This is a genomic window from Pseudomonas sp. S4_EA_1b, from assembly GCF_016307435.1.
GTDB classification, from domain to species: domain Bacteria; phylum Pseudomonadota; class Gammaproteobacteria; order Pseudomonadales; family Pseudomonadaceae; genus Aquipseudomonas; species Aquipseudomonas rhodesiae.
The window spans coordinates 1-56175 of record NZ_JAEILC010000086.1 but is presented as its reverse complement, the minus strand read 5'-3'; the positions used below and the strand labels follow the sequence as shown (position 1 = coordinate 56175).

The following is a 56175-nucleotide window of genomic DNA, read 5'->3' as shown; positions in this document are numbered from 1 at the left end:
AGTCTGGTTAAGCGCTTGGGGGTGAAGGTACCGCCCGCACCCATCATACCGCTGCCGTTGGCTAGCAGCACCGTGGTACCCACTGTGAGCTATGAGGCGTTCCAGGCCTACATGAGCTGTCCCCTCCAGTACCACTATCGCTATGAGCTAGCGCTCACTGCCGAGCAGGAAATCGACGTCTCGATCCGTGCTCGCTGGGCGATTATGGACATGCTGTTGGCCGTGGCGAGGGACGGCACTGACCCCAACACGGCATTCCAAGCTGCATGGGCGTTACGCGGACTTCCAGATAGGGCAGAAGACCCTGGCTTGATGGATGATGCGATTGCCGCCGCCAAGCGTGGGCTGGTGGTGGTTAACAGCGTCGGCGGTGCCGTCGAAGAAGGGATGGTTTCTGAAGTCAACGGTGTGCGCATTGAGCTCCCTTGGATGCTCGTCGATAAAGGGCAGCTGCACTGGATTCGAGCTCAGACGGGGATCCCATACACCCTGAGTCACCTACGGCCCATGATGCTCGATATCAATGGCTCTCGAAGGCCGAGTGCGAAGATCTACTCCATTATCACTGACCAGTACGTGATGGATGGCCCTTCCAAGCAGGCCGCGAGCACGTCCGTATACAAGATGGCTCAACGTTTTGCCGCAGGTGATCGATCCGCCTCCAGAGGTCGGCATTGTGGGCGCTGCGCCTATCTGAGCATCTGTGCCAGTATCCCCTGATCAACCTCAAGGGCTTCTGTGTTTCATCGCCATGGGGCTATCTCTCAGAGACGCGGAAAGCTGTGCGCTGAGATGAGACGGTAGCTTGGCCACCATTACACAAGGATAGTTTTGGGTATGACCTACATTAACTTGCCGAGTAATCAGCAAGCTGCAATCAGCGACGTAGACGAGACAGCGCTTCGGACAGCTGTGCGCAAGTGCCTGGATGAAGAGCGTATGGGGCCGATTCATGGCCTTGGGCTCAGTGACTGTGGCCCTTACGTGGGTACCAAGCTTCACGCATTCCAACAAGCGATCGCTGAGTACGGCAAGGCCAAGGCCCATGCCAAGCGCGAACGCACTCGACAGGATGCGCTGCATGCCGGCAATGACCTCATTCACGCTGTGCAGCAGATGAAGGGTCGGCTTGAAACTGAGCACAAAGAGGGGGAGCTGTTTTTCATTGATGATCAGATCAGGCCGCCTTTCCATCTCAGCAAGCGACTGTCAGTGCAAGTGTCATTCCGCTGGCGAGCGTCACCGTCTTCGGACTGGAAGCACGGGCACCTGACGTTCGTCTACGAATTCTCCCCTCAGCCCAGCTATACCTTGCCGATGCCCAAGCGCAAGCCCAGCGCGGCGGAGGCAGCCAGGGATCTAGAAGACAGTCTTAACCGAGAATGGGAGCGTTTGAAGGCTCAGGCGCTTTTCTCTATGAGAGAGTTCTTCCGCGATGGCGGCGATGGGGATGCGGTGCCAGAGGTGTTCGCGGTGAGGCCTAGTGCCTACGGCGGGGGCCTGAATAACTTCAGCTGTAATTTTTGGCAGCCCGAGAGGCCGGTACCCTGAATTCGAGCAAGCATCAGCCTAGGTTGCTATGGCTGATGTGAGCAATCGCTCGCGTACCAAGTCTGCGTGGGCCGGGGAGCATTAGGAGATTCAAGCCTCAACTGAAGTGGTTTTGCCCCTATTTTGTTGGCATCCGCTTCATCTGAAATAGCCAGCCCTCACTTCCCATCATGGGATTTCACCTTGTATAACGCAGGTCGTGACGCTATAGTGGGTGTGCGGGAAATAAGAGCAGGGCTCCGAGATCATCAGGCGAAATTGGATCTGGAGTGTGGATTGCACGGAGACGCCATCCGTGTGGTAGCGGCATCAGACTTCGGTCTGTTGGCATGTGACCCAACCCCTAGGGGTTAGCTAAGCAAGCGCTGCGACTACCATCCCGCATATCTTCTTCAGTCAAGGGCGCCAAATCTGGCGCCTTTGGCGTTTCTGGGATTTGAAAACCCTCAATCATCCCGACAGCTTTCCCGTTCGGCGTACGGTTGCGATAAGCCGTCACCACGCTGTAATAGAGCTGGTCATCGCCGATAGGCCAAGCTGCTAATACTGCACACCCTTTGCGACCCCGGAGCACGATCAGTCGCTCGTTCCCCTTCATCGAGTCAAACTCACAAACGATGTTTGAGCCATGCACGATGATGTCGGACACAAAACGCGGTACGTCATAGACCGTTGGGTAGCCCCACTTTACTAGGTCATGGCCACGCTCTTGCCAGATGTGGCGTACACCGAAGCCTTTGTGGGGCCCGATGTGCTTGCCCGCCCTGAGGTAGATATCCCCGCCAGGCTGTTGCAATAACTGGCTGGTGACCTTCACCAATCCCCAGGATTCCAGGCCTGTGGAGGGGTGAGCAATATTGAAATCTTCGTGATGGTCGAACTCGACCGGTATCGCCTGAGGCGGCGGCGCCTTGAAACGTGACATGCCAGCAATCCTTAACTACTTGATGGCTCCATTCTCACGTCACGACTGGCCGTGTCAGAACCGCACTTTCCCATTTTACAGAATTTAGTGATGCCGATGGTCATTGGGTTTCTGCGGCGAGTACTCTGGATGGAGAAGCTGAGTCGGGGTGATCCCTAGAATCGTGCAGGTGGCTCGATGACTCAAGGTGTGGGATACCTCAGAGGCCGCCGAGCACTGCTAACACGATAGCCATTAAGGCTTAGGTACTTTGCCGGCTGATTCGCAGGCCTCCATCGTCGAGTCGAGTATGAATTGGCGTGGAGACTTGTTCAGCATGTTGGCCGCTTTGTTGACTTTGTCGGTCTGGTTGACCCCAAAGGTAACCAAAATGGGTTTGCCAGCGATGGCGGGTGGAGCGGATTTGCGGCTCATTTATTTTTCCCCTGTTCCAAAACCTGTTCCGCTTTCTGCAAAGTCGCCTGCTTAATGAGCTTGTTCACGGAAATACGTTTGCCGGTGCATCGCTCCATCAAATCAAGTTGGCGGTTTACCGAATCGGCTTCCTCCTGGGTGAGTGACAGGCGTTGCTGGCGCTTCATCGTGTATTGCTCTGAGTATTCACCGGCAGCGGGGGTAGGCGCTGCTGCCTGTTGTGCTGCAGGATCTGCAGCGATGTGGGGGTTGAATGTCGTCATTCGTGAAGTCCTGTATGTGGGCTTGGCCCAGTTTTTTGCTGAATGGGTGAGCCAGTCCATGGGAGCCTGGCTCATTTGCCCTGCCAGTGCTGCGACACGTTTGCGGCGTAGGCTCGACATCGGCGGGTGAAGCAACCATAATCGTTGCTCATGGGTTTGTCACCTGTTTTGAAAAGTAAACGTTACGAGGCGTGTAAACGTGTCTGAGAGCAAAGTCAAAAAGGCAATCAGCGTCCGATTCGATCCAGTGGAGTACGCGAATTACTCGGCTATGGTCGAAAATGCGGGGGTAGCCGTGAGCGACGGCCTTCGCTACCTGGTGACGGAAAAGCTGCAGCAAGCGGAAGAGGCCGACATGAAGAAATTTCATATCAGCTTCGATTTTCGATGGAAGGAGCGTGACGTTGCTTTTCCTGAGCACGTCGGGAATATGCTGGTGACGGTAACCCCTCCCCGCGAGCTATCGGACGATTTCTTGCAGCGGCTCATTTTTGTCATCCCAGAGTTTTGGGATGACTCAGGGTCGGGATTGAAGGAGATGTTCCGTATCGACTCAGCCTATTTCCACAGAGTCACGGCAGAGCCCCACCATAGAACGAGTGCCAAGGCCTCAAGAAATGTCCTGAGCTTCCATCTCCTCAAAAGCCGATGGAGATCTGCCATATTCGACTATGGCAGCGGGTACAAAGCAGAGGAGCTAGAAGATCGAATTCGCTCAGCGGTTACGTCTCACTTTACCCAGACTATCCGGCTTTACCTTATCGATCATCTTCCAGCGTCTCGGGTACTGCCAGAGGAGCTGTTCAACGAGATGATGAGTTTTCGCGACGAAAACACTCTCGATCAGATGATGGCTTTAGGGTAGATGTCGCTTGGTGTCGCGAGAAGACGTCCCTGGCCAGCTGTGGGTGTGTACCCGTGCCAAGGATGCATCAAGTCTCTCTGGTGTATTGAGCGCCCCTGCAGGAGGCTGCGTGTGGCCGCCACTGATCATAGGACGCCGGCTCCAGCTAATTTCAGCTGTTACGCAGCCAGGTATCAATCTTGTGGTGTAGCGACTGGAGAATTGCATTCCACTTGGCCGCCCGTTTGCAAGAGACTTGACCGGCGAACTGCATGCCCTCGACCGGCTGGAGTCGACCAATAGCTGCCCTCGGCTGGGGGCAGCTAACGGCCGATTCTGTTGAAAAAGTCGGTCTGCCCAAACTGCCTGATCATTGACTGGTGAGAACGCCTTTTTTGCACGCAGCTACGTGAAATCCGAGTCCGGAAGCCCCTGCCAAAAGTAAAGATTTCAATCTCGGACGCGTACTTTTCTGATGCGCAAACCATGGCCGACTTTTTCAACAGAATCGGCCAAAAGCGGCCCTCCAGCTTTAGAAATCTAAAGCGCATGAAAGAAGCATTTCTGTCGCTGACAACATTGTGCAGCTCCTAAAGCCCTTATTTGCGCACGACCACTCCTCCTACAGTCGGACTCACCAATATCCGTGTTTCGATGCGCGGCTTCCCAAGCGCCAAGATCTTGATTAATGTAATCGTCATTACAAACTATATAGCTAACTCTACATGAATAATTGGCTGGCTCTGATTCTTGGCTTACCCACTGCCAATGCCACCGAACGCATGCGCGCCTGGCGTGCATTGAAAGCTTCTGGTGCTGCGGTTCTGCGCGATGGCGCGTATCTGCTGCCAGACACTGGCGTCTGCCGTGAAGCACTGACGTCTGTCGAGCGCGATATCCTCGCCATCAATGGCACGGCCTACGTTCTGCCGATCGTCGACCCTAGAGGTGAGCGCTTCGTCGAGTTGTTCGACCGTAGCGATGACTACGGTAGGCTTGGTGCGGAGATAGAAGAGTGCCGTGGACAGCTGAATTCTGAAAATGCCCTGGCGACGACCAAACAAATTCGTAAGCTGCGCAAAGCCCACGATCAACTGGTCAGCATCGATTACTTTCCAGGCAAGCCCAAGCAGCAAGTTGATTCGGCGTTGCAGGAGCTAGAGACGGCGGTCAGTAGAGCCCTGTCGCCGGATGAGCCACACAGCAGCAACCAACCAATAACGGCACTCAATCTCAGCGATTATCAGGGCCGTATCTGGGCGACCCGTAACCGTCCCTGGGTCGACCGGCTCGCCTGTGCCTGGTTAATCCGCCGCTTCATCGACCCGCAAGCTCAGATCGTCTGGCTGAAGACTCCACAGGACTGCCCAGTCGACGCCTTAGGGTTTGATTTTGATGATGCAACCTTCAGCCATGTTGGTAACCGCGTCACCTTTGAAACCCTACAGGCCAGTTTTCAAATCCAGATACAAGGTCTAGGTCGCATTGCTGCACTTGTGCATTACCTCGATATCGGGGGCATTCAACCCGTGGAGGCTGCCGGCATCGAACGTGTACTGGCAGGGCTGCGAGAAACCATTACCGACGACGACCAACTGCTGGCTGCCGCGTGTGCCATTTTCGACGGTCTGCTCGCCGGTTTTGTGAAAGAGGAGCAGCCCAATGAGTAAAGTTATTGCACCAGAGATTGAAGCGGATCCGTCGAGGCCTGAAGAAATTAGTCTGCGTGAGGCGTTCTGGTTCTGGTTGAAGCTCGGTTTCATTAGCTTCGGCGGGCCTGCGGGCCAGATCTCGATCATGCATCAGGAGTTGGTGGAGCGGCGACGCTGGATTTCAGAACGCAGATTTCTGCATGCCCTCAATTACTGCATGTTGTTGCCAGGGCCCGAGGCTCAGCAACTGGCGACTTACATTGGTTGGCTGATGCATCGAACGTGGGGAGGCGTGATCGCCGGCACGCTGTTTGTGCTGCCCTCACTATTCATCCTGATCGCGCTGTCGTGGATGTACATCGCGTTCGGCGAAGTACCCGTGGTAGCCGGACTCTTCTACGGCATCAAGCCCGCCGTGACGGCCATCGTGGTGCAGGCGGCACATAGGATCGGCTCTCGGGCATTGAAGAATAATTGGCTGTGGGCGATAGCGGCGGCTTCATTTACTGCGATCTTTGCATTCAATGTTCCGTTCCCGCTGATCGTCTTAGGGGCAGCATTGATTGGCTATTTCGGCGGGCGACTGGCACCTGAGAAGTTCAGAGCCGGTGGCCATAGCGCCGCCAAAAAATCCTTCGGCCCGGCCTTAATCGATGACGACACGCCGTCCCCGGAACATGCCCGCTTCAGCTGGTTGAAATTGGCCTCACTCGCACTGATTGGTGCCGTGCTATGGGCTTTGCCGATGGGTGTTTTGACCGCGCTCTTTGGGTGGGAAGGAACCCTGACCCAGATGAGCTGGTTCTTTACCAAAGCTGCATTGCTGACCTTTGGCGGTGCTTATGCCGTACTGCCGTATGTCTATCAAGGCGCAGTCGGTCACTATGGCTGGTTAACCCCGACACAGATGATCGACGGCCTTGCGCTGGGGGAAACCACGCCTGGGCCGCTGATCATGGTGGTGGCTTTCGTCGGCTTCGTCGGGGCCTATGTCTCGCAAGTGTTCGGGGCTGATCAGCTGTTTCTGGCCGGAGCTGTCGCAGCTGCCCTGGTGACCTGGTTCACCTTTTTGCCCTCGTTCCTGTTCATCCTTGCGGGTGGCCCTCTGGTTGAGTCGACCCACAACGAACTCAAGTTCACTGCACCGCTTACCGCCATCACCGCCGCCGTAGTTGGGGTGATCCTCAATCTGGCGTGCTTCTTCGGGTATCACGTGCTTTGGCCGAAAGGCTTCAGCGGCAACCTCGACTGGCCCTCTGCAGTAATCGCCATCGCAGCGGCAATAGCATTGTTCCGCTTCAAGCGCGGCGTCATTCAGGTACTGATGGCCTGTGCGCTCGCTGGTCTGGCAGTACATCTGCTGCGCTAGCTATCACGAGCGGATTAAACAGCGTCCGTCAGACACCCAGGCCCCTTCAGATCTGAAGTGACCAGCTCACACCAATGCCCAGCCTGACGCTGGGCTTTTGCCATTTAATGGCAGTGGTAGTCGTTGGTTTTATGGTTGCGATGGCAACCTTTTGAATCAGTACCGCCGCTGTGCGCGAAGGCAGCAACGGACGTAATCGAAAGTAAAGCGGCGATCAAAATGGCGGACAGTTTCATCAGGGCTTGCTCCTTGCTCATATTTTATATCCGTGAGAGGTCTCACGCCCGGCAGCGTATGGCTAAGTGCCTTCACTGAGCAAGCTACTTCTCCGGGGACTCGATCAAAGGTCGAATGCTTATTTCTTGAGCTACTTCTGGCTCTGGTTTAGGATGAATTCATATCCCCCTAGGGGGGATACAAAATCATCTGAAAACGAGAACTCGTAGTTCTTCTATCTTCGGGAAATCTCAGTGACTAGATAGGCGCACGCGTTTCCTTTTGAGATTTCTCATGCTGAAAATCCTAGCCAACCGAACCTATCGCCATCTTTTCCTGGCTCAAGTGATTGCACTCGTAGGGACTGGCCTTGCCACCGTCGCGCTCGGTTTACTGGCGTTCGATCTAGCAGGCGCCCAAGCAGGTGCCGTTCTCGGCACGGCGTTGGCGATCAAAATGACCGCCTACATTGGCGTTGCGCTCATTGCAGCGGCTTTTGCAGAGCGCCTGCCTCGCCGAGCCATGCTGGTCTCTCTGGATCTGGTGCGGGCCGTGGTCGCGCTGGCTCTCCCGTTTGTGACTGAGGTTTGGCAAATCTACGTACTGATTTTCGTCCTTCAGTCCGCATCGGCAGCGTTCACTCCAACGTTCCAAGCGACCATTCCAGACATCCTGCCGGATGAAGACGACTACACGCGTGCGCTGTCGTTATCGCGCCTGGCCTACGATCTCGAAAGCGTCGCGAGCCCGATGCTCGCTGCCGCGCTCCTGACGGTGATCAGCTTCCACAACCTTTTCGCCGGCACGGTCATCGGCTTCCTCGCTTCTGCCGCCCTAGTCGCCACGGTGTTGTTGCCAAAGGCGAAGCAAGTACCACGACGCAGCATCTATGAACGAACCACCCGTGGCATGCGCATATTCCTAGCGACGCCCCGCCTGCGAGGGCTGCTGGCTCTCAACCTGACGGTAGCGGCTGCCAGTGCAATGGTCATCGTCAACACCGTGGTTCTGGTTCAGTCGCGCTTCGCTCTGCCCCAAAGCTCAACGGCATTGGCGCTGGCTGCGTTTGGTGGTGGTTCCATGATCTCGGCCCTGGTCTTGCCTCGCCTGCTGAAAAACATCAAAGACCGAACGGCCATGTTGTTTGGCGGAGGAATACTGGTCGTAGGCTTGGCCGTCGGCATCAACCTGACCACCTACAACTTCCTGCTGCCGTTGTGGATGGTGCTCGGGGTGGGCTATTCGCTGGCCCAGACTCCGAGCGGTCGCCTGTTGCGTCGCTCGGCACATGCCGAAGATCGCCCGGCGTTGTTTGCCGCCCAATTTGCGCTGTCCCATGCTTGCTGGTTGATTACTTATCCACTGGCGGGATGGCTGGGAGCCAACATCAGCCTCACGGCGTCGTTTGTTGGCCTCGCCGTGGTGGCAGGCAGTGCACTACTGGTCAGCATCGTGATCTGGCGCCCAGCTCATGATCAGGAGTCGATCAAACACACCCATGAGAATCTGCCGGGCGATCACGCGCACATCGACGGCCAGGACGGTGTGGATCACGAACACCCATACGTGATCGATGATCAGCATCGCCGATGGCCCAATAGGTGATCGCGAATTCCTAAGATTTGCTAAAGCTGGTGACCGGTATTCAGCCAAGCAACCGTAGCGCTTGCAAAGCGGCAAGGTGGCCCGGATAGAACCAATATCCCCATTGCCGCACCGGCCAGACCTTGAAGGTGAAGGTCTGACGCAGTAGCCAGAGTCCGATCAGCGGCGCCGCGAACGCGGTGCTCAAAGCCACCAATGAATAGACCTCCAAGTCCAGCGCCTTGGTTACGATGCTACTTCGCGTATTGCTCATCAAGCATAGAGCCGCAGGCAGCAGCCAAAGAACACCAGGGCCTTTGATTGCTATTAAGACAGCCGCTGGAACAAGCGCACCGTAGAAGCCGTACATCAGTGGATCATCCAGCACGTAGGCAATCGCGGCGGCCAATAACGCCATAGCACTGCTCAACAGGGTGCGATGCTGCCATCCCCAGGCAATCACCAGTCCCAATGCCAGCGTCACCAACACGTTGAATGACCCCGAAGAACTGATGTAGCGATACGGCACTTCTGAAATGGCGGCGAACACCAGCATCAAGGCAAGGTATCGACCATTCGCCGCCGTCAACAACTCGCCCCGTTTGGAGCGCGCCACGTTGGCCGCAATGGCGACACAGAACAACGGAAAGGAAAGTCTCCCCGGAATGAACAGGTTGCTCAACTCCGGCCACACCAACCGCAAGTGATCGATAACCATGGTCAACATCGCTAGCCACTTGATCAGATCCAGGCTATTGCTTCGGCTCTTGAGTGGGGAAAGCGGGACAGTAGGCATCGTCATGCCCACCCCAGCGTGACGGCGGTCAGCACGAGATAACGCAGGCCCTTGGCCAGGGTGACAATCAGCAGGAAACTCCAGAGTGGCTCGCGCATGACTCCGGCGACGACTGTCAGCGGGTCGCCAATGATGGGCACCCAGCTCAACAACAGTGACCAGCGCCCGTAGCGCAGATACGACTGCTGGGCCTTTTCTAACTTGCTCTCGCTCACGGGGAACCAGCGCTTGTGGCGGAATCGCTCAACGGAACGGCCCAGAAGCCAGTTCAGAGCGGAGCCAAGCACGTTGCCAACAGTGGCGACTGCCAATAGCGAAGAAACAACGTACCGGTCGGAGAGCAACATCCCGACCAGCACGGCTTCAGACTGCATCGGCAATAACGTCGCGGCACCGAATGCCGCCACGAACAGACCAATGTAGCTCGTGAGTTCAAACACGAAAGACTTGCCTCAAGCGTTCAGGCCGATCCAGCCATGGAAGCCCACGTACAGACCAACACCAATGATCAGCACGCTGGACAGGTACGGAGCACGACGAGCCACGGTGCCCAGCCAAGGCCAACGGTTGGAGGCCTGCTTAGCACCAATTGCCGCAGCAGCACCGACAGTGACCAAGGTGAGCGCCAATCCTATGCTGAAACACAGGACAAGCATGCCTCCCAGCGCGACTTCTTTAACCTGAAGACATAGCAACAGAACGGTAATGGCTGCCGGACAAGGAATCAGACCCCCAGTCAGGCCGAACATAACGATCTGGCCCGTGGTGACCTCGCGATTGGTGAAGCGCTTGCGGATATCGTTGGCATGCGCACGTTCATGCGCATCCTGGTAGCCATCAATCGACAACTCTAAGCCTTCCAATTCGGAATGAGCATGCCCGTGATCGTGTTCCTGATACTGGAGATCGTAATCATGGGAGTGACCTGCATGCCCAAGACTCAAGCGAGCACTGAACTCATGTGGTTCCGGAATATCGACCTTCGACTCCAGGAAGCCGTCGCGCTCAACGAAAGAGAACGATTGGCTGCTACCGTCCGGACGAGTAGTCATCAGGCGAACATCTGAGGCAGCCCAAGCGTGCCCGGTCAGTGTCTTCAGGCGCCAGTGCGGTGGCATGCCTTCCTCGAAGATCGACAGCTCAATGCGGCCATGGCCGGTATCGATTCGATGGGTCTCATCATGATGACCATGGTCGTGCTCGCCGTGGTGATGATCATCACCTTGCTCGAACTTGAACATCTGCTCGCCGCGCCAAGTACGCCAGAGCATCCATAGCGCAATCACGATAATCAGTGCAGAAGAGGCAAGCTGGAAGTACGGCTCAGTGGTTTGCGCATCCAGGCCTTTGCCCAGGTACATGCCGCCGATGGCGACCAACCACACCACTGCGGTATGCGACAACGTCGCGGCCAAACCTAACAAAACAGCCTGTTTGACCGAGCCTCGGATGGCCACGATGAAGGCCGCCATCATGGTTTTGGAATGTCCCGGCTCCAGGCCATGCAAGGCGCCGAGCAGGATCGCGCTCGGGAAATACAGCCAGGCGTGAGCCCCGCCTTGTTGCAGCAGTTCAGCAAAATTGGGCATGACAGACCTAGAGGTACTTGGTGATTTGCTTGAAAGCTTCCAGTGGTGCGCGTTCGCCATTGCCTAGCGCCGAAACGGTGTCCTCCAGGCAGTGATCAATGTGATCCTGGATGAGCGTACGTTTGGCCTGGCACACTGCTTTTTCAACCGCATGCAGCTGCTGGGCGATGTCCACGCACTCACGACCCTCTTCGATCATGGTGATGATGCCGCGTAAATGCCCATCCGCCCGTTTGAGACGTTTGATGATCGCCTCATGACTTTGGTGGGTGTGGGGATGGCTGTGTTCGTGTTCGTGCTCACTCATGACTTGAGCCTCAGGCCTCAATGAATTACGCTGGCATCCTATCCCCCCTAGGGGGATATGGTCAAACGCGTAAAAGCCCTATAAACCGAGTTGAAACCCTAACGCCATGTTCAGCAGAACACTGACAACTACGGTGGTAATCGCGCTGGCTCTCGCCATGTTAGTGGCTTGGGCCGGGCATACCTATTCGTTATCAGTGGCGTCGAAACAGCCAGCCTGGGAGATCACGCAAGACGCCCATCACTCCCACGGCGAAGAGGCTTCATCCAGCTATTCGAGTCTTTCAGATCACTACCATTCGCCATTGACCCCTGATCACCAGCACGAAACACCGCAACTCACAGCGGCGTTGATGCTGGCGACATCCCCAATGCTATCCATCCGGGTCGATGCGCTTCGACACTCTGTTCCCCTGCCGCCGATATTCTTGATCGAGCGTCCACCCCGTCCTTCGTTCGCATCTTGACCTTGGCCGCACTGCGGCCTTCGATCTCTGCAACGTAGGATTGATCTATGCATCCGTACTCGATGAGCGGCGCCGGCGCGTTTACTACGCCTTTGCACCGCCCCGTATTGCTGTTGTTTTTACTTGTCGCTGCACTTTTCCTGGGAATGCCCGAGGCGATGGCTCACGCCGTAGCGGAAGGTGACAAAGGCTTCATCCAGGAAAGCTCCGGCGTCATGTTGCTGCCCTTCATCTACATGGGCGCCAAGCACATGATGACCGGATACGACCACCTGCTGTTTTTGTTCGGGGTGATCTTCTTCCTCTATCGCCTGAAAGACGTGGGGCTGTATGTCACGCTGTTCGCTGTAGGCCATTCGGTCACGCTGCTGCTTGGCGTACTTACAGAGGTCAGCATCAGCTCGTACATCATCGACGCCATCATCGGCTTCTCGGTGGTGTACAAGGCGCTCGACAACTTGGGCGCATTCCAGCGCTGGCTCGGTTTCCAACCCAACACCAAGGTGGCCACGCTGATCTTCGGCTTGCTCCACGGTTTTGGTCTGGCGACGAAGATCCAGGAGTACGAGATCTCGCCTGATGGCCTGATTCCGAACCTCATCGCCTTCAACGTCGGTGTTGAGATTGGCCAGTTGCTGGCCCTCAGCGCGATTCTCATTTTGATGGGTTATTGGCGGCGCACCGGCAGTTTCTGGCGCCACGCCTATACCGCCAACGTCGCCATGATGAGTGCCGGTTTCCTGCTGATGGGTTACCAGATCACCGGCCTGTTTGTCTCCGTGTAAGGAATTCTGACCATGTTTAATACTCCGCTTCCGACTGTTAATGAATTGCCAAGCACTCGCAAACTGGTGCGCTCCACTGTTATTGCCCTGCTGACTGCGGTCGGCCTGCTGGTGACAGTGGTTATGCCTTCGGAATATGCCGTCGATCCAACGGGTGTGGGCCGAGCACTGGGACTGACCCAAATGGGCGAATTGAAGATCATCCTTGCTCAGGAAGCTTTGGCGGATGCCGCGCCACCGCAAGCTGCTACTCCAGCTCCAGCTCCAGCTCCAGCTCCAGCTCCGCAGGTTGCGCAAGTCCAGCCTATTGCGAAACCTGTTACTCAGCCGGCGCCCACACCCACTTCAGCTTTGAAGACTAATCAAATGAGCGTCACGCTCAAGCCAGGTGAAGGGACGGAAATAAAGCTCGAAGTCTTGAATGGCAAGTCTGTTAGCTACGAATGGACTGCGGTTGGCGGGCCTGTGAACTTCGATACCCATGGCGAACCTTACAACGGTGAGAAGGGTTACTTCCACAGCTACAGCAAGGGCAAGCAGGTCAAAAGTGACAAGGGTGAATTTACCGCCATTTTTGACGGCACCCATGGTTGGTTTTGGCGTAATCGCAGCAACAGCGACGTGACCATCGCACTGAAAACAACCGGCGATTACTTGAGCGTCAAACAGTAATTCGAAACAGCGATGGCTGTCCTACTGCCGAAAATTCACCGTTCAGCCTGCCCCCAGACCATTTATCAACTTTTGAAGAGTCCTTCCATGAAAACCCCAACCACTCTGGTTCGTTCTATGCTCCTGATCTGCTTCTTCGGCCTGATGACGGCATGCGGTGGTGGTGAGAAAGTAGAAACCTCCGACAAAGCTGAGCACGGACATTCCCACGAATAACCCCATAAAAACAAGGCCGCAAATGCGGCCTTGTTTTTTCTGCGTGACGAAAAATTTTTGCCTGACATCCTGCAAAAAAATGACTGTTTTGGGTCGATTGCTGGTAGTCACGTATGGCAGCTAATGGCCGATCAGGGTCGGCCAGCGGGCTGGTCAAATCCGACGCAAGCGACTGGTCAAGTCGAATGCAAATGGGTGGTCAAGTCCATGCAATTACTCAGCGGCGACAGTTGGATGCCAATAGGGGATCTGTGAGGCCCCTGGCTTATCCAAGACAATCGCCACGCTTTGCTCGGCCCGTGTGACCGCCACATAGAAATCGGCTGCGGAGAGGGGCAGGAGATACTCCCCTTTGCTGATGAACTTGCCGATAGGTTCGGTTGGATAAATCAGCACGCGGTTGAAGGTCTGCCCTTTGGATACCCCAAAGTTCATGTAGTTGAGGTCGAACTCCGTCCCCGAGCGAATGCTGTTGCGCAGGCACTGGGGTTGGAATGTCTCAACGTACTGACGGACGTGAGTCTTTCTCACGAGGAAAACGCCGTCGTGGGGTGTGATCGCGTGATTCTGTGAGGTCGTTTCCGGAAACTCCCAGATTGCCTCGAAGATGGTGTCGGAAAAGGTAGCTATTGTCTGGCAGCACCTCCATGTGACAGAGCTGTAGTTGATTTCCAGGCGGCCTGCTTTCTGCTGTTTTTTGAACCATGCAATGGATTTCGAGTAGGCAAAGGCCTTCTTCATTTGACCACGAGGATTGGTGGACAAGACTGCCTGCCGGACGTCCCCGACGAGCCGTATCTCAATGCGTGTGCCGAACAGCGCCTCCAGGATGTCCCAGTCGTAACCTGAAAGATCCTGAACCTCGTCGATGAGTATTTCGTCGTAAAGGCATTCGAGGCGTTGAATCAAGGCCCCGCCGCTTTGGCCAATCAGTTGGTGGGCCAAGCGTGCTAATTCCTTCGCATACACACTGTCCGACGAATCGAAAAATCGATTCTCACCGCTGGCATATCGTCCTGGATCACCTTCGAAATTGAAGCCCCTGCAGCGCTTGCCGGGGAAGGCGAATGGGACGAAGGGTTTGACGAAATGACGCAGCAAAAAGCTGAACCAGCCAGAGACTTCCAAGCCGGGTCGGTCTCCGGCATACCGCCTTACGCGCTCGCGCAACTCGATCTGATTGGCCTGGGCGAAGGTGATGAGCAGAACTTTGCGATCGGCTGCTAATGCTTTGCAATGCTCCACCAGGCCTTGAGTCTTGCGAGCACCCGCAACTGCCAGGGTCAGGTAGTTTTTAGCCATGAATGAACGCCGCAGCCGCAGCCATATATGGTGGCGGTGTGACCGTCTCCTTGGATTTGGCGATGAGAAGTGCTGCTTCCGTTTTTTCTCTCGACATCCATTTCTCAAGGCTGGCCCTATCAGTGGCCCCAAGAATATTGCGCAGAGACTCTTCGCTGTTGCACGCCCTCAATTGTGGTTCCAATGTCCTGCCCGCTTCCTTTGCACCAATAAAGAGTTCGCGCTTTCCTGTTTCGAGCAGTTCGCTGACAGTTTCCTTAAGGGTTTCTGGGTCTTCCCCGTCGTTGTCTCGAAGCACTGCAACTGGGCGATCGATGGCAGTACACAGTTCCAGGCAGCGCTTCAATGTCAGTCCGTGCATGCTCATCACATCAATCCCCAGCTCCATCGGGTGCTTACCGTAGAGGTCTTTGAAGAAGCGCTCAAACAAGATCTCGTCCGAGGGGCCTTCCACCAGGACGAGCTTGTGAGCCAGTACCATACGCAACGTGTCGAAGCCTGGCAGCTTTTGGAAATAGCCGACGGTGTCCGGATCAAGCGTCTCGATGTGAGATGCCTTGCCGCGATGCAGGAGGAGCAAGGAGCTCAGGCCGAGCCGATTTAGCACATAGGCACTGTGAGTCGAGATGAACAGCTGACGCTCGCCTGCAGCTTCCTCGATGCGCGACAGCAGCGTGGTCAAACTCGTATGCGACAGATGGTTTTCTGGCTCTTCGATCATCACGATGCTGGTGTGCTCGGACAGGCGCTGCATGGCCAGCGAAATCTTGATTGAGGCTTGCTGCCCTTGGCCTGCCAGCGCGAAAGGCACATGATCCACATGTGGTGTGACCGACCCCTCCCAGGAGGATTGAGCGCTTTGATCCATGGCCAGGGCCATCACCTGGTTATCCAGTGGCGCTCGAATATCCTTGAGGCGATCATTCACGCCACCCAGGGAGTTAGAGGTCATGGACTCTTTGATCTCGCGGTAATGCTGGGATATCTTGGCTTTCTCGCCCGGCTCCAAGTGGTCACTTAGGATTTGGCGCAGGTGGTAGTCGACGCCCGAGGTCGAGCGGACGGTACGGGAATCGATAGTCGCTACGGCTAGCTGCCGGGGGCGCCTAGTCAGTACTTCATCCCCAAAGGTACGCCATTCAATCTTGTAGTACTCGACGGGGATCAGCGCGCTGGGGTTGATACGCCACTGGGTAAGTTCCTCGTCATATTCAGGGTTGGGAATGACCTTGAATGAGATGCCAGGGCAGGCATTTGTCTTCCTGTCGCTATTGATCGCGCCACAGAGGAATTGCAGCTCTGGCCGATTTTCGAGGAAAAGCTCAATCAGAATTTCTGGTAGAGCTGGGTTTTCATCCCAATCGCAATTATCTAGAAATTGATTAACCAGCTCTTTGTTGAACCAATAGGGGTTCAACTCCTCCTGAGCGGAGCGACCACCGATACGCCCGTTGAGCGCGAGACCAATTGCCTCCATCAGGGTCGACTTCCCCGCGTCATTACCGCCCACAAGGATGTTGAGATCCCTGTTGGGCAGCAGCGTGAAGTCGCCGTAGATCCGATAGCCCTGGATTTTGATCTTCGTGATCATCTGCTGTCCTTACATGGAAGGGATGTCCGATTAGTCGGTGCATTACTCATAGTGGAGCTCACCAAATAGTCCGATCATGAGGTCGCCGTCCAGGATCTCAAAAGGTAGGGTGACGTACTGATCTCGATGGCGAGGTAGCGCCTTTCCATCGTGCGGTGCGTTCTTCGTGTGCCCTTGAACCTTTTCCCCGTTCTCCTTGATATAGGGAAGCACGACGATCCGGCCATGGTTCTTGGATAAGATCGTTCCCTCGTACCACAAGGTGTTTCCTTCATCGCTGCTGGACTCGCCACCCGTGTTTTTCAGCACCCACCGTGGCACCCCGTCGTCCTCATACCAGAACACGAAGCCACCGCAGACCACTACTCTCTGGCCGCGCATCCTCGCCTCGGCAAGCATTTGCTTGACGCTCGCTAACTGCAGCAGCTGATTGGCCCTGGGAAGAAGCAGTGCCCGAATCTGTGCTTTCGTTCTCCCCCAGTGATCTGCTCCCGAAAGACCGAATCCTTTGGCTGTCACCTCTCGCAGGCAAATCTGCGAGCGTTTGGGAGACAAGGCTCCGATCTGTTCCCACGTCTGGTCTTCGGTACGACGAAGGCACATGTTGAATCTCGGGATGGCAACTATCTCCAGGTAAGGAGCGCGCTCAAGCTCCTGGTAGAGGGGTTGTCGCAAGCTTTCCATCGTATTGTGCAGTTCCAGCTCCTGCATGTTGGGACGGGGCAAATGGGCGTTTCGCTTGATTGCTTCGCGCTCCATGAGCTCTTCTTCTGCGTGGATGCGACGCGCTGCTGTCAGGGCCTTCTCGACTTTTAGGGCGGTCGAGCTCTGAAGCACAGGATCCGGTACCGCCTGAGCTACCAGTTCACTGGTTCGGCTGTTGAATTCGTCCGCAGCTTCTATGGCCTCCTCGTAGGAGGTGAAAACAGCCGCCCTCGCATGGCCACTGCCGTTATCGTAGGAGTAGCGCTTCCAGGACAGCTGAGACTCGGGGAAGAGCTTGAGTGCCCGCAACTGCCATGTCCATCCGATGCTGAATTGCCGGAACGGAAGGACGGCCAGGGTGGGCATTGAGTGGTATGGCATCTGATCTAGGCGCATCGACTCTCCCTGCTTTATTGCGCCTTAGCGTCTGCGGAAGCGCTGGAGCTTAGTCTGGGGAGATAGATTCCCCCGACATTATGGATAGCACATTGCCAGGGTGAGTCAACTTCTTGGCTGCAGGCCCCGTATTTCGGGGGCTTCAGGAGAAAGGGAACTGCGGGCGGGACTTAAAAAAACTGGTGGTTTATCCAGCATTAGGGGTTGCGCAGGTAATGTGCAAAAGCTATAATGCACATATACCAAGTTGCTTGGAAGGCATTACAAGTCAGCGTAATGTGCAGTAAAGGTGGGGGGTGAAAATGCTCGGCCTGCCATACAACACCGCCGCCCTGGCGTTGCTGACCCATATGCTGGCTCAACAGTGCGACCTGATCCCCCACGAGATCATCGTCACCACCGGCGACACCCACGCTTACAGCAACCATATGGAACAGATCCAGACCCAGCTGGCGCGCACGCCTAAGAAGCTGCCGGAATTGGTGATCAAGCGTAAACCTGCGTCGATCTACGACTACAAGTTCGAAGACTTCGAGATCGTGGGTTACGACGCCGATCCGAGCATCAAGGCCGATGTCGCTATCTAGAGCCTGACGCTGTCCAATATGGGAGGGGGCTAGAGCCTGACGCTGTCCGAAGTGGGAGAGGGTTAGAGCCTCACGCTGTCAAATGTGGGAGGGGGCTTGCCCCCGATTGCGGTAGGTCAGCTGAAATTCCGCATCCAGGGCAAGCCCCCATCCACATTTGAACAGTGTTCGCATGAGTCAATGCCCGTGGCTCCTGCCTACGTGTGAGGGCTCGGCCTCGCTCGCCAGCACTCCGCCGTTGACCTCCAACCGCTGCAAAATCCCGCAGTGATCCCCGCCCCCACAGCGTTGGCGCAGGTCCAGCAATTGTTCCTGCAAGGCCAGCAGCCCGTCGATGCGCGTCTTTACATGCTGGATATGCTCGTCGATCAACGCATTGACGCTTTCGCACTGGTCCTGAGGGCTGTCGCGCAGGCTGAGCAGGCTGCGGATTTCCTCAAGGGTCATGTCCAGGCTGCGGCAGTTGCGGATAAACACCAGCCGTTCGCTGTGCGCCTGGGTGTACACGCGGTAGTTGGCATCGGTGCGCGCCGGGGGCGGCAGCAGGCCTTCCTTCTCGTAGTAACGGATGGTCTCCACCGGGCATTCGGTGAGTTTGGCCAGTTCGCCGATCTTCATCGCAGCAATCTCCAAATGGGTGCTTGACCCTATAGTGGCTACAGGGTCTTTACTTGGCAACAAGCACTCTTACGGACGCCACAGCATGAGCGATTCCCACCACACCCCGCATAAACATGATCACACCCACGATCATGGCACTGAAAAACTCACGCCCGTACACAATCACGGCCACGGCGGCTCCTGCTGTTCCGGTGGCCCCGCGCCTGCGGTGGTGACACTGAGCGAAGCACCCACCGCCGGTTCGCGGCTGAGCACCTTCCGTATCGAAGCCATGGACTGCCCCACCGAGCAGACGCTGATCCAGAACAAGCTGGGCAAGCTCGCTGGCGTGCAGCAGCTGGAATTCAACCTGATCAATCGCATTCTCGGCGTCACCCATGACCTGCCGAGTACTGCGCCGATTATCGATGCGATCAAATCCATCGGCATGCAAGCCGACCCCATCGAAGAGGGCGCGCCCGCCGCTACTCCCCCGGCCAAGAAACATTGGTGGCCGCTGGCCGTGTCGGGTCTTGGGGCGTTAGGCGCCGAAGTCCTGCACTTCACCAATGCCGCGCCGACCTGGGTGATTGCCTTGGTGGCGCTGGTGTCGATCCTCAGCGGCGGCCTTGGCACCTATAAAAAGGGCTGGATCGCCCTGAAAAACCTCAATCTGAACATCAACGCCCTGATGAGTATCGCGGTCACCGGCGCGATTCTTATCGGCCAGTGGCCGGAAGCGGCGATGGTGATGTTCCTGTTTACCGTGGCCGAGCTGATCGAAGCCAAGTCCCTGGACCGCGCGCGCAATGCCATCAGCGGTTTGATGCAGATGACCCCGGAACAGGCCACCGTGCGGCAGCCTGACGGCAGTTGGGTTGAACAAGAGGTTAAAAGCATCGAACTGGGCGCTGTGGTGCGGGTAAAGCCCGGTGAGCGCATCGGCCTGGACGGTGAGGTGACCGCGGGTCAATCCACTGTCGATCAGGCGCCGATTACCGGTGAAAGCCTGCCGATTGAGAAGACGGTGGGCGATAAAGTCTTCGCCGGCACCATCAACCAGGCCGGTTCCCTGGAATACAGCGTGACGGCGGCGGCCAACAACTCCACCCTGGCGCGGATCATCCACGCGGTGGAACAAGCCCAGGGCGCGCGGGCTCCGACCCAGCGCTTTGTGGACAGTTTTTCCAAGATCTACACCCCGGCTGTGTTCCTGTTCGCACTCGGCGTGGCAGTGATTCCACCGCTGTTCATGGCCGGCGCCTGGTTCGACTGGATCTACCGCGCGCTGGTGCTGTTGGTGGTCGCGTGCCCCTGTGCGCTGGTGATTTCCACGCCGGTGACCATTGTCAGCGGCCTGGCCGCTGCGGCGCGCAAAGGCATCCTGATCAAGGGTGGCGTGTACCTGGAGGGCGGTTACAAGCTCGATTACCTGGCCCTCGACAAGACCGGCACAATCACCCACGGCAAACCCGTGCAAACCGACTACCTGGCGCTGTTCCCCACTGTCGAAGACAGCGCGCCGGCCCTCGCCGCCAGCCTGGCGGGGCGTTCCGACCACCCCGTGTCCCTGGCAATCGCCAACGCAGCTGTGGATAAAAACCTGCCGACCCATACTGTGGATAACTTCGAGGCTCTGGCCGGGCGCGGCGTGCGAGGCGATATCAACGGCGAAACCTATCACCTGGGCAATCACCGCCTGGTGGAGGACCTGGGCCTGTGCTCGCCAGCGCTGGAAGAGAAACTCTTCGCCCTGGAGAAACAAGGCAAGTCGGTCGTGCTCCTACTGGACAAATCCGGCCCGCTGGCGCTGTTCGCCGTGGCCGACACCGTCAAGGACAGCAGCCGAGAAGCCATCCAGCAGTTGCATGAATTGGGCATCAAGACCCTGATGCTCACCGGCGACAACACCCACACCGCCCAGGCGATTGCGGCGCAGGTAGGTATCGATCAAGCCCAGGGCGATTTGCTGCCCACCGACAAACTCCACGCCATCGAAACCCTCTACACCCAAGGCCGTCGGGTGGGCATGGTCGGCGACGGCATCAACGACGCTCCGGCCCTGGCCCGCGCCGAAATCGGTTTTGCCATGGCCGCCGCCGGCACCGACACCGCCATCGAGACCGCCGACGTGGCGTTGATGGACGATGATCTGCGCAAGATTCCGGCATTCATTCGGTTGTCGCGGCAAACGTCGAGTATCCTCAAGCAGAACATCGCCCTGGCGTTGGTGATCAAGGCGATCTTCCTCGCGGTGACGTTCATGGGCATGGCCACCATGTGGATGGCGGTGTTTGCCGACATGGGCGTGAGCCTGCTGGTGGTGTTCAATGGCCTGCGCCTGTTGCGCAAATAGACAAGAGAGGGTGGTGTGCTGAGTGCCGAGCTGAAGGCGTTTTTTATGGTCGCCCGCCTGGGCAGCATTACCCAGGCGGCGAAAAAGCTCGGCCTGAGCCAGCCCACGGTCACCACCCAGATCCGCAACCTGGAAAGCCAATACGGCGTCGAGCTGTTCTATCGCGGCGGGCGCCGCCTCACCGTCAGCGACGAAGGCGCGCGGCTGTTGCCGATGGTCAAGACGCTGTTGCAGCAGGAAGCCGATATCGAGTTTTTCCTGCGCAACAACGGTCAGGTCCAGGGCGCACTCAGGATTGCCGCAACGGCGCCGTACTACATCCTGGATCTGGTCAAAGCCTTTCGCGAGCGCCTACCCCAAGTGGAGGTGTCGGTGGAAATCGGCAACTCCCAGCAGGTGCTCGAAGCGCTGGATGACTACCGCGTCGATGTGGCGGCGTCCTCACAGCTGCTCGACGACCCACGGCTGATACGTCGCGTCCTCGGCACCGACCCGCTGGTGCTGGCGGTGCATCGCAACCATCCCCTGGCCAAACTCGATCATGTGCCGTTGAGCGCGCTCGCCGGACACACCCTGTTGATGCGCGAGGTCGGCTCCACCACACGCCGCCTGACCGAAGACATGCTGCGCGGCGCTGGCGTGAACTACGGGCCGCTGCTGGAAATCGGCAGCCGTGAATCGATCCGCGAGGCGGTGTTGCGCAATATCGGCATCAGCATCATCGCCCGCCAGGAAGTGCCCCATGACCCGCAGCTCAAGGTGCTGACCCTTGAGCATGCGCCGCAGATTCCGGAGTATCTGTACTGCCTCAAGGAAAGAAAGGCTGCGCGTCTGCCAGCGGCGTTTTTGGGGTTGGCCCAGGAAATGTCGCCAATCTAAAGCCTTGTAGTGGCTTTGGGGACCAATCGGGGGCAAGCCCCCTCCCACATGTTGAATTGTGAATGCCTTTAAGTGTGGGAGGGGGCTTGCCCCCGATTGGCGATACCCCAGCAACTCAGTTCGAAGAGTCCTACACAAATCTGCGAATACCACTATCGCCGCGTTTTGCCTTCCTGCCACAAGAGCGACGCATTGCCTGCCTAGCATGGCCTTCATCAGTTTGATGAGGTGCCACCATGAACACAGCCCTGACCCAACCCGGCGCGCCTATGAAAGTGCGCGGTATCCAGAAGCGCTTCGGTGCGTTCACCGCGCTGGACAACGTCTCCCTGGACGTCGCCGCCGGCGAACTGGTGTGCCTGCTGGGCCCGTCCGGCTGCGGCAAGACCACCTTGTTGCGCTGCATTGCCGGCTTGGAGCGCCAGGACAATGGCGAACTTTACCTGGGCGGCCGTGACGTTTCCCTGCTGCCGCCGCAGGCGCGGGACTACGGCATTCTGTTTCAGTCCTACGCGCTGTTTCCGAACCTGACCGTCGAAGCGAATATCGGCTATGGCCTAACCGGCAGCGGCCGCGACGAAGTGCGCCAGCGTGTCGGCCAGATGCTGGAGCTGGTGGGCCTGGTGGGCAGCGAAAAGAAGTACCCCGGTCAACTCTCCGGCGGCCAGCAGCAACGGGTCGCCCTGGCCCGCGCGCTCGCGCCGGCGCCGTCGTTGCTGCTGCTGGATGAGCCGATGTCGGCCCTCGATGCCCGGGTGCGCGAGCATTTGTGCACCGAACTGCGTCAGCTGCAACGGCGCCTGGGCATCACCACCTTGATGGTGACCCATAACCAGGACGAAGCCATGTTGATGGCAGACCGCATTGCCGTGATGAACAACGGTAAGGTCGAGCAATACGCTACGCCGCAGGAAATCTACGACCGCCCGGCCACGCCGTTCGTGGCGGAGTTTGTCGGCCAGGGCAACTGGTTGCCGTTCAGCCGCAACAGCATCAGCCATGCCCAGGTCGGCGGGATGACGATGCGCCTGGCCGATGACGCCGGTAGAGCCGAGTCCGGTCGGCTGTTCTGCCGCCCGGAAGCGATCAGCGTCAACCCTCCCGTGCACGAAGAGAACCTCTTCCCGGCCAAGGTCCGTGAGATCACCTTTCTCGGCAACCGCTGCCGCATGAGTTTTGAGCTGGAGCACCTGCCCGGTCATCCGCTGCTGGCCGAACTCGCCCCCGAAGCCATGCCGCGCCTGGGCGCCCAGGACATCTGGGTGGCTTTGCCGCCGCGCAGCCTACAGGTGTTTGCCTGAGATGGCCGCAGTGATGAGCTTGCCTGCGACGCGTCAGGTGTCCCGTGCCGAGTGGGGCGACCGCATTTTTGTGGTCGGCGGCAAATGGCTCTGGCTGAGCTTGCTGAGTGTCGCGGTGTTGCTGCCGTTGCTGGCGATTTTCTGGCGTGGTTTCAGCAACGAGGCCGGGCAGGGTGGCGGCCTGGTCGCGGCGCGGGAACTGCTCACCAGCGCCAACTTCCACTGGTTGCTGGGCAATAGCCTGAAAGTCTCTCTCAGCGTGGCGGCCATCGTCGTACCGCTGGCCTACCTGTTTGCCTACGCGCTGCAACGCACGCTGATCCCCGGCAAAGCGATCTGGCGCGGTCTGTCGCTGTTGCCGCTGATGGCGCCGTCGATGTTGCCGGGCATTGCGCTGGTGTACCTGTTCGGCAACCAAGGCCTGTTGCGCGGGTTGATCGCGGAAAATATCTACGGCTTCTGGGGCATCGTGCTCGGTGAAGTGATCTACACCTTCCCACACGCCCTGATGATTTTGCTGTCGGCGCTCTCGCTGGCCGATGCGCGCCTGTTCGATGCCGCCTCAAGTATGGGGGCCAGCCCGGCGCGGGCGTTTCGCAGCATCACCTGGCCGGCCACGCGCCAGGCGGTGTTTGCCGCGTTCTGCCTGGTGTTCACGCTGACCATCACCGATTTCGGCGTGCCTGTGGTGGTCGGCGGCGATTATCAGGTGCTGGCGCTGGAAGCCTACAAGGCGGTGGTCGGTCAGCAGCAGTTCGGTCGCGGTGCGTTGATCGGCATGGTGTTGCTGTTGCCGGCGCTGTTCAGCTTCGCTGTGGACGCATGGTTGCGCCGTCGCCACGGCGATGCCATGAGCGGCCGCGCCCAAGTCTTCCGCCCGGCGCCGTCGCGCTTGAGGGACGGTTGCTACCTGGCCATCGTTCTATTGATCTGCGCGGTGCTGCTGCTGGTATTCGGCATGGCGGTGTATTCCTCCCTGGTGAAGTTCTGGCCGTACAACCTGTCGCTGTCCCTCGCTCATTACCAGTTCGAGGACACAGCCGGCGGTGGTTGGCTGGCCTACCGCAACAGCCTGACCATGGCGCTGTGTACGGCCGTGATCGGCAGCGTCCTGATCTTCAGCGGCGCCTATCTGATGGAAAAGACCAAGGGCCAGAAGCACCTCAATCTGGCGCTGCGCATGCTCAGCTTCGTACCGATGGCGGTGCCGGGGTTGGTGCTGGGCCTGGGCTACGTGTTCTTTTTCAACCTCAACGGCAACCCGCTACATGTGTTCTACGGGACCATGACCCTGCTGGTGGTGTGCACCATTGCTCACTATTTGACCACCGCGCAGATGACCGCCACCACCGCGCTGCGTCAGCTCGATGCCGAATTCGAAGCCGCCGCGCTGTCCCTCAAGGCGCCGCTGTACCGCCATTACCTGAAAGTCACGGTGCCGATCTGCCTGCCGGCCTTGCTGGATATCGTGCGCTACCTGTTCGTGTCGGCGATGACTACCGTGTCCGCCGCGATTTTCCTCTACAGCCCCGACACCATCCTTGCCGCCGTCGCCGTGTTGAACATGGACGACGCCGGGAACGTGGGCGGTGCGGCGGCCATGTCCACCCTGATCCTGTTCACCTCGGCCAGCGTTTCGTTGCTGCTGGCGTGGGCATCGCGCGGCGCGCTGCGTCGCTCCCAAGCCTGGCGCCAGAGCGCGCCCGGCCAATAAACAACCCTGAAGGAGGTTCCTCATGTTCAAGCCCCTGGCGCTGGTCGCTGCCGTACTCACCGCATTCAGCCTGAATGCCTTCGCCAAAACTGATCTCACCGTGTATACGGCCCTCGAAGCCGAGCAGTTGAAGACCTATAAAAAGGCCTTCGAACAGGCGAACCCCGATATCGAAATCAAATGGGTGCGCGACTCCACCGGGATCATCACCGCCAAGCTGCTGGCCGAAAAAGACCGCCCCCAAGCCGATGCCGTGTGGGGCCTGGCTGCATCGAGCCTGGCGATCCTCGACCAGCAAGGCATGCTGGACAACTACGCGCCGAAGGACCTGGACAAGATCGGCAAGAATTACCGCGACCCTGCCAACCCGCCCGCGTGGGTCGGCATGGACGTGTGGGCCGCGACAATCTGCTTCAACACCGTCGAAGCCGACAAGCAGGGCCTGACCAAGCCGGTGAGCTGGCAAGACCTGACCAAGCCTGAGTACAAAGGCAAGATCGTGATGCCCAACCCGGCCTCATCCGGCGCCGGTTTTCTGGACGTGAGCGCCTGGTTGCAGACCTATGGCGAGATGCAAGGCTGGCAGTACATGGATGACCTGCACCAGAACATCGGCCAGTACGTTCATTCCGGTTCCAAGCCGTGCAAGTTGGCGGCTTCCGGTGAGTTTCCGATCGGGATTTCCTTCGAATACCCAGCCGTGCAGTTGAAACGCCAGGGCGCGCCACTGGACATCATCCTGCCCAAGGAAGGCCTGGGCTGGGACATCGAAGCCACCGCCGTGATGAAAGGCACCGCCCACGCCGATGCGGCGAAAAAGCTCGCCGACTTCTCCGCCAGCCCCGCAGCCATGGAGCTGTACAAGGACAACTTCGCAGTCCTCGCCCAGCCGGGCATTGCCAAGCCGCAAACCGAATTGCCGGCCGACTACGAACAACGCCTGATCAAGAATGACTTTACCTGGGCTTCGAAAAACCGCGACAGCATCCTGGCCGAATGGCGCAAGCGCTATGACGGTAAGTCGGAGAAGGTCGCGGGCCAGTAATTACTCGGTTTTGGCTGAAGGTCCTAGCGGGGGCGAGCCACCTCCCACATTGAAAGGCATTCAAAAGGTGGGAGGGGGCTTGCCCCCGATAGCGGTCTTGAAAACAGGACATCACTACATGACACAGCACAGCGACCTACTGATTGTCGGCGCCGGCGTCCTCGGCCTGTCCCACGCCTACGCCGCGGCTCGACGCGGCCTCAAGGTCAAGGTGTTCGAACGCAGCGCCACGCCCTTGGGCGCCTCGGTACGCAACTTCGGCCAGGCTTTGGTCACTGGCCAGCCACCGGGAGCGATGCTCGATCTGGCGCGGCAAAGCCGTGCTATCTGGGGGCATTGGGCTCAGGTGGCGGGTCTGCAACTCAAGCGCAACGGCGCCTACCTGTTCGCCCGCACCGAAGCGGAAGAACACCTGCTGGAAGCCTTCTGCGCCGGGCGCGCGCAGGAACACGGGTACAACGTGGAGTTGCTGCAAGGTGCGGCGATGCGCGATTTGTACGGCGGCCAGTTCCGCCATCACCGGGCCGCTTTGCATGGCCGCGACGATCAGCAACTGTATTCACGCGAGGCGCTCCCGGCGCTGATCCGCTACCTGAGGCAGCACCTGAACGTGGAATTTCACTTTTCCACCCTGGTGCGCGATGTCGAGCCGGGCCTGTTGCACAGCACCGCCGGCAGCTTTCGCGGCGAACAGATCATCGTTTGCTCCGGCCATGACTACCAAACCTTATTGGCCGAAGCGTTGGCCGAACTGCATCCGAGTATCTGCCGCTTGCAAATGCTGCGGGCGCGACCGGCGCTGAATCTGAACCTGCAGCATGCCTTGCTTACGGGGCTCAGTTGCGTGCATTACGGCGCATTTGCCGACTTACCGGAAGCGGTGGCGGTTCAGGCGCGAATCCTGCGCGAAGCGCCGCACCTGCACGAGCACGGAATTCATCTGTTGATCAGTCCTACGCCCTATGGCGAGCTGATCATCGGCGATTCCCATGATTACGGCCTGGATGCGTCGCCCTTCAACGGCGAACAGGTGGACAACTGGATGCTCGAACTGGCCGAGCAGACCCTGGGCTGTGGGATCCAGGTGGTCGAGCGCTGGCAGGGGGTCTATGGCGCGCGCGGGCCGGGACCGTTTTCTTTCGTACGGGCGGCGCCGGGGGTCAGTGCCGCGTTGATGCATACCGGCGTGGGCATGAGCGTGGGGCCGGCGCTGGGCGAGCGCAACGTCGCGGCACTGTGGGGTGAGGCGTGATGCATCCTGAACAGGTGATTGCCGAGGTGTTCGGTCTGTACGAACAGCACGGCACGGCGGACTACATCGGCGAAGCGGTGTCGCAGATCGAACATATGTCCCAGGCCGCGCAACAGGCCGTGGCCGAAGGCTTCGATGACGAAGTGGTATTGGCGGCGTTTTTTCACGATATCGGCCATCTCTGCGACCAACGTGCCGAGAGCATGGGCGGTTACGGCGTGGTCAGTCATGAGCGGCTGGGGGCGGATTACCTGCGCCGGGCCGGTTTCAGCGAACGCTTGGCCAGGCTTGTGGAATATCACGTCCAGGCCAAGCGTTACCTGACCTTCAGCCAGCCCGACTACTACGCACAACTGAGCGAGGCCAGCCGCCGCACCCTGGCGTATCAAGGCGGCGTGATGAGTGCCGTCGAGGCCCGGGCCTTCGAACAGGACCCGCTCTGCGCGGTGAGTGTGCGTCTGCGGTATTGGGATGAGCAGGCCAAGCAGGCCAACGTGCCGCTGCTCGACCTTGCATGGCTCAAAGCCAAGGCTCGGCGGTTGCTGACGGCTCAGTCCTGATCGAGGCGCTCGGCGAGGGCGTCGATCTGTTCCTGGCGCTCGGCCTGGCTCAGTTTGGCGTGAGGGTTGAGGGACGACCATTGCGGGTGGGCGCGGGCCTTATGCAGGGCGTCGGGTAATTTGCCTTCGCGCCAGGTTTTGTCCTGGGGTGTGTCGACTTTGATGCTGTGCATCGCCGCATGGCCGCGCAGGTTGAGGGCTTTGAGCAACTGGCGTTGGCGCAGGGCGAGCAGGCGCAGCACGCTGTCGTCCACGGTCAACTCGCGGTGGCCCTTGAGCTTGCCCATCAAGCGATTGCCGTAGCTGCGCGCGGTTTGCAGCGCGCCCCCAGCGATGGCGCCGGCCAGGGCGGCGGCGCCGAGGGTCAGGCCGCCGACCAGCAGGTCCACCCCCGCGCCGGCCGCCGCACCGGCAGCGATGCCTCCGCCGACGCGCACGCCGAGTTGCTTGAGGGTTTCCGGGTTGAACAGGTCGTCGCCCCAACGCCCGTCCAGCAACGGCAGATCACTGGCGGCGGCGTCCTGGGGGCGGAACCCGAACAGTTTGAGCAAGGCTTCCACACACTTTTGTTCCCGTTGGCGTACGGCCTTGCGCAGTTCGCCGATGGCGTTGTGTTCGTCCTCGCTGACCACACTGCGCCGGCACGCGGCGCAGTCGATCAGCAGCTCGGCGATCAACCGCGCCGCGCTTTGCTGGCGAGCCTGGCGCTGGGCTTGCTGATCGAGCATCAACCGCTCCAACTGCGGCCGGGCGTTTTCCAGCAGGAGCGCCAGGCTTTCATACAGACGCCGTTCGCCGTCTTCGGGCGGCGCCACGCTGTCGAAGCGCACCAGCGCATGCAAACCCAGGCGGGCCAAGGCTTCGCGCCAATCGGGCTCGCGGTGGTCGCTGCTGCTGACAAAGTTGAGCACCGGCAACAACGGCTTGCCGCAACTGGCCAGCACCTGCAACTCGTCGCGGTACTTGGCCAGCACCGGTTCGCGGGCATCGATCACGTACAGGCCGGCGTCCGAGGCCAACAGTTGGCGCAACACTTTGGCTTCTTGTTCGAAGCGTTGGCGCGCTTCGCTGCCCTCCAGGAAGCGCGCCAGGCGTGCCGGGCCGTCGAGGCGTTCACCGGGGCGGTCCAGGCGTTCCAGGTAATCGAGCAAGGCGATGGCATCTTCCAGGCCGGGCGTGTCGTACAGCTCCAGCAAGGCTTCACCGTCCACCGACAAGCGTGCGCCTTCCACATGACGCGTGGTGCTGGGGCGATGGGACACTTCGCCGAAGCCCACGTCGCGAGTCAGCGTGCGCAACAGCGAGGTTTTGCCGACGTTGGTGTGGCCGACCACGGCGAGTTTCAGAGGCTTAGTCATGACCGGTCTCCAGCCAGTTCAGCGGCGCGCAGTCGGCGAAGGGAAGGTCGAGCTGTTGCAGCGCGTTGTGCCAGTCGCCCAGGCGCTCGGCGTCCAGCGCCTGGCCGGGCGGCGCTTGCAACAGCCAGACGCGGGTGGCGCTGGCGCTGCGGGCCAGTTCGGCGATCAGCGCCAGGCTGCCGCGATCCGGCGAGCGCCGAGGGTCGCAGGCGATGGCTAGGCGCGCGGGCGGGAAGCGGCTGAGTTGTTCGAGGAGTTTGTGGCGCGATTCGCGGCTGTCGAGGATGCCGGCGTTACTGACGTTGGCGGGCAGTTTGGGCGGCCAGGGGTATTGGTCGTCCAGCTCGATGGCTACCAACAGGGCGCCGGCGCTGTGCTGTTCACTGACGCCGCCAGTGACGGCGTGCAGGTGTTCGGGCGCAGCATCATTGACCCCAAGGCGCTCGCTGCTCGGCATCAGGCGTTCGCGCAGTTGGCTATAGCCGGGCAGGTTGAGGTCCAGACGCAGGGCGGCGCGCCCGCGCTTCCAGCGCCACAGGCACAGCAGGGCTAGGATCAGGCGCGGCAGCAGGCCGTAGACCAGCAACACACCGACCAGCCAGGCGGCCCAGGCTTGGCGGGCGCTCTCGATATTCAGGGCGCAATCCCCGCTGGCGCGAATCATCTCTACAGTCGGCACATTGAAGCCGAGCAGGGCAGGCAAGGTGCCCAGTGCTTGTGTCACGGCCACGAAAGTATCGGCGCCGAGGATGGTGGTTTCCCACACGAAGCCGTAGCGACGGGTGGCGAGTAATGTCAGAAGGATCACCAATGCACTGAGCAATGCCAGCAGCCACAGGCTGTTGACCAGTACGCCTACGGCCCAGCGATTGAGTTTCTGCCGTTGCAACAGCAGTAACAGGGCCGGTGCCAACTGCGCGGCCTTGGCATCGCGCGCGAATTTTTCGCTGAGCCACAGCCACAGGCGCCCGAGGCTGGCGCTATGTTCGCCGGCAAATAGCAGGCCCAAGGCCCAACTGATCAGCAGAATCAGGTTCAGGCCGAGCAGGCTGCCCAAGGCCCAGAACACGTTCACTGGCGCCAATCCGTTGCCCAGCGCGGCAAACGCCAGGCCGGCGCCGCTGACCACCGCGAGTATCGCCAGCAGCACCAGGGCCAGGCGCGCGCCTTGTAACCAGCGGGTAAGGGCGACCACCAGGCCATCGCGCTCGGCCAGGTGCAAGGCGCGGCGTTGAATGCGCGTTGGCAGGTCGCCTCCGGCCGTGCGGGCCAGGCGGTTGGCTTCCAGGTCTTCGAGGTTGCCGGCGTGTTCTTCACGCAGGCGCACGGTTTCGGTCAGCCAGAGTGTGTGGAGCGAGTTCAGTACGGTCACGCGCTGTCCTGTTGAGCAAGTGAGCCTGGAGCATAACCGCTGACTCGCGGCTCTGGTATTCTCGTCGCCATGAAAAAAACTCTCCCTCTAAGCCTGATCGCAGCCCTCGGTGAAAACCGCGTGATCGGCGTCGACAACCGCATGCCCTGGCATTTGCCGGGGGATTTCAAATATTTCAAGGCCACCACCCTCGGCAAGCCGATCATCATGGGGCGCAAAACCTGGGACTCCCTGGGCCGACCGCTGCCGGGGCGCTTGAACCTGGTGGTCAGCCGTCAGACCGGCCTGGCGCTTGAAGGTGCGGAAGTTTTTCCGTCACTGGAGGCCGCCGTCGAGCGTGCCGAGGCATGGGCACTGGAGCAGGGCGTGGACGAGCTGATGTTGATCGGCGGTGCGCAGTTGTATGCGCAGGGCCTGGAACAGGCCGATCGCCTGTATTTGACGCGGGTGGCGTTGAGTCCGGAAGGGGATGCGTGGTTTCCGGAGTTTGACCGCAGCCAGTGGACGCTGGTGTCGAATGCTGTGAATGCGGCTGAGGGCGACAAGCCAGCCTACAACTTTGAAGTCTGGGAAAAAGCCTAAAAGCATCGGGGGCAAGCCCCCTCCCACATTTTGATTTGTGAATACCTTCAAGTGTGGGAGGGGGCTTGCCCCCGATAGCGGTCTATCAGGCCTGCGCTAACTGCGCATGCTCATCCGCCTCCAACAATCCCTTATCCGTCTGCCCCATGATCTGGCTGGTAATCGCACCGGCTGTCATCGAACCGTTCACGTTCAACGCCGTGCGGCCCATGTCGATCAGCGGCTCCACGGAAATCAGCAGCGCCACCAGTGACACCGGCAAGCCCATCGCCGGCAGCACGATCAGCGCGGCAAAGGTCGCGCCGCCGCCCACGCCGGCAACGCCTGCCGAACTTAAGGTCACAATCGCCACCAGGGTCGCGATCCACAGCGGGTCCAGCGGGTTGATGCCCACGGTCGGCGCCACCATCACGGCCAGCATGGCAGGGTAGAGGCCTGCGCAGCCGTTTTGGCCAATGGTCGCGCCAAACGAGGCGGCGAAACCGGCGATGGACTGCGGGATGCCCAGTCGACGGGTCTGCGCTTCGATGCTCAAGGGAATGGTCGCTGCGCTGGAGCGGCTGGTGAACGCGAAGGTCAGCACCGGCCACACTTTGCGCAAGAAGCGCAGCGGATTGATCCCGGCCGCCGACAACAGCAGGCCGTGCACCACGAACATCAGGCCCAGGGCCAGGTAGGACACCAGCACAAAGCTACCGAGCTTGATGATGTCTTGCAGGTTGGAACCGGCGACTACCTTGGTCATCAGCGCCAACACACCGTAGGGCGTGAGCTTCATCACCAGGCGCACCAGGCGCATTACCCAGGCTTGCAGGGTGTCGATGGCATTGAGCACTTTCTGGCCTTTTTCCACTTCGTCCTTGAGCAGTTGCAGCGCGGCCACTCCCAGGAACGCGGCGAAAATCACCACGCTGATGATCGACGTCGGCTTGGCCCGCGCCAGGTCGGCGAATGGGTTGGCTGGTACGAACGACAGCAGCAGCTGCGGGATATTCAGGTCGGCGACTTTGCCGGCGTAATCGTTTTGGATCACCTGCAGGCGCGCCATTTCCTGAGTACCGGCCACCAGGCCCTCGGCGGTGAGGCCGAACAGGTTGGTCAGGCCGATACCGATCATCGCCGCAATTGCGGTGGTGAACAGCAGGGTGCCGATGGTCAGGAAGCTGATCTTGCCCAGGGACGCCGCGTTATGCAGGCGCGCCACTGCGCTGAGGATCGAGGCAAATACCAGCGGGATCACGATCATTTGCAGCAGTTGCACGTAGCCATTGCCGACCAGATCGAACCATCCGATGGAGGCTTTGAGCACCGGGTTGCCGGCGCCATAGATGGTATGCAGCGCCACGCCGAACACCACGCCCAGTACCAGCGCCAATAGAACCTTTTTGGCCAGGCTCCACTGAGTGCGGCGGGTTTGTGCCAGGCCCAGCAATAGGGCCAGGAACACCAGTAGGTTGAGAATCAGCGGCAGATTCATTTGAACTCCATTGTGAGGGCGCCAATCGCGTGAGCCTGCGATTGCGAACCGGGAAGCCTAACAGCCTGATAAATAATGAATTAATACCGATATGGAATGGTAACTGTCGTTTTTGGAATAAGTGTTTGACGCTCACGCGCATGGCCTTGGCGGAAACGGGACGCGTGCGGTCGCGCTCGAAGCGGGAATTGTCACAGGGATTTGCTAGCGTCGGTGTCTTTCACTCAGGGAGACAACGCCTATGAAGCTCGCGCCGACACTATTGGTATCCGCCGCATTCTGCCTTGGCTTGGCCAGCCAGGCGTTCGCCGCCACCGAGTTGAAACATTGGCCCGCCCCGGCCGCCAAGCAACTGAACGAGATGATCGCCGCCAATGCCAACAAAGGTAACTTCGCGGTGTTCGACATGGACAACACCAGCTACCGCTACGACCTCGAAGAGTCGCTGTTGCCCTACATGGAAAACAAGGGGCTCATCACCCGCGAAAGCCTGGATCCATCGCTCAAGCTGATGCCGTTCAAAGACACTGCCGACCACAAGGAAAGCCTGTTCAGTTACTACTATCGCCTGTGCGAAGTGGACGACATGGTCTGCTACCCATGGGTCGCCCAAGTGTTCTCCGGCTTTACCCTCAAGGAACTCAAGGTCCAGGTCGACGAACTGATGGCCTCCGGCAAGCCCGTGCCGGTCAGTTATTACGAAGGCGATGTGGTCAAGACGTCCGAAGTGCAGCCGCCGAAAGTCTTCACCGGCCAGGCCGAGCTGTACAACAAGCTGATGGAAAACGGCATCGAGGTTTACGTGATGACCGCCGCTTCCGAAGAGCTGGTGCGCATGGTCGCTGCCGATCCGAAGTACGGCTACAACGTCAAACCCGAGAACGTCATTGGCGTGACCACTTTGCTCAAGGACCGCAAGACCGGCGAACTGACCACCGCGCGCAAACAGATCAGCGCCGGCAAGTATGACGAGAAGGCCAACCTCGGTCTGGAGCTCACCCCCTACCTGTGGACCCCGGCGACCTGGATGGCCGGTAAGCACGCGGCGATCCTCACCTACATCGACGAATGGAAAAAGCCGGTGATCGTCGGCGGCGATACCCCGACCAGCGACGGCTACATGCTGTTCCACGATGTGGACGTGGCCAAGGGCGGTATCCACCTGTGGGTCAACCGCAAGGACAAATACATGGCCCAGCTCAACGGCATGATGGCCAAGCACGCCGCGGCCCAGGCCAAGGAAGGCTTGCCGGTGACGGCGGACAAGAACTGGGTGATCGTCAAGCCGGATGAAATCCAGTAACTGCTCAAAAATGTGGGAGGGGGCTTGCCCCCGATTGCAGTAGTTCAGTTGCAAATGTGCTAACTGGCGCGCTGGCATTGAGATTTGGCCAGGCAAAAAAAAATGCCCCGCACTTGGCGGGGCATTTTTATGGGCGCAGGTCTTACAGACCGTCGAGCATCGCCTTGTTACGCACAGCACCCTTATCGGCGCTGGTGGCCAGCAGGGCATAAGCCTTCAGCGCGGTGGTCACTTTACGTGGACGTTTTTCAACCGGCTTCCAGCCTTTTTTGTCCTGCTCAACCCGGCGCGCCGCCAGTTCTTCGTCGCTGATCAACAGGTTGATCGAGCGGTTCGGAATGTCGATCAGCACCTTGTCGCCATCCTGCACCAGGCCAATCGCGCCACCGGCAGCAGCTTCCGGCGAAGCGTGGCCGATGGACAGGCCCGAGGTGCCGCCGGAGAAACGGCCGTCGGTCAACAGCGCACAGGCTTTGCCCAGGCCCTTGGATTTCAGGTACGAGGTTGGGTAGAGCATCTCTTGCATACCCGGGCCGCCTTTGGGGCCTTCGTAGCGGATGATCACGATGTCGCCTTCTTTGACTTCGTCGGCGAGGATGCCGCGTACGGCGCTGTCCTGGCTTTCGAAGATCTTGGCGTTGCCTTCGAACACATGGATGGACTCATCCACGCCGGCGGTTTTGACCACGCAGCCGTCGAGGGCGATGTTGCCGTACAGCACGGCCAGGCCGCCTTCCTTGGAGTAGGCGTGCTCGACACTGCGGATGCAGCCGTTTTCACGGTCGTCGTCGAGGGTGTCCCAGCGGGTCGACTGGCTAAATGCGGTCTGGGTCGGGATGCCCGCCGGGCCGGCCTTGAAGAAGGTGTGCACGGCTTCGTCGTCGGTCTGGGTGATGTCCCACTTGGCGATGCCTTCGGCCATGGTCTTGCTGTGCACTGTCGGCAGGTCGGTGTGCAGCAGGCCGCCACGGGCCAGGGAGCCGAGGATCGAGAAGATCCCGCCGGCGCGGTGCACGTCTTCCATGTGGTACTTCTGGATGTTCGGCGCGACTTTGCACAGTTGCGGCACATGGCGGGACAGGCGGTCGATATCGCGCAGGTCGAAATCGATCTCGGCTTCCTGGGCCGCGGCCAGCAGGTGCAGGATGGTGTTGGTGGAACCGCCCATGGCGATGTCCAGGGTCATGGCGTTTTCGAAGGCCTTGAAGTTGGCGATATTGCGCGGCAATACCGACTTATCGTTCTCGCCGTAGTAACGCTTGCACAGCTCGACGATGGTACGGCCGGCTTGCAGGAACAATTGCTCGCGGTCGCTGTGGGTGGCCAGGGTGGAGCCGTTGCCCGGCAGCGCCAGGCCGAGAGCCTCGGTGAGGCAGTTCATCGAGTTGGCGGTGAACATGCCGGAGCATGAACCGCAGGTCGGGCAGGCGCTACGCTCGTATTCCGCGACCTTCTCGTCAGAAGCGCTGGAATCGGCGGCGATGACCATGGCGTCCACCAGGTCCAGACCGTGGGAGGCGAGCTTGGTCTTGCCGGCTTCCATTGGGCCGCCGGAGACGAAGATCACCGGGATGTTCAGGCGCAGGGCGGCCATCAGCATGCCGGGGGTGATCTTGTCGCAGTTGGAGATGCATACGATGGCGTCGGCGCAGTGGGCGTTGACCATGTATTCCACGGAGTCGGCGATGATCTCGCGGCTCGGCAGCGAATACAGCATGCCGTCATGGCCCATGGCGATGCCGTCGTCCACGGCGATGGTGTTGAATTCCTTGGCCACGCCACCGGCGCGTTCGATCTCGCGGGCGACCAGTTGGCCCAGGTCCTTGAGGTGGACGTGGCCGGGTACGAACTGAGTAAAGGAGTTGGCAATCGCGATGATCGGCTTCTTGAAGTCGTCATCTTTCATCCCCGTGGCGCGCCACAATGCGCGGGCGCCGGCCATGTTGCGGCCGTGGGTGGATGTTTTCGAGCGGTAATCTGGCATGGAGCACTCCGGGCGGCTAATCAGGTACTAAACAGGGGAGTGAGCTTCTATTGACGTCTGGAACACTCAGAAATAGCCGTGTGTCCGGAGGTTGCCTCTAACGCTGCGGGATCGCCGCGCGCCGTGGCCTTGAGCTCATAAACCCGCCGGGGGATGACTGGCGATGAATAGGGCCGATTCTACACCGCTGGCGGCTGGAGGGAATGGGCGCAAGCGTGAAGTGGGCCCTTAGGCCGCGTGCGCAGACCTTTGCTCCCTGGCGTTCAGGCCCATGCCGATACCGCTCAGAACCAGAAAGGTGATCGCCAGCACGTTCATCACCTGTTCGCCCGACTGGCTGACCAGGCTGCTGACCAAACCGCCACAGACAAAAATAATCACGTTTCCCGCCGACGCGCAGGTCCCGGCGGCCAGCGGGAATCGGCCCATGGCGCGGGAGGTTGCAATGGGGCGGGTGATGGTCGTTCCGGCGGTACAGAGGATCATCGGCAGCATCACTGTCATGACCGTCAGGCCCCACAGGTGATAGAGCGCCAGCATTAATACGCCCGCCGATGCGATCAGTCGCTGACCGCTGACGATCTGCGTATTGCCGTCCATCCATCGGTTCATCCAGCCCGCAGCGATGCCACCCAACACGTAGGCGGCGCCATAGAGCAGCAAGACCAGAGCAAACCGGTAAGGCGTAAGGCCCAATTGCTCCATCAGGATGATGGGCGACACAACGATAAAGGCGAAATGGCAACCGAAGGCCAGTGCCGAGATCAGCCAGTAGCCGACGAAACTGCGGTCACGCAGCACCTGTCGGTACGCGTTCACAATCGAGAGTCGAGTATCGGAGGGCGGGCTTGGATCGTCGAGTAGAAGCCAAGCCTTGAGGATCAATAGCAGGCCAATGATGACAAACACCTGAAAGCTGCCGCGCCAGTCGAGCCAGGTCTGCAACCAACTGCCGAACAACGGTGACACGGAAATACAGATGCCGCTGGCCGTGACCATGGCAATGCGCAATCGCTCTTGTTCTTTGCCGATGAATAGATCCTGCACCAGTGCCTGGGACAGTACGAAACTGCCGCACCCGACCGCCTGGATCATTCGGAAGACCATAAACCAGGCAAAGTCCTGCGCCATGGCACAACCCGCCGAGCCCATGACGGCGACGCCCATACCGATTATCAACACACGCTTGCGCCCCAGGCGGTCGGACAGCGGTCCGACCAGCAGCAGCGACAACGATAAACCGATTGAAAACAGACTCACCGATAACGCGATATCGGCCACGGCCGTATCGAAGTAGCGAGCCATGGAGGGAAAGGAGGGCAGAATCACGTCCAGGGGAAATACGCCGAGGATCGTCATGTTCATCAGCAAGGCGATGGCGGCGGTTTTTCGGGCGGGGGAGGTCAGGTGGGTCATCGAGGAGGGCTCAGACCTTGAATGAGGGCTGAGAATCGATTTGAAGAGAGACCCGGTCAATGCCCCATAGGGCGATCAGTGCTGTCTGAAATTTCGCAAAGAAGTGTGGGGGCGGCTGCCCCCACACATGAGCCGTTTACAAATGAACGGTCAGGCCAGCATCAGCTATTGGGCAACAACCGGCACGTAATGCTCTTGATATACCGCGTCTCCACGATCGCCGGGTGCACCGGATGGTCCGGGCCCTGGCCGCCGCGCTCCAGCATCTGGATATTGCGGTCCAGGTGGCGGGCGCTGGTCAGCAGGATGTTTTGCAGATCGTCTTCCGGCAGGTGCATGGAGCACGAAGCGCTGACCAGGATGCCGTCCTTGCTGAGCAGGCGCATGGCTTGCTCGTTGAGGCGGCGGTAAGCGCCTTCGCCGTTTTTCATGTCTTTTTTGCGTTTGATGAAGGCCGGTGGGTCGGCGACGATCACGTCGAAGCGCTCTTCGCTGGCTTTGAGTTCCTTGAGGGCTTCAAAAACGTCGCCTTCGATGCAGGTCATTTTCTCGGCGAAGCCGTTCAGCGCGGCGTTGCGCTCCACGCCGTCAAGGGCGAAGGCCGAAGCGTCGACGCAGAACACTTCACTGGCGCCGAACGCCGCGGCTTGCACGCCCCAGCCGCCGATGTAGCTGTACAGGTCCAGTACGCGTTTGCCTTTGGCATACGGCGCCAGACGGGCGCGGTTCATGCGGTGGTCGTAGAACCAACCGGTTTTCTGGCCCTGGATCACCGGGGCTTCGAACTTCACGCCGTTTTCTTCCAGCGCCACCCACTCCGGCACCAGGCCGAACACGGTTTCGACGTAACGGTTCAGACCTTCGGCGTCGCGTGCGGCGGAGTCGTTCTTGAACAGGATGCCGCTGGGCTTGAGCACTTGGGTCAGCGCGGCGATCACGTCGTCTTTATGGGCTTCCATGGTCGCCGAGGCGATCTGCACCACCAGAATGTCGCCGAAACGGTCGACCACCAAGCCCGGCAGCAGGTCGGAATCGCCGTAGACCAGGCGGTAGAACGGCTTGTCGAACAGGCGATCACGCAGGGACAGGGCAACGTTCAGGCGGTGCACCAGCAGCGACTTGTCCAATGGCAACTTGATGTCGCGCGACAGCAGGCGGGCGCAGATCAGATTGTTCGGGCTCATGGCCACGATGCCCAGGGTCTTGCCGCCGGCAGCTTCCAGGATGGCTTGGTCGCCTGCCTGGAAGCCGTGGAGTGGGGTGGCGGCCACGTCGATTTCGTTGCTGTAGACCCACAGGTGGCCGTTGCGCAAACGACGATCGGCGTTGGCTTTGAGACGCAGGCTTGGCAGGGACATGACGTCGCTCCGGAAAAAAGAGCGGGAGTATACCCTTTGCGCGCCGGTTCATGTGGGAGCTGGCTTGCCTGCGATGCCGACGGCGCGGTGTATCTGACGTACGGCGGCGATGCTATCGCAGGCAAGCCAACTCCCACATTGATCGGGTTTTTGAGGTGTCGGTCAGCTTTGCTTAGGGGTTAGAATCGCGGCCTAGCCCGGAGTGTGTACTTATGTCCCAAGAGCTTACCGCCGAACAGATTCAACAGGCCCTGCAAGGCATCAGCGTGCCGCCGCAGCCGCAGATCATGGTGGATTTGCAGATGGAGCAGTACATGCCCGATCCGGATCTGGACGTGATCGCGCGGCTGATCTCCCAGGACCCAGGCCTGTCCGGCGCGCTGCTGAAAATCGTCAACTCGGCGCATTACGGCCTGAGCAACAAGATCGCCTCGATCCAACGCGCGGTGAACCTGCTGGGCAGCCGTTCGGTGATCAACCTTATCAACGCTCTGTCGATCCGCGGCGAGATGAGCGATGAAACCATCGTCACCCTCAACCGCTTCTGGGACACCGCTCAGGATGTGGCCATGACCAGCCTGACCGTGGCCAAGCGCACTGGTTCTCAGGCGGTGGACGAAGCCTATGCCCTGGGGCTGTTCCACGATTGCGGCGTGCCGCTGATGCTCAAACGTTTCCCCAACTATATGGCGGTGCTCGAAGAGGCCTATGCCAACGCCGGGCCGGACTGCCGCGTGGTCGATACCGAGAACAACGCGTTCAATACCAACCATGCGGTGGTGGGTTACTACACCGCCAAGTCCTGGCGTTTGCCGGAACATGTGACCGACGCGATTGCCAACCACCACAACGCCCTGGCGGTTTTCAGCGATGAGTCCTCGCGCAATGCACCGCTGAAGAACTTGTTGGCGATCCTGAAAATGGCCGAGCACATCTGCGCGTCCTATCGGGTGCTGGGCAACCAGTCGGTGGACCATGAGTGGAACGCCATTGGCCACCTGGTGCTCGATTACGTAGGCCTGTCGGACTACGACTTCGAGAGCATGAAGTTGTCGATCCGCGAATTGGGCGCGAACTGATTTATTACCCAAGAGGCGTACATGCCCGAGTTACCTGAAGTCGAAACCACCCGACGCGGGATCGCCCCGCACCTGGAGGGGCAGCGCGTCAGCCGTGTGGTGGTGCGCGAGCGGCGCCTGCGCTGGCCGATTCCCGAAGACCTGGATGTGCGCCTCTCCGGGCAGCGCATCGTGCTGGTGGAACGGCGTGCCAAGTACCTGTTGATCAATGCCGAAGTGGGCACCCTGATCAGCCACTTGGGCATGTCCGGTAATTTGCGTCTGGTGGAAACCGGCATGCCGGCGGCCAAGCATGAGCATGTGGACATCGAACTCGAATCCGGCCTGGCCCTGCGCTACACCGACCCGCGGCGTTTCGGCGCGATGCTCTGGAGCCAGGACCCGCACAACCACGAGCTGCTGCTGCGCCTGGGGCCGGAACCGTTGACCGACCTGTTCGACGGCGAGCGCCTGTTTCAACAGTCGCGCGGCAAGTCCATGGCGGTCAAGCCGTTCATCATGGACAACGCGGTGGTGGTGGGTGTGGGCAATATCTATGCGACGGAAGCGTTGTTTGCGGCGGGGATCGATCCGCGTCGCGCGGCCGGCGGCATTTCACGCGGGCGTTATTTAAAACTCGCGATCGAGATCAAGCGCGTGCTGGCGGCGGCCATCGAGCGCGGCGGCACGACATTGCGGGATTTCATTGGTGGCGACGGGCAGCCGGGGTACTTCCAGCAGGAACTGTTCGTCTACGGCCGAGGCGGCGAGGCGTGCAAGGTCTGCGGGACTGAGCTGCGCAATGTGGTGCTGGGGCAGCGGGCCAGTGTGTTTTGCCCCAGGTGCCAGAGCTGATTGCTGGGTGACGGCTGGTATCGCTATCGGGGGCAAGCCCACTCCCACAGTTTGTGAATACATTCAAAAAATGTGAGAGGGGGCTTGCCCCCGATAAGGCCCTAACAGGCACTAAATGGGCTCAATTCTTAGCGGTAATCTTCCGGTACTTATCCATCAACTGCTCTTGCGTCTCCGGATGGGCTTCATCCAGCGGAATGCAATCGACCGGGCACACCTGCTGGCATTGAGGTTCGTCGTAATGGCCGACGCACTGGGTGCAGAGGTTGGGGTCAATCACGTAGATCTCTTCGCCTTGAGAGATTGCAGCGTTCGGACACTCGGGTTCGCAGACGTCGCAATTGATGCAATCGTCGGTGATGATCAGGGACATGGAAACTCCTGCCAGGGCCGTCAGCCAAGGCATCTGAAAACGAATGCGCGCAATTGTGCCGCATTGACGCCCGCAGTGCGAGCAGGCGCCGATTGAGCGGTCTTACTTCTTGAAGCGCAGCGTCAGCGCATCGGCCACGGCCGGATGCACGAACTTGGTGATATCCCCGCCCAATGCCGCGATTTCTCGGACCAACGTCGAGGAAATAAATGAATAACGCTCCGACGGCGTGAGGAACAGGCTCTCGACATCCGGCGCCAGTTGGCGGTTCATGTTGGCCAGTTGGAATTCGTATTCAAAGTCCGACACCGCACGCAGGCCACGCAAAAATACATTGGCGTTCTGCTCTTTGGCGAAGTGCGCCAACAACGTGGAGAAGCCGACGACTTCCACGTTAGGCAGATGCTTGGTGACCTCTCGCGCCAGCTCCACGCGCTGTTCCAGGGGAAACAGCGGGTTTTTCTTGGGGCTGGCAGCGACCGCGATGATCACATGGTCGAACAAGCGAGAGGCGCGTTCGACCAAATCGCCATGGCCTTTGGTAATCGGGTCGAAGGTACCTGGGTACAACACTCGGTTCATCGCGTCGTCCTGGCGGAGTCCGTTGGGGAACCGGATGGTATCGCAGCCTTCCCGGTCGGCCAAGTCGACTTACGTAGATAAATGCCGTGAATCCTAGGTGTTTTCACGCCGTTTTCAGACGTTCGGCCAATGAAGTCGCCAGTTTCGCGGTCAATCCATACACCGACAATTGCGGGTTCGCCCCGATGCTGGTGGGGAATAATGAGCCATCGTGGATGGACAGATTGCGCAATTGGTGATGACGGCCAAGGCTGTCGGCCACGGCCATTTTGGGGTCTTCACCCATGGCGCAACCGCCCATCACATGGGCGCTGCCCAGGCAGGTGCGGTGCAGTTCCAGGTTGAGGCCCTCGATCAGCGTGCGGGCTTCGGCCAGGGTTTTCACATAGCGTGCATCGTGATGCAGCGGTTTGACGGACTTGGCGCCCGCCGCGAACTGGATCTCGGCCATGCTCTGGAAGGCCCGGCGTAGACCGTCCCAGGCGTAGTCTGAGACCTGATAGTCAAGCACTGGCGTGCCGTCGCCGCGCAGTTCCACATTGCCGCCCGGGCTGTCAGGGTGGAAACCGTCGCGCAGCAACGCCAGCATCGCGTGGGTATTGGGCAACTGGCTCATATCCAGCGCATTCTGTGTGCCGTAGCCGCCCAGCAGAGTGCTGGCCAGCGCCGGATGCAGCGGTGGCGCTTCGAGTTTGTAGGACATTTTACCGGTAGTGCCGTCCTGCCATTGGAAATGGTCGGAGTAGATCGACTGCGGCGCGCCGTAGAACGGGTTGATCACCTCGTCGAACAGCGCCGCGGAGAAATTCACCAAGTGCAGAAAGGTCCGCTTGCCCAGCCGCGAATGTGGGTCCGGCGCGTCCGAACGCATTAGCAACGCCGGGCTGTTGATGCCGCCCCCGGCCAGTACATAGTGTTTGGCGTTGACCGTGATTTTGCGCCCTGTGGGTGCTACGCAGCGGGCGTCCATCGCCATGCATTCCAGGCTGCTGACGGTGTCGCCGCGGTATTTGAAATGCTCGGCCCGCGCCAGGTAGAGCAGCTCCCCGCCGCGTTCCAAGGTGGAGGGGATGGTGGTGACCAGCATCGATTGCTTGGCATTGACCGGGCAGCCCATGCCGCAATAACCCAAGTTAAAGCAGCCACGCACGTTGCGCGGGATCACATGCCAGCTGTAGCCGAGTTTTTCGCAGCCCTTGCGGATCACATCGTTGTTGGGGTTGGGCGGGACGGCCCACGGGGCGATGCCCAGGCGTTGCTCCATTTTTTCGAACCACGGCGCCATCTCGGCGCTGCTGTGGCCCTTGACCGCATATTCGCTGGCCCAGTGGGAAAGGGTCGCGTCCGGTGTACGAAAACTGGAGGTCCAATTGATCAGTGTCGTACCGCCCACCGCACGGCCCTGGAGGATGGTGATCGCCCCGTCCTTGCTCATGCGGCCAATGCCTTCCTGATACAGGCTGGTGTAGGCCTCGTCCTCAAGCAACTTGAAGTCGCTGCTGGTCTTGAGCGGGCCTTCTTCGATCAGCAGCACCTTGTAACCGGCCGCGCTGAGGATTTCAGCAGTGGTGCCGCCCCCAGCGCCGCTGCCGATGATCGCCACGTCGGCTTCCAGGGTCAGGTCTTGATCGAGGGCGCTGCCATTGTGGGTTTTCCAGCCACGGGCCAGGCCTTCGCGGAACAGATCGGGTACGGGCATCAGGGTCATCTCTTGTTTTTATTGTGGGGGATGCGGATCAGATCTTCGGCGGCCCGGGGTAGCCGCAATGGGCCCAGGACACCGGCTGGAAGTACCAGGCCATGATCACCAGCTTGAGCAGCGAGCCCTGGCCCATGCGGAGCAGGTTCAGGTAACTGTTTTCCCAGCGCTGCAGAAAGTGGCGGATCTGTTCAGCGCTGGCGTTTTCCCAACTGCCCCAGATTCCGGTGAGCGGGCCGCGAGTGAGGCCCAGGCTCAGCACGTCGAACAATTGCTGGGTGAGCTTGAACATTTCCGGCGACAGGTGCTGCAGACTGAAGTCGAGTTTTTTCAGAGTGCCGTCGATGCCGCTGGCGACCGCCTGGGCGCTGGCCACGCCCTCCAGTAAGACAGGGATCACTGCGCGCAAAAACGGCAGATCGCTGTTGCGCAGCATGGCAAAGCCGCTGGCCGGAGTGCTGCTGGAGCAGCCAGTGAGGCTGGCGCCCAGCCCTGCTGTGGCCAGGAAGGCACTGGCGCACAGGCCGATTTTCAAGACGCCGCGCCGTGACAGCGCGGGGGAATCCGTGAGGCTAGGGTTCATTGTTGTTGTTATCCCGTAGGTGGCGGAATCAGCGGACGAACAGCTTCTGGATCAACTTCTGTATGGCCTTGCCGTAGGGCGGGTAGATCAGCTTCGCCGCGTTCAGACGTTGCTTGATCAGCACCCCCTTGGCCTTGCTGAACGTCAGGAAACCTTCGTGACCGTGGTAGTGGCCCATGCCCGAGGGGCCGATGCCGCCGAACGGCATATCGTCCTGGGCGACGTGCAGCAGGGTGTCGTTCAGGCACACACCACCGGAATGGGTTTCGTGCAGCACGCGCTGTTGTTCGCCCTTGTTGTAGCCGAAGTAGTACAGCGCCAGCGGGCGAGGCCGTTGGTTGATGTAGGCAAAGGCCTGATCGATGCCGCGATACGGCACGATCGGCAGCACCGGGCCGAAGATTTCGTCCTGCATCACGGTCATGTCGTCGCTGACGTTAAGAAGCAGGCTGTGAGGCATGCGTCGCGCCTGGCTTTGGTCGTACAGCGGAATCAGGGTGGCGCCCTTGTCTGTGGCGTCCTTGACGTAGGCGTTGAGCCTGGCCAGTTGTCGCTCATTGATAATCGCGGTGTAGTCCGGGTTGTCGACCAGCGTGGGATAAAACCCGCGAACGGCGTTGCTGTAAGCCTCGACAAACCCCTCGACGCGGTCTTCTGGCACCATCACGTAATCCGGCGCCACGCAGGTCTGCCCGGCGTTCAGCGCTTTGCCGAAGGCGATGCGTTCGGCTGCGTCCTTGAGCGGTACATCCGTGGAAACGATGGCGGGCGATTTGCCGCCCAGTTCCAGGGTCACCGGCGTGAGGTGTTCCGCCGCCGCGCGCATTACATGCTTGCCGATACTGGTGGCGCCGGTGAAGAGCAAGTGATCGAAGCGCAGCCGGGAAAACGCGATCCCCATATCGGCCTCGCCGAGCACCACGCACACCAGGTCTTCGGGGAAAATTCTCGCCAGCAACGTCTTGAGCAGTTGCCCGGTGGCCGGCGTGGATTCACTGAGCTTGAGCATGACCCGGTTACCGGCCGCCAACGCGCCGACCAACGGGCCGATGGCCAGGTACAGCGGGTAGTTCCACGGCACGATGACGCCCACCACTCCCAACGGCTGATAGATGACTTTGGCTGACGCCGGTTGGAAGGCAATGCCTACGGCGCGTCGGGAGGGTTTCATCCAACGCTTGAGGTGTTTGCTGGCGTAGTGAATGCCATGCAGGCTGGGCATCAGTTCGGCGAAGAGGGTTTCGTCGGCACTGCGGTGGCTGAAGTCCTGGCTGATCGCATCGATCAACGCCTGGCGTTCATTGCTGAGCAGATCCCGCAGGGCTTTGAGCCATTGTTGACGCTGCGCAGCCGGCGGCATGGGATTGGCAGCGTAGGCACGCTGCTGTGCGTCGAACAGACCCTGGAGTTGATCCAGTGCCTGAGAATCTTGCAGGTAGGCAACGTTGGCAGACATGGCGCAGTACCGATTGTTATTGGTCTGCGTGGATTTTTAGAGTCATTACTCTAAATTGTCAAATAACATTGCAGCAACATGATGGATTTATCCAGGCCGGGATAGCCCGTAAGATGCTCCATCCCGTGTATAGAAGCTGATCCCCTATGGCACCACGAGTAAAGACCAGCGAGCGTATTGTGCAAACCAGCCTGGAGCTTTTTAACCAGCAGGGCGAGCGCAGTATCAGCACCAACCATATCGCCGCCCATATGGAAATTTCGCCGGGCAACCTGTACTACCACTTTCCCAACAAGCAGGCGATCATCGCCGTGCTGTTTCGCGAGTACGAAGCGCTGGTGGACAGTTTCCTGCGTCCGCCCCAAGGGCGTGCGATGCAGGTGGAGGATAAGCGTTTCTACCTGCAAGCCGTATTGGCCGGCATGTGGCGCTACCGTTTCCTGCACCGCGACCTTGAGCACCTGCTGGAAAGCGACCCGGAATTGGCCACTGGCTATCGGCGTTTTTCCCAGCGTTGCCTGATCCAGGGCGGCGCTATCTACCAGGGGTTTGTCGATGCCGGCATTCTCAATATGGACCCGGTGCAAACCGAAGCCCTGACCCTGAATGCCTGGATTATCCTCACTTCCTGGGTGCGTTTTTTGTGCACCACCAATGAGAATTCTGCCCATCTGAGTGCCGAAGCGATCAAGCGCGGGGTGTATCAGGTGCTGGTGCTGGAGGCCGGCTTCGTCACGCCCCAGGCGAAAGACGCGGTGGACGCACTGTTCAAAGAGTTTTACGTGCCGTTGAATCAGGCACTGGAAGAAGTGAAGTAGGCCCTTTCTCGAATCTGTTTACAGGAGTCCGCCATGCCGCTTGCCCAACTGATCAGCCCCCAGCAATTGGCCGAGCGCCGCAAGGCCGGAGGTTTGGTAATCCTGGATTGCCGTTTCGCCCTGGAAGACCCGGAATACGGGCGTTGCAGCTATGCCGAAGGCCATATCGAGGGCGCGCAATATGCCGATCTTGAGCGCCACCTCAGCGGTCAGGTGGTAAGAGGCGTGACCGGCCGCCACCCTTTACCGGCGGCGGACACCTTCGCCGAGCAACTGCGGGCCTGGGGCATCAGTGCCGACACTGATGTCGTGCTGTACGACGACGGCCCCGGCGCTTATGCCGCGCGGGCATGGTGGCTGCTGGCCTGGCTGGGCAAGCGCGACGGCGTATCCATTCTGGATGGCGGCCTCAAGGCTTGGCACAGCGCCGGGTTCCCATTGAGCCTTGGCGTGCCGGTAACCGAACCTGGGAGCTTTGTCGGCCAGCCGGACAATCATCTGCTGCTGGACGCCGAACACCTGCAAGAACGCCTGGGCCAGCCGGGCATGACCTTGATCGATGCCCGCGCCCCCGCGCGTTTTCGCGGCGAAGTCGAACCCATCGACCCAATTGCCGGGCATATTCCCGGTGCGCAGTGCGCGGCATTCAATGAAAACCTCGGCAGCGACGGGCGCTTTCTGCCAGCGGAACAACTCAAGCAACGCTTCGCCGCACAGTTGCAGGGGCGCTCGCCGGAAGAACTGGTGGCCTATTGCGGTTCGGGGGTGACGGCGTGCCACAACCTGTTCGCCCTGAGCCTGGCGGGTTATCCACTGGGTAAGTTGTATGCGGGGTCGTGGAGCGAGTGGATCACCGATTCGAAACGGGCGATTGCTACGGGCGATTGACCGCCCACTCGTTTAGCCGTGTTGTGCCAATAGCCATTGAGGTATTCGACGCTCCAGGTAGTAGCCGGGGCGTTTCAGTGAGCCATCGACAAAGCCCACATGGCCACCCTTGGTCGTTAGCTCAAACTCGGTGCAATCCGATAGCTCGCTGGCCTCAGGCAAGCTATGGGCAAACACGAACGGGTCATCGGCGGCCTGGATAATCAGGGTTGGGGTGCGGATGCCGCCCAGATAGTAACGGCTCGACGCGCGGCGGTAATAATCCTCGGCACTCAGAAAACCGTGCAGCGGCGCGGTGACCCGGCCGTCGAAGTCCCAAAACGTGCGCATCTTCTCCAGCGAGCCGAGGGCCTCCAGGGTTTTCAATCCCTCCACCTGGCCATCCTGTAGGAAGCGGCGTTGCTTGAGGCGGATATACGTGAGCATTTCGCGCATGAAGTGCTTCTGATACACCCGCGAAAACCCCAGCCCGATGCGATCGGCGCACTGATCCAGGCGAAACGGCACCGACACCGCCGCTGCGCCTTGCAGGCCGGACATTTCCCCTGTTTCCCCTAAATGCTTGAGCAACACGTTGCCACCCAGGGAGTAACCCACCGCGTACAAGGGCGCCAACGGTCGCTTGGCGCGCAGGTGCGTAATGGTCGCCGCGAGGTCTTCGCTGGCGCCGGAGTGGTAGCTGCGCGCCAACAGGTTCGGCTCGCCGGAGCAGCCCCGCCAGTTCAGCGCGACGCTGGCCCAGCCCTGACCGGCGAGGACTTTCTGCAAGCCCGCGACATAGGGGGAGTTGGATGAGCCGGTCAACCCATGCAGCACCAGCACCAGCGGCACGTGTGCGTCGTGAGGGCCGTGCCAGTCAAGGTCGAGAAAGTCGCCGTCGTCCAGCCATAGACGCTCGCGTTGGCGCTCAATATGGGTTGTGGGGCGCAACAGCGGCCCCCACAGTGTTTGCAAGTGGGGGTTGCCGAGGCCGAAGGCGGGGGTAAACAGGTCGGAGGTCGGTGTCATGAAACTCTCAGTCTGTGGCGAGCCTGCCCGCCACAAGAATCCGCGTGCTGAAAAACATTAAGCGCCGCTTTCGACCAACCGATGCCACAACGCGTAAAACACCCGTCCGGATTTTTGCTCCCGATGCAGGCGCCATGCGCCAGGCAGGCCCAGGGTAGAGGGTGCGGTTTCGCTTTCAGTGTAGATCCACGCATCGGCTGCCAGCCATTGGCGTTCTTCCAGCAGCGCGCACACGGTGGGCAACAGGTTCTGGTTGAACGGTGGGTCGAGGAATACCACGTCATATTCACTGGCGGGCTGGGTTTCCAGATAGCGCAGGGCGTCGGCGGTTTGCACCTGACCATTGGTGCAGCGCAGGGTGCCCAGATGCTCCTTGAGGCTGGACACAGCGACGTTGCTGGCGTCCAACGCCTGGGCCTGGGCGGCGCCACGGGACAACGCTTCCAGGAACAACGCGCCACTGCCGGCGAACGGGTCCAGCACCTTGGCCCCGCCGATGTACGGCGCGAGCCAGTTGAACAAGGTTTCGCGCACGCGATCCGGCGTTGGGCGCAGGCCCACCACGTCGGGGAAGCTCAGCTTGCGGCTGCCCCACTCACCGCCAATGATGCGCAGTTGGCCCACACCGTTATGTACGTTGTGAACAGGTTTTTTCGGGCGAGATGAACTGGCCATTAATGCTCCGGGACCCCGAGCGGCTGCTCGGCGGGTTTATCAGTAGGGGGCGGTAGTGGCTTCTGCGCAATGGTCGGGCCGGCGGTCACGATGACCATCTTGTCGGCGCTCAAGTGTTTGTTCAGCGCAGCCTTGACCTGCTCTACGGTCAAAGCCTGGGATTGTTTCATGAAATCTTCCAGATAGCTCAGCGGCAGGTTGTAGAAACCCATCGCCCCCAGCTGGCCGACGATATCGGCGTTGCTCGCGGTCGAGAGCGGGAAGCTGCCGGCCAGCTCGCGCTTGGCGTCATCCAGCTCCTTCTGGGTCGGGCCGGTCTTGAGGTAATCGGCCAGCACTTGCTCCACCAGACGCAGGGTGCCGCCGCTCATTTCGGCGCGGGTCTGCAGGTTGATCATGAACGGGCCACGCACCTGCATCGGCGAGAAACCGGAGTACACGCCATAGGTCAGGCCGCGCTTCTCGCGTACTTCGCTCATCAAGCGTGTGCCGAAACCGCCGCCACCGAGGATCTGGTTGCCCAGGGACAAGGCTGCGTAGTCCGGATCGGCCCGGTCGATGCCCAGTTGGGCGAGCAGCAGATGAGTCTGTTTAGATGGGAACTCGATGTGGCTCAGGCCGGCCTTGGGCTCGGTGGGCTGGGCGATTTTCGGCAGGGCAGGGCCCTTGGGCAGCGAGGCGGACACCTTGGCGGTCATGGCTTCGGCTTCGGGGCGGGACAAGTCGCCCACTACCGCAATCACCGCATTGCCGGCGGCATAAGCTTTGGCGTGAAAGGCCTGCAACTGCGCCAGGGTGATTTTCGGCACGCTTTCTGGCGTGCCTTCACTGGCATGGGCATACGGATGATTGCCATATAGACGCTTGAACAACTCAAGGCTCGCCAGTTTGGCGGGGTTCTGCTTCTGATACTCGAAGCCGGCGAGGATCTGGTTCTTGATGCGCGCCAGGGAATCGGCCGGGAAAGTCGGTTGACCGATCACCTGATCGAATAGCGCCAGGGCGGCATCGCGCTTGCCACTGTCGCTGAGGCTGCGCAGGGATACCAGCGCCATGTCGCGGTAGGCGCCATTGCCGAAGTCGGCGCCCAGACCTTCAAAGCCGCTGGCGATCTGGCTGACATCCTTGCCCGGCGCGCCTTCGTTAAGCATGGCGTTGGTCATCAACGCCAGACCTGGCACGTCGCCGTCCTGGCTGCTGCCGGCGGCGAACAGGATGCGCATATCGAACATAGGCAGTTCATGGGCTTCGACGAACAGTACCTTGGCGCCTTCGGCGGTGGTCCAGGTCTGCACATCCAGCTTGCGGTTGGTCGGCGCCTTGCCGTCCAGTTCTGCCAGGGATTGCAGCTTGTTGGCCGATTGCGCTTGATCCAGCGCCTGGCTGGCAACCGACTCGCTGGGCCGCAGGAAGTACACGGCGCTCGCGGCGATCAAGGTGACGGCGATCAAGCCGGGCAGAATCAGACGGCTGCTTTTGCGATCACTCATGAGCGGTCTCCTCGGGCAGAACATGGGCGACGCTCAAACGTTCGCGGGTGAAGTAGGTGCGGGCGGCTTTCTGGATGTCTTGCGGGGTCACGCTTTGCAGGTCGGCGAGTTCGCTGTCCATGAGTTTCCATGACAGCCCCACCGTCTCCAGGGAGCCGATGGCCGTGGCCTGGCTGGTGATGGAGTCCCGCTGATAGACCAGGCCGGCGATGACCTGGGCACGGATGCGTTCCAGTTCTTCAGCGGTCGGCGGTTTGGCTTTCAATTCGTCCAGCAGGCGCCACAGGCCGGCCTCGGCTTGGGCGATGGTCTTTTTCTTCTGCTGGTTCGGCGTGGCCGAGAGGGTGAATAGGGTGTCGCCACGGGTATAGGCGTCGTAATTGGTAGAGGCGGCGGATACCAGCTCTTCGCCACGTTCCAATTGCTCGGAAATACGCGCGCTATAGCCGCCATCCAGCAGAGCCGAGATCAGGCGCAGGGCCTGCACCGAGCGTTTGTCCTCGGCAGTGGCGAGGCCGGGTACGTTAAAGCCGAGGATTACGCTTGGCAGTTGGGTCTGCACGCGCATTGTCAGTAGGCGCTCGCCGGGTTCGGCCAGCTCCATGGGGATCTTGGCTGGTGGCACGTCACGTTTGGGGATCGGGCCGAAGTAGCGCTGGGCCAGGTTCTTCACCTCGTCCGGAGTCACGTCGCCGACCACCACCAGGGTAGCGTTATTGGGCACATACCAGGATTGGTACCAGTGACGCAGCTCTTCGACCTTCATGCGCTCCAGGTCTGCCATCCAGCCGATGGTCGGCGTGTGGTAACCGCTGGCCGGGAAAGCCATCGCCTTGAAGCGTTCGAAGGCTTTGGACATCGGGTTGTCGTCGGTGCGCAGGCGGCGCTCTTCCTTGATCACCTCGATCTCGCGGCTGAATTCGTCGGCCGGCAAGCGCAGGCTGGCCATGCGGTCCGCTTCCAACTCGAAGGCCACGCCCAGGCGGTCGCGGGCCAGCACTTGGTAGTAGGCGGTGTAGTCATCGCTGGTAAACGCATTTTCTTCGGCGCCGAGGTCGCGCAGGATCAGCGAGGCTTCGCCCGGGCCGACCTTGGCGCTGCCCTTGAACATCATGTGCTCCAGAGCGTGGGACAAACCGGTCTGGCCCGGGGTTTCATAGCTTGAGCCGACCTTGTACCAAACCTGGGAAACCACCACCGGCGCGCGATGGTCTTCGCGTACGACCACCTTGAGGCCGTTATCGAGGGTGAATTCATGGGTCGGTTGTGGATCGGCAGCCAAGGCTGAAAGAGGCAGACAAACTGTGCTGAACAGCAGGCCTGCGGCGCGGCGGGCGAGAGCATTCATTCGTTTTTTAACCTGTTGGGCGGCCCGCTTGGTCTTAGCGTCGGCGGGCGAGGAGGTGCTAGGATACTGATCCGATTTAACGACGGCCACGGCTATCAGGCTCGGGGTGTTTACGACGCCTCGTATGTAACCGTAGGAAACATGGAATAAGCAGTGGTTTTCCCTGAAGTTATTCTATTTTTCGCCGATTATGTGTCGCTAAAGCCCTGTATTGAATCGTTTTCCTGAGGCTTTATTTGGCCTTACAAAATGTTGCGCATGAACAAGCGGGCGTTAAAGCAGTCTGTTCTGCATCGAATTTTATTTACCGAGGCGCCCTGGCGCGTCGCTACTTTGAGATAGCCGTCCTCCATGTTTGGTTCCAACGACGACAAGAAGACCCCAGCTGCGGCTGGCGAGAAAAAAGGCCTGTTCGGATGGCTGCGCAAAAAGCCGCAGGAAACCGTCGTCGAACAGCCCCAGGTTCAACCTGAGCCTATTCCCGAGCCTCTTATAGAAGCCGCACCGGTTGCCGAGACACCGGCGCCCGTGGTGTTGCCTCTGGCCGAGCCGGTATTGCAGCCGGTGGTCGAAGCGGCGCCAGAGCCAGAGCCAGAGCACAAGCCGTGGCCGGAACTGCCGGTGGCCGAGGAGCCTGTTGCGCTGGTCGACGATGTGCAGGCTGAGCATGTGGTGCCGCCGATTCCGCCGGTGATCGAGCCCGAGCTGCAACCTGTGGTCGTCGAGCCGACGCCCGCTGCGGTGCCAGTGCAGGAGGTCGCGCCTGTGGTCATCGCCCCGGCGCCCGCCGAAACCAGCAAGACCGGTTTCTTTGCCCGCCTCAAGCAGGGCCTCAGCAAGACCAGCGCCAGTATCGGCGAAGGCATGGCTAGCCTGTTCCTGGGCCGAAAGACCATCGATGACGAATTGCTCGAAGACATTGAAACCCGTCTGCTGACCGCTGACGTCGGCGTCGAAGCCACTGCGGTGATCATCCAGAGCCTGACCCAGAAGGTCGCGCGCAAACAGTTGACCGATGCCGACGCGCTCTACAAGTCTCTGCAGGCCGAACTGGCCGCGATGCTCAAACCGGTCGAAGCGCCGCTGGTGATCACGCCGAACAAACCATTTGTGATTCTGGTGGTAGGCGTCAACGGCGCCGGTAAAACCACCACCATTGGCAAGTTGGCCAAGAAGCTGCAGTCGGAAGGCAAAAAAGTCATGCTCGCCGCCGGCGACACCTTCCGCGCCGCCGCCGTGGAGCAACTGCAAGTCTGGGGTGAGCGCAATAAGATCCCGGTTATCGCCCAGCACACCGGCGCCGATTCCGCGTCGGTAATCTTCGATGCTGTGCAGGCCGCCAAGGCCCGTAACATCGATGTGCTGATTGCCGATACCGCCGGTCGCCTGCACACCAAAGACAACTTGATGGAAGAGCTGAAAAAAGTGCGTCGCGTGATCGGCAAGCTCGATGCCGACGCGCCCCATGAAGTGCTGCTGGTGCTGGACGCCGGCACGGGCCAGAACGCTATCAGTCAGGCCAAGCAGTTCAACCAGACGGTGCAATTGACCGGCCTGGCCTTGACCAAGCTTGATGGCACGGCCAAGGGCGGCGTGATCTTCGCCTTGGCCAAACAGTTCGGGTTACCGATTCGCTATATCGGTGTCGGTGAGGGTATCGACGACTTGCGCACCTTTGAAGCCGAACCCTTTGTCCAGGCACTGTTTGCCGAGCGGGAGCGTTCATGATTCGATTCGAACAGGTCGGTAAACGCTATGCCAACGGGCATGTCGGCTTGCATGAGCTGAGCTTTCGAGTGCGTCGCGGCGAATTCTTGTTTGTGACCGGCCATTCGGGCGCGGGCAAAAGCACCCTGCTGCGTCTGCTGCTGGCCATGGAACGCCCGACCACCGGCAAGCTGCTGTTAGCGGGCCAGGATTTGGCCACTATCAGCAATGCGCAGATTCCTTTCCTGCGCCGCCAGATCGGCGTGGTGTTCCAGAATCATCAGTTGCTGTTCGATCGCACGGTGTTCAATAACGTCGCATTGCCGTTGCAGATTCTCGGGTTGTCCAAGGCCGAGATCATCAAGCGCGTGGATTCGGCCCTGGAGCGCGTAGCGCTGTCGGACAAGACCGACCTTTACCCCGGCGACCTGTCCACCGGCCAGCAACAGCGCGTCGGTATCGCCCGCGCCATCGTTCACCGTCCGGCCTTGCTGCTGGCGGACGAACCTACCGGTAACCTCGATCCGCGCCTGGCCGCCGAGATCATGGGGGTGTTCGAGGACATCAACCGACTGGGCACCAGCGTGCTGATCGCCAGTCACGACCTGGCGCTGATCGCGCGCATGCGCCATCGCATGCTGACCTTGCAGCGCGGTCGTTTGATCGGTGACGGGGAGGCTGGCGTATGAGTGCAACACGCAGCCCCAAGGTTTCCGAACGCGTGGCCCCCAAGCCCGCCGATCCGCAACCGAAGAAGAAAAAACACGACGATGACGACGGGCCGGACTTCGGCACCCTGTTACGCGCGTGGATCGAAAGCCATCGCGCCAGCCTGCTGGACAGCCTGCGTCGCTTGGGCAAGCAACCGATCGGCAGCTTTTTCACCTGCCTGGTGATGGCCGTGGCCCTGAGTCTGCCGATGGGTTTGTCGCTGTTGCTCAATAATGTGGAGCGTCTGGGTGGTTCCTGGCAGCGCGCGGCGCAGATTTCGCTGTATCTGAATCTGGACGCCAGCGCCAAGGAGGGCGAAGCGCTGCGCGATGACATCAAGAATATGCCGGGCGTGGCGGATGCCGAGTACGTTAGCCGTGATCAGGCGCTTGAAGAGTTCCAGCAACAGTCCGGCCTGGGCGAGGCGCTCAAGGAGCTGCCGCAGAACCCGCTGCCGGGCGTTGTGCTGGTGACGCCGAACGAGGTCGACAAGACCGCCCTTGAAGCCCTGCGACAAAAACTCGCAGAACTGCCCAAGGTGCAACAAGCGCAACTTGATCTAGTCTGGGTAGAGCGCCTGGCCGCGATTCTCAAGCTGGGTGACCGGTTTGTGTTCGGTTTGACGGTGTTGTTGGTGTCTGCATTACTTTTGGTGATAGGTAATACCATTCGTCTTCATATTGAAAACCGTCGCACCGAGATAGAAGTGATTAAACTGGTCGGCGGCACGGACAGCTATGTGCGTCGGCCTTTTCTGTACATGGGCGCGCTTTATGGCTTCGGTGCAGGGATTTTGTCCTGGGGTGTGCTGGCGTTCGGGCTGAACTGGCTTAACGACGCGGTGGTCGGGCTTGCCGGGCTGTATGGCAGCGATTTCGCCCTGGCGGGCGTGCCGGTTGCCGATGGTCTGTCACTCTTGCTCGGCGCGGTATTGTTGGGGTATATCGGTGCGTGGATCGCGGTCGCACGGCATTTACGTGAGCTGGCACCGAAGTAGTTAATGTCAGATTAATGTGGTTTCGTTTGTATTGACCGTATCAGTGGTTTAGGGAACTTGTCCTACGGTTCCCGGTCAATTTTCGCAGTGCTGAACTGCACGAGTTATGTGAGTCGGAGGTTTTTTCGTATGACCACTTCTTTGCAACCTGCTTATGCCTTGGTCCCGGGTGCGAACCTGGAAGCCTATGTGCACACGGTCAACAGCATTCCATTGCTGACACCCGAGCAGGAGCGTGAACTGGCCGAGAGTCTCTACTATGAGCAGGATTTGGGGGCGGCTCGGCAGATGGTGCTCGCCCACCTGCGTTTTGTCGTACATATCGCCCGTAGCTATAGCGGCTACGGTCTGGCCCAGGCTGATCTGATCCAAGAAGGTAACGTCGGCCTGATGAAGGCGGTCAAGCGCTTCAACCCTGAAATGGGCGTGCGCCTGGTGTCGTTTGCCGTGCATTGGATCAAGGCGGAAATTCACGAGTTCATCCTGCGCAACTGGCGCATCGTGAAAGTCGCCACCACCAAGGCTCAGCGCAAGCTGTTCTTCAACCTGCGCAGCCAGAAAAAACGCCTGGCGTGGCTGAACAACGAGGAAGTCCACCGCGTGGCCGAAAGCCTCGGCGTGGAGCCCCGTGAAGTGCGCGAGATGGAAAGCCGTCTGACTGGCCATGACATGGCCTTTGACCCGGCCGCCGAAGCGGACGACGACAGCGCTTTCCAATCGCCGGCCAATTACTTGGAAGACCACCGGTACGACCCGGCGCGTCAGTTGGAAGATGCGGATTGGAGCGACAACTCCAATCACAACCTTCACGAAGCGCTGGAAGTGCTGGACGAGCGCAGCCGTGACATTCTTTACCAGCGCTGGCTGGCGGAAGAAAAAGCCACGCTGCACGACTTGGCGCAGAAGTACAACGTGTCGGCTGAGCGGATTCGCCAGCTTGAAAAAAGCGCGATGAACAAGCTGAAATTGTCCATCGCCGCTTAACAATGTAGGAGGGGGCTTGCCCCCGATGGCGGAGTGAAGTGCGCCCCAAAAGTTGGACAGTAATTGTCTAGGCTACAGCGGAACGGGCTCTGTACTCTACAGGGCTCAGTCCGCCAAGCTTCGTTTTGATTCGCTTATGGTTGTAGTAATGGATGT

54 protein-coding genes and 1 pseudogene (1 of these 55 only partly in view) are annotated in these 56175 nt (G+C 59.8%); 26 read left to right on the top strand and 29 right to left on the bottom strand.

Annotated features, from left to right (window positions below; genetic code table 11):
• Positions 1-720, top strand: partial view of a UvrD-helicase domain-containing protein gene (locus YA0848_RS24375; RefSeq protein ID WP_042561606.1) — the 3' end only. It extends 2586 nt beyond the left edge of the window; only the last 720 of its 3306 coding nucleotides appear in the window; its start codon lies beyond the left edge, outside the window; the stop codon is at positions 718-720.
• 117 nt (positions 721-837) lie between these two features.
• Positions 838-1551 carry a hypothetical protein gene (locus YA0848_RS24370; protein ID WP_042561605.1) on the top strand — a complete coding sequence of 238 codons (714 nt, stop codon included), beginning with the start codon at positions 838-840 and terminating at the stop codon, positions 1549-1551.
• A gap of 343 nt (positions 1552-1894) precedes the next feature.
• On the opposite strand, the gene YA0848_RS24365 is transcribed toward YA0848_RS24370, so the two are convergent.
• The 3 genes from YA0848_RS24365 to YA0848_RS24355 all read right to left on the bottom strand — a co-directional run bounded on the left by YA0848_RS24365 (position 1895) and on the right by YA0848_RS24355 (position 3153).
• Complete coding sequence (locus tag YA0848_RS24365; protein WP_052491577.1) at positions 1895-2476, bottom strand: hypothetical protein; 582 nt, start codon at positions 2474-2476, stop codon at positions 1895-1897.
• A gap of 234 nt (positions 2477-2710) precedes the next feature.
• Positions 2711-2890, bottom strand: coding sequence for a hypothetical protein (locus YA0848_RS24360; RefSeq protein ID WP_042561604.1), 180 nt, complete (start codon positions 2888-2890; stop codon positions 2711-2713).
• Positions 2887-3153 (bottom strand): hypothetical protein, encoded by a 267-nt coding sequence (locus YA0848_RS24355; protein WP_042561603.1) that lies wholly within the window; start codon positions 3151-3153, stop codon positions 2887-2889. Before YA0848_RS24355 ends, YA0848_RS24360 begins: the two co-directional genes overlap by 4 nt.
• Positions 3154-3352: 199 nt before the next feature.
• Here YA0848_RS24355 and YA0848_RS24350 point away from each other — a divergent pair, with 199 nt between their 5' ends.
• The 3 genes from YA0848_RS24350 (at position 3353) to chrA (ending at position 7018) form a co-directional block, all read left to right on the top strand.
• The gene (locus YA0848_RS24350) at positions 3353-4018 is read left to right on the top strand and encodes a hypothetical protein (protein WP_052491576.1); all 666 of its coding nucleotides are present in this window, start codon (positions 3353-3355) and stop codon (positions 4016-4018) included.
• Between the two features lie 704 nt (positions 4019-4722).
• On the top strand, positions 4723-5667 hold the full coding sequence (locus YA0848_RS24345; RefSeq protein ID WP_042561601.1) for a chromate resistance protein ChrB domain-containing protein: 945 nt from the start codon (positions 4723-4725) through the stop codon (positions 5665-5667).
• Positions 5660-7018, top strand: coding sequence for a chromate efflux transporter (chrA, locus tag YA0848_RS24340; protein ID WP_042561600.1), 1359 nt, complete (start codon positions 5660-5662; stop codon positions 7016-7018). The genes YA0848_RS24345 and chrA overlap by 8 nt, the downstream gene beginning before the upstream one ends.
• 104 nt (positions 7019-7122) lie before the next feature.
• On the opposite strand, the gene YA0848_RS24335 is transcribed toward chrA, so the two are convergent.
• Positions 7123-7275 (bottom strand): YHYH domain-containing protein, encoded by a 153-nt coding sequence (locus YA0848_RS24335; protein WP_223656464.1) that lies wholly within the window; start codon positions 7273-7275, stop codon positions 7123-7125.
• A 253-nt stretch (positions 7276-7528) separates the two neighbouring features.
• On the opposite strand from YA0848_RS24335, the gene YA0848_RS24330 reads away from it, so the two are divergent.
• Positions 7529-8839 (top strand): MFS transporter, encoded by a 1311-nt coding sequence (locus YA0848_RS24330; protein WP_198712551.1) that lies wholly within the window; start codon positions 7529-7531, stop codon positions 8837-8839.
• A 40-nt stretch (positions 8840-8879) separates the two neighbouring features.
• On the opposite strand, the gene YA0848_RS24325 is transcribed toward YA0848_RS24330, so the two are convergent.
• Genes YA0848_RS24325 through YA0848_RS24310 form a run of 4 tightly spaced genes read right to left on the bottom strand, consistent with a single transcriptional unit; the run spans position 8880 to position 11510 of the window.
• The gene (locus YA0848_RS24325) at positions 8880-9620 is read right to left on the bottom strand and encodes a TraX family protein (RefSeq protein ID WP_080896070.1); all 741 of its coding nucleotides are present in this window, start codon (positions 9618-9620) and stop codon (positions 8880-8882) included.
• Positions 9617-10054 carry a YqaA family protein gene (locus YA0848_RS24320; protein ID WP_042561598.1) on the bottom strand — a complete coding sequence of 146 codons (438 nt, stop codon included), beginning with the start codon at positions 10052-10054 and terminating at the stop codon, positions 9617-9619. Before YA0848_RS24320 ends, YA0848_RS24325 begins: the two co-directional genes overlap by 4 nt.
• A gap of 12 nt (positions 10055-10066) precedes the next feature.
• On the bottom strand, positions 10067-11203 hold the full coding sequence (locus YA0848_RS24315) for a nickel/cobalt efflux protein RcnA (protein ID WP_042561597.1): 1137 nt from the start codon (positions 11201-11203) through the stop codon (positions 10067-10069).
• Positions 11204-11210: 7 nt separating this feature from the next.
• Entirely contained in the window at positions 11211-11510 is a 300-nt protein-coding gene (locus tag YA0848_RS24310) for a metal-sensing transcriptional repressor (RefSeq protein ID WP_032894820.1), read from the bottom strand.
• Between the two features lie 513 nt (positions 11511-12023).
• Between YA0848_RS24310 and YA0848_RS24305 the strand changes: the two genes are divergently transcribed.
• Together YA0848_RS24305 and YA0848_RS24300 are read left to right on the top strand one after the other, a co-directional pair.
• Positions 12024-12761: a HupE/UreJ family protein gene (locus tag YA0848_RS24305; RefSeq protein ID WP_042561596.1), complete on the top strand. Its 738-nt coding sequence runs from the start codon at positions 12024-12026 to the stop codon at positions 12759-12761.
• Between the two features lie 12 nt (positions 12762-12773).
• Positions 12774-13433: a transmembrane anchor protein gene (locus YA0848_RS24300; protein ID WP_169871199.1), complete on the top strand. Its 660-nt coding sequence runs from the start codon at positions 12774-12776 to the stop codon at positions 13431-13433.
• Between the two features lie 42 nt (positions 13434-13475).
• Here YA0848_RS24300 and YA0848_RS24295 read toward each other — a convergent pair whose 3' ends face one another.
• The 4 genes from YA0848_RS24295 to YA0848_RS24280 form a co-directional block, all read right to left on the bottom strand.
• Positions 13476-13760, bottom strand: coding sequence for a hypothetical protein (locus YA0848_RS24295; protein WP_155401175.1), 285 nt, complete (start codon positions 13758-13760; stop codon positions 13476-13478).
• 102 nt (positions 13761-13862) lie between these two features.
• Complete coding sequence (locus YA0848_RS24290; protein WP_042561594.1) at positions 13863-14951, bottom strand: UvrD-helicase domain-containing protein; 1089 nt, start codon at positions 14949-14951, stop codon at positions 13863-13865.
• A complete protein-coding gene (locus tag YA0848_RS24285) occupies positions 14944-16542 on the bottom strand; it encodes an ATP-dependent nuclease (protein WP_042561593.1) in 1599 nt (532 codons plus the stop codon). The genes YA0848_RS24290 and YA0848_RS24285 overlap by 8 nt, the downstream gene beginning before the upstream one ends.
• Before the next feature lie 42 nt (positions 16543-16584).
• Entirely contained in the window at positions 16585-17643 is a 1059-nt protein-coding gene (locus YA0848_RS24280; protein WP_042561592.1) for a hypothetical protein, read from the bottom strand.
• 305 nt (positions 17644-17948) lie between these two features.
• Between YA0848_RS24280 and thyA the strand changes: the two are divergent.
• Positions 17949-18230: pseudogene (thyA, locus tag YA0848_RS24275) on the top strand (thymidylate synthase); the annotation flags it as partial.
• Positions 18231-18407: 177 nt separating this feature from the next.
• Here the strand turns inward: thyA and cadR are convergent.
• Positions 18408-18848, bottom strand: coding sequence for a Cd(II)/Pb(II)-responsive transcriptional regulator (gene cadR / locus YA0848_RS24270; protein WP_169902345.1), 441 nt, complete (start codon positions 18846-18848; stop codon positions 18408-18410).
• Between the two features lie 85 nt (positions 18849-18933).
• Here cadR and YA0848_RS24265 point away from each other — a divergent pair, with 85 nt between their 5' ends.
• The 7 genes from YA0848_RS24265 (at position 18934) to YA0848_RS24235 (ending at position 27937) form a co-directional block, all read left to right on the top strand.
• The gene (locus tag YA0848_RS24265) at positions 18934-21186 is read left to right on the top strand and encodes a heavy metal translocating P-type ATPase (protein WP_034115397.1); all 2253 of its coding nucleotides are present in this window, start codon (positions 18934-18936) and stop codon (positions 21184-21186) included.
• Between the two features lie 15 nt (positions 21187-21201).
• Positions 21202-22065 (top strand): LysR family transcriptional regulator, encoded by an 864-nt coding sequence (locus YA0848_RS24260; protein WP_040266943.1) that lies wholly within the window; start codon positions 21202-21204, stop codon positions 22063-22065.
• Between the two features lie 236 nt (positions 22066-22301).
• Positions 22302-23366: a putative 2-aminoethylphosphonate ABC transporter ATP-binding protein gene (locus YA0848_RS24255; RefSeq protein WP_169867600.1), complete on the top strand. Its 1065-nt coding sequence runs from the start codon at positions 22302-22304 to the stop codon at positions 23364-23366.
• Between the two features lies 1 nt (position 23367).
• The gene (locus YA0848_RS24250) at positions 23368-25080 is read left to right on the top strand and encodes a putative 2-aminoethylphosphonate ABC transporter permease subunit (RefSeq protein WP_034115376.1); all 1713 of its coding nucleotides are present in this window, start codon (positions 23368-23370) and stop codon (positions 25078-25080) included.
• 22 nt (positions 25081-25102) lie between these two features.
• Positions 25103-26125, top strand: a complete 1023-nt coding sequence (locus YA0848_RS24245) for a putative 2-aminoethylphosphonate ABC transporter substrate-binding protein (RefSeq protein ID WP_184316001.1) — start codon at positions 25103-25105, stop codon at positions 26123-26125.
• A 118-nt stretch (positions 26126-26243) separates the two neighbouring features.
• Positions 26244-27377, top strand: a complete 1134-nt coding sequence (locus YA0848_RS24240) for a TIGR03364 family FAD-dependent oxidoreductase (protein WP_169902348.1) — start codon at positions 26244-26246, stop codon at positions 27375-27377.
• The gene (locus YA0848_RS24235; RefSeq protein WP_047881732.1) at positions 27377-27937 is read left to right on the top strand and encodes a phosphonate degradation HD-domain oxygenase; all 561 of its coding nucleotides are present in this window, start codon (positions 27377-27379) and stop codon (positions 27935-27937) included. The genes YA0848_RS24240 and YA0848_RS24235 overlap by 1 nt, the downstream gene beginning before the upstream one ends.
• Here the strand turns inward: YA0848_RS24235 and YA0848_RS24230 are convergent.
• Positions 27928-29295 carry a DUF3482 domain-containing protein gene (locus YA0848_RS24230; protein ID WP_034101312.1) on the bottom strand — a complete coding sequence of 456 codons (1368 nt, stop codon included), beginning with the start codon at positions 29293-29295 and terminating at the stop codon, positions 27928-27930. The genes YA0848_RS24235 and YA0848_RS24230 overlap by 10 nt on opposite strands.
• Positions 29288-30667 (bottom strand): DUF2868 domain-containing protein, encoded by a 1380-nt coding sequence (locus tag YA0848_RS24225; RefSeq protein ID WP_169867595.1) that lies wholly within the window; start codon positions 30665-30667, stop codon positions 29288-29290. Before YA0848_RS24225 ends, YA0848_RS24230 begins: the two co-directional genes overlap by 8 nt.
• Before the next feature lie 69 nt (positions 30668-30736).
• On the opposite strand from YA0848_RS24225, the gene YA0848_RS24220 reads away from it, so the two are divergent.
• On the top strand, positions 30737-31249 hold the full coding sequence (locus tag YA0848_RS24220; protein ID WP_169902349.1) for a dihydrofolate reductase: 513 nt from the start codon (positions 30737-30739) through the stop codon (positions 31247-31249).
• A gap of 85 nt (positions 31250-31334) precedes the next feature.
• Here YA0848_RS24220 and YA0848_RS24215 read toward each other — a convergent pair whose 3' ends face one another.
• The gene (locus YA0848_RS24215; protein WP_169902350.1) at positions 31335-32726 is read right to left on the bottom strand and encodes an L-cystine transporter; all 1392 of its coding nucleotides are present in this window, start codon (positions 32724-32726) and stop codon (positions 31335-31337) included.
• Between the two features lie 241 nt (positions 32727-32967).
• Here YA0848_RS24215 and YA0848_RS24210 point away from each other — a divergent pair, with 241 nt between their 5' ends.
• Positions 32968-34029, top strand: coding sequence for a hypothetical protein (locus YA0848_RS24210; protein ID WP_034115371.1), 1062 nt, complete (start codon positions 32968-32970; stop codon positions 34027-34029).
• Positions 34030-34171: 142 nt separating this feature from the next.
• Here the strand turns inward: YA0848_RS24210 and ilvD are convergent, their stop codons facing one another.
• The 3 genes from ilvD to YA0848_RS24195 form a co-directional block, all read right to left on the bottom strand.
• Positions 34172-36013, bottom strand: a complete 1842-nt coding sequence (gene ilvD / locus YA0848_RS24205; protein WP_169902351.1) for a dihydroxy-acid dehydratase — start codon at positions 36011-36013, stop codon at positions 34172-34174.
• 228 nt (positions 36014-36241) lie between these two features.
• Complete coding sequence (locus tag YA0848_RS24200; RefSeq protein WP_184315999.1) at positions 36242-37429, bottom strand: Bcr/CflA family efflux MFS transporter; 1188 nt, start codon at positions 37427-37429, stop codon at positions 36242-36244.
• Between the two features lie 161 nt (positions 37430-37590).
• Positions 37591-38787, bottom strand: a complete 1197-nt coding sequence (locus YA0848_RS24195) for a class I SAM-dependent rRNA methyltransferase (protein ID WP_034115369.1) — start codon at positions 38785-38787, stop codon at positions 37591-37593.
• 266 nt (positions 38788-39053) lie between these two features.
• Between YA0848_RS24195 and YA0848_RS24190 the strand changes: the two genes are divergently transcribed.
• Positions 39054-39866 carry an HDOD domain-containing protein gene (locus tag YA0848_RS24190; RefSeq protein ID WP_169867689.1) on the top strand — a complete coding sequence of 271 codons (813 nt, stop codon included), beginning with the start codon at positions 39054-39056 and terminating at the stop codon, positions 39864-39866.
• Positions 39867-39887: 21 nt separating this feature from the next.
• Positions 39888-40700, top strand: a complete 813-nt coding sequence (gene mutM, locus YA0848_RS24185; protein ID WP_034101302.1) for a bifunctional DNA-formamidopyrimidine glycosylase/DNA-(apurinic or apyrimidinic site) lyase — start codon at positions 39888-39890, stop codon at positions 40698-40700.
• A 121-nt stretch (positions 40701-40821) separates the two neighbouring features.
• Here the strand turns inward: mutM and YA0848_RS24180 are convergent, their stop codons facing one another.
• From YA0848_RS24180 to YA0848_RS24160, 5 genes are all read right to left on the bottom strand, one after another.
• Positions 40822-41073: a YfhL family 4Fe-4S dicluster ferredoxin gene (locus YA0848_RS24180; RefSeq protein ID WP_034101300.1), complete on the bottom strand. Its 252-nt coding sequence runs from the start codon at positions 41071-41073 to the stop codon at positions 40822-40824.
• 102 nt (positions 41074-41175) lie between these two features.
• Positions 41176-41655 (bottom strand): pantetheine-phosphate adenylyltransferase, encoded by a 480-nt coding sequence (gene coaD / locus YA0848_RS24175; RefSeq protein ID WP_003176711.1) that lies wholly within the window; start codon positions 41653-41655, stop codon positions 41176-41178.
• Between the two features lie 103 nt (positions 41656-41758).
• The gene (locus YA0848_RS24170; RefSeq protein WP_034101765.1) at positions 41759-43354 is read right to left on the bottom strand and encodes a GMC family oxidoreductase; all 1596 of its coding nucleotides are present in this window, start codon (positions 43352-43354) and stop codon (positions 41759-41761) included.
• A gap of 37 nt (positions 43355-43391) precedes the next feature.
• The gene (locus YA0848_RS24165) at positions 43392-43937 is read right to left on the bottom strand and encodes a hypothetical protein (protein ID WP_034101299.1); all 546 of its coding nucleotides are present in this window, start codon (positions 43935-43937) and stop codon (positions 43392-43394) included.
• 28 nt (positions 43938-43965) lie between these two features.
• Positions 43966-45393 (bottom strand): coniferyl aldehyde dehydrogenase, encoded by a 1428-nt coding sequence (locus YA0848_RS24160; RefSeq protein WP_169902353.1) that lies wholly within the window; start codon positions 45391-45393, stop codon positions 43966-43968.
• A gap of 146 nt (positions 45394-45539) precedes the next feature.
• On the opposite strand from YA0848_RS24160, the gene YA0848_RS24155 reads away from it, so the two are divergent.
• Both YA0848_RS24155 and YA0848_RS24150 read left to right on the top strand, forming a co-directional pair.
• Complete coding sequence (locus YA0848_RS24155; protein ID WP_034101297.1) at positions 45540-46211, top strand: TetR/AcrR family transcriptional regulator; 672 nt, start codon at positions 45540-45542, stop codon at positions 46209-46211.
• A gap of 33 nt (positions 46212-46244) precedes the next feature.
• Positions 46245-47099: a sulfurtransferase gene (locus tag YA0848_RS24150; RefSeq protein WP_169902354.1), complete on the top strand. Its 855-nt coding sequence runs from the start codon at positions 46245-46247 to the stop codon at positions 47097-47099.
• 12 nt (positions 47100-47111) lie between these two features.
• Here YA0848_RS24150 and YA0848_RS24145 read toward each other — a convergent pair whose 3' ends face one another.
• Genes YA0848_RS24145 through YA0848_RS24130 form a run of 4 tightly spaced genes read right to left on the bottom strand, consistent with a single transcriptional unit; the run spans position 47112 to position 51620 of the window.
• A complete protein-coding gene (locus YA0848_RS24145; protein WP_034101295.1) occupies positions 47112-48107 on the bottom strand; it encodes a hydrolase in 996 nt (331 codons plus the stop codon).
• A gap of 57 nt (positions 48108-48164) precedes the next feature.
• Complete coding sequence (rsmD, locus tag YA0848_RS24140; protein ID WP_034101294.1) at positions 48165-48782, bottom strand: 16S rRNA (guanine(966)-N(2))-methyltransferase RsmD; 618 nt, start codon at positions 48780-48782, stop codon at positions 48165-48167.
• Positions 48782-50272 carry a M16 family metallopeptidase gene (locus YA0848_RS24135; protein WP_169867589.1) on the bottom strand — a complete coding sequence of 497 codons (1491 nt, stop codon included), beginning with the start codon at positions 50270-50272 and terminating at the stop codon, positions 48782-48784. Before YA0848_RS24135 ends, rsmD begins: the two co-directional genes overlap by 1 nt.
• Positions 50265-51620 (bottom strand): M16 family metallopeptidase, encoded by a 1356-nt coding sequence (locus YA0848_RS24130; protein WP_034101292.1) that lies wholly within the window; start codon positions 51618-51620, stop codon positions 50265-50267. Before YA0848_RS24130 ends, YA0848_RS24135 begins: the two co-directional genes overlap by 8 nt.
• Before the next feature lie 351 nt (positions 51621-51971).
• On the opposite strand from YA0848_RS24130, the gene ftsY reads away from it, so the two are divergent.
• The 4 genes from ftsY (at position 51972) to rpoH (ending at position 56019) form a co-directional block, all read left to right on the top strand.
• On the top strand, positions 51972-53348 hold the full coding sequence (gene ftsY, locus YA0848_RS24125) for a signal recognition particle-docking protein FtsY (RefSeq protein ID WP_169902355.1): 1377 nt from the start codon (positions 51972-51974) through the stop codon (positions 53346-53348).
• Positions 53345-54016 (top strand): cell division ATP-binding protein FtsE, encoded by a 672-nt coding sequence (gene ftsE / locus YA0848_RS24120; RefSeq protein WP_003176700.1) that lies wholly within the window; start codon positions 53345-53347, stop codon positions 54014-54016. Before ftsY ends, ftsE begins: the two co-directional genes overlap by 4 nt.
• A complete protein-coding gene (gene ftsX / locus YA0848_RS24115) occupies positions 54013-55035 on the top strand; it encodes a permease-like cell division protein FtsX (RefSeq protein WP_034101290.1) in 1023 nt (340 codons plus the stop codon). The genes ftsE and ftsX overlap by 4 nt, the downstream gene beginning before the upstream one ends.
• A 129-nt stretch (positions 55036-55164) precedes the next feature.
• Complete coding sequence (rpoH, locus tag YA0848_RS24110) at positions 55165-56019, top strand: RNA polymerase sigma factor RpoH (RefSeq protein ID WP_005792286.1); 855 nt, start codon at positions 55165-55167, stop codon at positions 56017-56019.
• Between the two features lie 67 nt (positions 56020-56086).
• Here the strand turns inward: rpoH and YA0848_RS24105 are convergent.
• On the bottom strand, positions 56087-56175 hold an 89-nt coding region (locus tag YA0848_RS24105; RefSeq protein ID WP_198731444.1), incomplete at its 5' end, for an IS3 family transposase.

Bases quoted from the DNA above. Each gene is read 5' to 3' on its own strand.
- YA0848_RS24315 (WP_042561597.1), bottom strand. From the start codon at position 11,203: ATGCCCAATTTTGCTGAACTGCTGCAACAAGGCGGGGCTCACGCCTGG.
- YA0848_RS24160 (WP_169902353.1), bottom strand. From the start codon at position 45,393: ATGTCTGCCAACGTTGCCTACCTGCAAGATTCTCAGGCACTGGATCAA.
- YA0848_RS24230 (WP_034101312.1), bottom strand. From the start codon at position 29,295: ATGACTAAGCCTCTGAAACTCGCCGTGGTCGGCCACACCAACGTCGGC.
- cadR (WP_169902345.1), bottom strand. From the start codon at position 18,848: ATGAAGATCGGCGAACTGGCCAAACTCACCGAATGCCCGGTGGAGACC.
- YA0848_RS24365 (WP_052491577.1), bottom strand. From the start codon at position 2,476: ATGTCACGTTTCAAGGCGCCGCCGCCTCAGGCGATACCGGTCGAGTTC.
- chrA (WP_042561600.1), top strand. From the start codon at position 5,660: ATGAGTAAAGTTATTGCACCAGAGATTGAAGCGGATCCGTCGAGGCCT.
- coaD (WP_003176711.1), bottom strand. From the start codon at position 41,655: ATGAACCGAGTGTTGTACCCAGGTACCTTCGACCCGATTACCAAAGGC.
- YA0848_RS24240 (WP_169902348.1), top strand. From the start codon at position 26,244: ATGACACAGCACAGCGACCTACTGATTGTCGGCGCCGGCGTCCTCGGC.
- rsmD (WP_034101294.1), bottom strand. From the start codon at position 48,782: ATGGCCAGTTCATCTCGCCCGAAAAAACCTGTTCACAACGTACATAAC.
- YA0848_RS24180 (WP_034101300.1), bottom strand. From the start codon at position 41,073: ATGTCCCTGATCATCACCGACGATTGCATCAATTGCGACGTCTGCGAA.
- YA0848_RS24245 (WP_184316001.1), top strand. From the start codon at position 25,103: ATGTTCAAGCCCCTGGCGCTGGTCGCTGCCGTACTCACCGCATTCAGC.
- YA0848_RS24135 (WP_169867589.1), bottom strand. From the start codon at position 50,272: ATGAGTGATCGCAAAAGCAGCCGTCTGATTCTGCCCGGCTTGATCGCC.
- rpoH (WP_005792286.1), top strand. From the start codon at position 55,165: ATGACCACTTCTTTGCAACCTGCTTATGCCTTGGTCCCGGGTGCGAAC.
- YA0848_RS24330 (WP_198712551.1), top strand. From the start codon at position 7,529: ATGCTGAAAATCCTAGCCAACCGAACCTATCGCCATCTTTTCCTGGCT.
- YA0848_RS24155 (WP_034101297.1), top strand. From the start codon at position 45,540: ATGGCACCACGAGTAAAGACCAGCGAGCGTATTGTGCAAACCAGCCTG.
- YA0848_RS24130 (WP_034101292.1), bottom strand. From the start codon at position 51,620: ATGAATGCTCTCGCCCGCCGCGCCGCAGGCCTGCTGTTCAGCACAGTT.
- mutM (WP_034101302.1), top strand. From the start codon at position 39,888: ATGCCCGAGTTACCTGAAGTCGAAACCACCCGACGCGGGATCGCCCCG.
- YA0848_RS24255 (WP_169867600.1), top strand. From the start codon at position 22,302: ATGAACACAGCCCTGACCCAACCCGGCGCGCCTATGAAAGTGCGCGGT.
- YA0848_RS24170 (WP_034101765.1), bottom strand. From the start codon at position 43,354: ATGCCCGTACCCGATCTGTTCCGCGAAGGCCTGGCCCGTGGCTGGAAA.
- YA0848_RS24200 (WP_184315999.1), bottom strand. From the start codon at position 37,429: ATGACCCACCTGACCTCCCCCGCCCGAAAAACCGCCGCCATCGCCTTG.
- YA0848_RS24370 (WP_042561605.1), top strand. From the start codon at position 838: ATGACCTACATTAACTTGCCGAGTAATCAGCAAGCTGCAATCAGCGAC.
- YA0848_RS24195 (WP_034115369.1), bottom strand. From the start codon at position 38,787: ATGTCCCTGCCAAGCCTGCGTCTCAAAGCCAACGCCGATCGTCGTTTG.
- YA0848_RS24325 (WP_080896070.1), bottom strand. From the start codon at position 9,620: ATGACGATGCCTACTGTCCCGCTTTCCCCACTCAAGAGCCGAAGCAAT.
- YA0848_RS24250 (WP_034115376.1), top strand. From the start codon at position 23,368: ATGGCCGCAGTGATGAGCTTGCCTGCGACGCGTCAGGTGTCCCGTGCC.
- YA0848_RS24235 (WP_047881732.1), top strand. From the start codon at position 27,377: ATGCATCCTGAACAGGTGATTGCCGAGGTGTTCGGTCTGTACGAACAG.
- ftsY (WP_169902355.1), top strand. From the start codon at position 51,972: ATGTTTGGTTCCAACGACGACAAGAAGACCCCAGCTGCGGCTGGCGAG.
- YA0848_RS24305 (WP_042561596.1), top strand. From the start codon at position 12,024: ATGCATCCGTACTCGATGAGCGGCGCCGGCGCGTTTACTACGCCTTTG.
- YA0848_RS24165 (WP_034101299.1), bottom strand. From the start codon at position 43,937: ATGAACCCTAGCCTCACGGATTCCCCCGCGCTGTCACGGCGCGGCGTC.
- YA0848_RS24310 (WP_032894820.1), bottom strand. From the start codon at position 11,510: ATGAGTGAGCACGAACACGAACACAGCCATCCCCACACCCACCAAAGT.
- YA0848_RS24280 (WP_042561592.1), bottom strand. From the start codon at position 17,643: ATGCGCCTAGATCAGATGCCATACCACTCAATGCCCACCCTGGCCGTC.
- YA0848_RS24360 (WP_042561604.1), bottom strand. From the start codon at position 2,890: ATGAGCCGCAAATCCGCTCCACCCGCCATCGCTGGCAAACCCATTTTG.
- YA0848_RS24215 (WP_169902350.1), bottom strand. From the start codon at position 32,726: ATGAATCTGCCGCTGATTCTCAACCTACTGGTGTTCCTGGCCCTATTG.
- YA0848_RS24290 (WP_042561594.1), bottom strand. From the start codon at position 14,951: ATGGCTAAAAACTACCTGACCCTGGCAGTTGCGGGTGCTCGCAAGACT.
- YA0848_RS24150 (WP_169902354.1), top strand. From the start codon at position 46,245: ATGCCGCTTGCCCAACTGATCAGCCCCCAGCAATTGGCCGAGCGCCGC.
- ilvD (WP_169902351.1), bottom strand. From the start codon at position 36,013: ATGCCAGATTACCGCTCGAAAACATCCACCCACGGCCGCAACATGGCC.
- YA0848_RS24265 (WP_034115397.1), top strand. From the start codon at position 18,934: ATGAGCGATTCCCACCACACCCCGCATAAACATGATCACACCCACGAT.
- YA0848_RS24335 (WP_223656464.1), bottom strand. From the start codon at position 7,275: ATGAGCAAGGAGCAAGCCCTGATGAAACTGTCCGCCATTTTGATCGCC.
- YA0848_RS24210 (WP_034115371.1), top strand. From the start codon at position 32,968: ATGAAGCTCGCGCCGACACTATTGGTATCCGCCGCATTCTGCCTTGGC.
- YA0848_RS24300 (WP_169871199.1), top strand. From the start codon at position 12,774: ATGTTTAATACTCCGCTTCCGACTGTTAATGAATTGCCAAGCACTCGC.
- YA0848_RS24220 (WP_169902349.1), top strand. From the start codon at position 30,737: ATGAAAAAAACTCTCCCTCTAAGCCTGATCGCAGCCCTCGGTGAAAAC.
- YA0848_RS24145 (WP_034101295.1), bottom strand. From the start codon at position 48,107: ATGACACCGACCTCCGACCTGTTTACCCCCGCCTTCGGCCTCGGCAAC.
- YA0848_RS24345 (WP_042561601.1), top strand. From the start codon at position 4,723: ATGAATAATTGGCTGGCTCTGATTCTTGGCTTACCCACTGCCAATGCC.
- ftsX (WP_034101290.1), top strand. From the start codon at position 54,013: ATGAGTGCAACACGCAGCCCCAAGGTTTCCGAACGCGTGGCCCCCAAG.
- YA0848_RS24355 (WP_042561603.1), bottom strand. From the start codon at position 3,153: ATGACGACATTCAACCCCCACATCGCTGCAGATCCTGCAGCACAACAG.
- YA0848_RS24285 (WP_042561593.1), bottom strand. From the start codon at position 16,542: ATGATCACGAAGATCAAAATCCAGGGCTATCGGATCTACGGCGACTTC.
- ftsE (WP_003176700.1), top strand. From the start codon at position 53,345: ATGATTCGATTCGAACAGGTCGGTAAACGCTATGCCAACGGGCATGTC.